The sequence below is a fragment of the Hominiventricola filiformis genome, from assembly GCF_020686965.1.
GTDB lineage: Bacteria > Bacillota > Clostridia > Lachnospirales > Lachnospiraceae > Hominiventricola > Hominiventricola filiformis.
Window position 1 is genome coordinate 1 of record NZ_JAJEPS010000023.1, and the last position, 44,184, is coordinate 44,184.

Annotated in this window: 39 protein-coding genes, 1 tRNA gene and 2 pseudogenes; 7 read left to right on the forward strand and 35 right to left on the reverse strand. The window is 45.6% G+C overall.

Annotation, left to right across the window (positions count from 1 at the left end; all coding sequences use genetic code 11):
* A pseudogene (locus LKD36_RS15300) lies at window positions 1-339 on the forward strand (hypothetical protein); the annotation flags it as partial.
* Here the strand turns inward: LKD36_RS15300 and LKD36_RS17605 are convergent.
* The 17 genes and pseudogenes from LKD36_RS17605 to LKD36_RS15385 form a co-directional block, all read right to left on the reverse strand.
* Window positions 302-433 (reverse strand): annotated as a pseudogene (locus tag LKD36_RS17605) (PfkB family carbohydrate kinase); the annotation flags it as partial. The pseudogenes LKD36_RS15300 and LKD36_RS17605 sit on opposite strands and share 38 nt — an antisense overlap.
* A 2-nt stretch (window positions 434-435) precedes the next feature.
* Complete coding sequence (locus LKD36_RS15310; protein WP_308460138.1) at window positions 436-1,812, reverse strand: MFS transporter; 1,377 nt, start codon at window positions 1,810-1,812, stop codon at window positions 436-438.
* Between the two features lie 121 nt (window positions 1,813-1,933).
* Window positions 1,934-2,989 (reverse strand): NAD(P)-dependent alcohol dehydrogenase, encoded by a 1,056-nt coding sequence (locus tag LKD36_RS15315; RefSeq protein ID WP_308460139.1) that lies wholly within the window; start codon window positions 2,987-2,989, stop codon window positions 1,934-1,936.
* A gap of 217 nt (window positions 2,990-3,206) precedes the next feature.
* A complete protein-coding gene (locus LKD36_RS15320) occupies window positions 3,207-4,334 on the reverse strand; it encodes an ROK family transcriptional regulator (RefSeq protein ID WP_331465269.1) in 1,128 nt (375 codons plus the stop codon).
* Window positions 4,335-4,784: 450 nt separating this feature from the next.
* Window positions 4,785-7,415 carry a pyruvate, phosphate dikinase gene (ppdK, locus tag LKD36_RS15325; protein WP_308460141.1) on the reverse strand — a complete coding sequence of 877 codons (2,631 nt, stop codon included), beginning with the start codon at window positions 7,413-7,415 and terminating at the stop codon, window positions 4,785-4,787.
* A gap of 286 nt (window positions 7,416-7,701) precedes the next feature.
* Window positions 7,702-9,363, reverse strand: a complete 1,662-nt coding sequence (locus LKD36_RS15330; RefSeq protein ID WP_308460142.1) for a diphosphate--fructose-6-phosphate 1-phosphotransferase — start codon at window positions 9,361-9,363, stop codon at window positions 7,702-7,704.
* A 77-nt stretch (window positions 9,364-9,440) separates the two neighbouring features.
* Window positions 9,441-10,838, reverse strand: coding sequence for a glycine--tRNA ligase (locus tag LKD36_RS15335; protein WP_308460143.1), 1,398 nt, complete (start codon window positions 10,836-10,838; stop codon window positions 9,441-9,443).
* 17 nt (window positions 10,839-10,855) lie between these two features.
* Complete coding sequence (locus LKD36_RS15340) at window positions 10,856-11,428, reverse strand: hypothetical protein (RefSeq protein WP_118769770.1); 573 nt, start codon at window positions 11,426-11,428, stop codon at window positions 10,856-10,858.
* Window positions 11,429-11,480: 52 nt separating this feature from the next.
* A complete protein-coding gene (recO, locus tag LKD36_RS15345; RefSeq protein ID WP_118770091.1) occupies window positions 11,481-12,143 on the reverse strand; it encodes a DNA repair protein RecO in 663 nt (220 codons plus the stop codon).
* Window positions 12,085-12,240, reverse strand: coding sequence for a hypothetical protein (locus LKD36_RS15350; RefSeq protein WP_308460144.1), 156 nt, complete (start codon window positions 12,238-12,240; stop codon window positions 12,085-12,087). The genes recO and LKD36_RS15350 overlap by 59 nt, the downstream gene beginning before the upstream one ends.
* A gap of 61 nt (window positions 12,241-12,301) precedes the next feature.
* Entirely contained in the window at window positions 12,302-13,207 is a 906-nt protein-coding gene (gene era / locus LKD36_RS15355) for a GTPase Era (protein WP_118769769.1), read from the reverse strand.
* Window positions 13,208-13,242: 35 nt separating this feature from the next.
* A complete protein-coding gene (locus LKD36_RS15360; RefSeq protein ID WP_308460145.1) occupies window positions 13,243-16,161 on the reverse strand; it encodes an insulinase family protein in 2,919 nt (972 codons plus the stop codon).
* A gap of 83 nt (window positions 16,162-16,244) precedes the next feature.
* Complete coding sequence (locus LKD36_RS15365; RefSeq protein ID WP_118769768.1) at window positions 16,245-16,502, reverse strand: HPr family phosphocarrier protein; 258 nt, start codon at window positions 16,500-16,502, stop codon at window positions 16,245-16,247.
* Between the two features lie 40 nt (window positions 16,503-16,542).
* Complete coding sequence (gene ptsP, locus LKD36_RS15370; protein ID WP_308460146.1) at window positions 16,543-18,159, reverse strand: phosphoenolpyruvate--protein phosphotransferase; 1,617 nt, start codon at window positions 18,157-18,159, stop codon at window positions 16,543-16,545.
* Window positions 18,160-18,184: 25 nt separating this feature from the next.
* The gene (gene rpoZ, locus LKD36_RS15375; protein WP_118769766.1) at window positions 18,185-18,472 is read right to left on the reverse strand and encodes a DNA-directed RNA polymerase subunit omega; all 288 of its coding nucleotides are present in this window, start codon (window positions 18,470-18,472) and stop codon (window positions 18,185-18,187) included.
* A 3-nt stretch (window positions 18,473-18,475) separates the two neighbouring features.
* On the reverse strand, window positions 18,476-19,108 hold the full coding sequence (gmk, locus tag LKD36_RS15380; RefSeq protein ID WP_118769765.1) for a guanylate kinase: 633 nt from the start codon (window positions 19,106-19,108) through the stop codon (window positions 18,476-18,478).
* A gap of 24 nt (window positions 19,109-19,132) precedes the next feature.
* Complete coding sequence (locus LKD36_RS15385) at window positions 19,133-20,011, reverse strand: YicC/YloC family endoribonuclease (protein WP_308460147.1); 879 nt, start codon at window positions 20,009-20,011, stop codon at window positions 19,133-19,135.
* A gap of 115 nt (window positions 20,012-20,126) precedes the next feature.
* On the opposite strand from LKD36_RS15385, the gene LKD36_RS15390 reads away from it, so the two are divergent.
* Window positions 20,127-21,863 carry an Rqc2 family fibronectin-binding protein gene (locus LKD36_RS15390; protein ID WP_308460148.1) on the forward strand — a complete coding sequence of 579 codons (1,737 nt, stop codon included), beginning with the start codon at window positions 20,127-20,129 and terminating at the stop codon, window positions 21,861-21,863.
* Window positions 21,864-21,917: 54 nt separating this feature from the next.
* On the opposite strand, the gene LKD36_RS15395 is transcribed toward LKD36_RS15390, so the two are convergent.
* From LKD36_RS15395 to rsxC, 6 genes are read right to left on the reverse strand one after another with little or no spacing between them, the layout of a single operon-like run.
* The gene (locus tag LKD36_RS15395; protein WP_308460149.1) at window positions 21,918-22,955 is read right to left on the reverse strand and encodes an FAD:protein FMN transferase; all 1,038 of its coding nucleotides are present in this window, start codon (window positions 22,953-22,955) and stop codon (window positions 21,918-21,920) included.
* Between the two features lie 3 nt (window positions 22,956-22,958).
* Entirely contained in the window at window positions 22,959-23,747 is a 789-nt protein-coding gene (locus tag LKD36_RS15400; protein ID WP_308460150.1) for an RnfABCDGE type electron transport complex subunit B, read from the reverse strand.
* Between the two features lie 13 nt (window positions 23,748-23,760).
* On the reverse strand, window positions 23,761-24,333 hold the full coding sequence (rsxA, locus tag LKD36_RS15405) for an electron transport complex subunit RsxA (RefSeq protein WP_308460151.1): 573 nt from the start codon (window positions 24,331-24,333) through the stop codon (window positions 23,761-23,763).
* Window positions 24,330-25,010 (reverse strand): electron transport complex subunit RsxE, encoded by a 681-nt coding sequence (rsxE, locus tag LKD36_RS15410; protein ID WP_118769759.1) that lies wholly within the window; start codon window positions 25,008-25,010, stop codon window positions 24,330-24,332. Before rsxE ends, rsxA begins: the two co-directional genes overlap by 4 nt.
* A gap of 15 nt (window positions 25,011-25,025) precedes the next feature.
* Window positions 25,026-26,576, reverse strand: a complete 1,551-nt coding sequence (locus tag LKD36_RS15415; protein ID WP_308460152.1) for an RnfABCDGE type electron transport complex subunit D — start codon at window positions 26,574-26,576, stop codon at window positions 25,026-25,028.
* Between the two features lie 14 nt (window positions 26,577-26,590).
* Window positions 26,591-27,928: an electron transport complex subunit RsxC gene (rsxC, locus tag LKD36_RS15420; RefSeq protein ID WP_308460153.1), complete on the reverse strand. Its 1,338-nt coding sequence runs from the start codon at window positions 27,926-27,928 to the stop codon at window positions 26,591-26,593.
* A 279-nt stretch (window positions 27,929-28,207) separates the two neighbouring features.
* Between rsxC and LKD36_RS15425 the strand changes: the two genes are divergently transcribed.
* Window positions 28,208-28,295, forward strand: a tRNA-Ser gene (locus LKD36_RS15425).
* A 77-nt stretch (window positions 28,296-28,372) separates the two neighbouring features.
* Here the strand turns inward: LKD36_RS15425 and LKD36_RS15430 are convergent.
* Window positions 28,373-28,621 carry a kinase gene (locus LKD36_RS15430; protein ID WP_118769755.1) on the reverse strand — a complete coding sequence of 83 codons (249 nt, stop codon included), beginning with the start codon at window positions 28,619-28,621 and terminating at the stop codon, window positions 28,373-28,375.
* Between the two features lie 15 nt (window positions 28,622-28,636).
* Window positions 28,637-29,179, reverse strand: coding sequence for a nitroreductase family protein (locus LKD36_RS15435; RefSeq protein ID WP_308460154.1), 543 nt, complete (start codon window positions 29,177-29,179; stop codon window positions 28,637-28,639).
* Window positions 29,180-29,288: 109 nt separating this feature from the next.
* On the opposite strand from LKD36_RS15435, the gene LKD36_RS15440 reads away from it, so the two are divergent.
* On the forward strand, window positions 29,289-29,948 hold the full coding sequence (locus tag LKD36_RS15440; protein WP_308460155.1) for an epoxyqueuosine reductase QueH: 660 nt from the start codon (window positions 29,289-29,291) through the stop codon (window positions 29,946-29,948).
* On the opposite strand, the gene LKD36_RS15445 is transcribed toward LKD36_RS15440, so the two are convergent.
* From LKD36_RS15445 to mgtE, 4 genes are read right to left on the reverse strand one after another with little or no spacing between them, the layout of a single operon-like run.
* Window positions 29,945-30,313 carry a VOC family protein gene (locus LKD36_RS15445; protein ID WP_308460156.1) on the reverse strand — a complete coding sequence of 123 codons (369 nt, stop codon included), beginning with the start codon at window positions 30,311-30,313 and terminating at the stop codon, window positions 29,945-29,947. The genes LKD36_RS15440 and LKD36_RS15445 overlap by 4 nt on opposite strands.
* On the reverse strand, window positions 30,303-31,226 hold the full coding sequence (locus tag LKD36_RS15450) for an RluA family pseudouridine synthase (protein ID WP_308460157.1): 924 nt from the start codon (window positions 31,224-31,226) through the stop codon (window positions 30,303-30,305). The genes LKD36_RS15445 and LKD36_RS15450 overlap by 11 nt, the downstream gene beginning before the upstream one ends.
* Window position 31,227: 1 nt before the next feature.
* Window positions 31,228-31,725 (reverse strand): flavin reductase family protein, encoded by a 498-nt coding sequence (locus tag LKD36_RS15455; RefSeq protein WP_118769751.1) that lies wholly within the window; start codon window positions 31,723-31,725, stop codon window positions 31,228-31,230.
* 15 nt (window positions 31,726-31,740) lie between these two features.
* Window positions 31,741-33,072: a magnesium transporter gene (gene mgtE / locus LKD36_RS15460; RefSeq protein WP_118770089.1), complete on the reverse strand. Its 1,332-nt coding sequence runs from the start codon at window positions 33,070-33,072 to the stop codon at window positions 31,741-31,743.
* A 165-nt stretch (window positions 33,073-33,237) separates the two neighbouring features.
* On the opposite strand from mgtE, the gene LKD36_RS15465 reads away from it, so the two are divergent.
* Window positions 33,238-33,717: an S-ribosylhomocysteine lyase gene (locus LKD36_RS15465; RefSeq protein ID WP_118769750.1), complete on the forward strand. Its 480-nt coding sequence runs from the start codon at window positions 33,238-33,240 to the stop codon at window positions 33,715-33,717.
* A gap of 58 nt (window positions 33,718-33,775) precedes the next feature.
* On the opposite strand, the gene LKD36_RS15470 is transcribed toward LKD36_RS15465, so the two are convergent.
* The 5 genes from LKD36_RS15470 to gltX form a co-directional block, all read right to left on the reverse strand.
* Window positions 33,776-34,948, reverse strand: a complete 1,173-nt coding sequence (locus tag LKD36_RS15470; RefSeq protein WP_308460158.1) for an aminotransferase class I/II-fold pyridoxal phosphate-dependent enzyme — start codon at window positions 34,946-34,948, stop codon at window positions 33,776-33,778.
* 117 nt (window positions 34,949-35,065) lie between these two features.
* Entirely contained in the window at window positions 35,066-36,817 is a 1,752-nt protein-coding gene (locus LKD36_RS15475) for a Na/Pi cotransporter family protein (protein ID WP_118769748.1), read from the reverse strand.
* Between the two features lie 158 nt (window positions 36,818-36,975).
* Window positions 36,976-37,626: a YigZ family protein gene (locus LKD36_RS15480; protein WP_308460159.1), complete on the reverse strand. Its 651-nt coding sequence runs from the start codon at window positions 37,624-37,626 to the stop codon at window positions 36,976-36,978.
* The gene (locus tag LKD36_RS15485; RefSeq protein WP_308460160.1) at window positions 37,610-39,469 is read right to left on the reverse strand and encodes an ATP-dependent helicase; all 1,860 of its coding nucleotides are present in this window, start codon (window positions 39,467-39,469) and stop codon (window positions 37,610-37,612) included. Before LKD36_RS15485 ends, LKD36_RS15480 begins: the two co-directional genes overlap by 17 nt.
* Before the next feature lie 12 nt (window positions 39,470-39,481).
* Window positions 39,482-40,933, reverse strand: a complete 1,452-nt coding sequence (gene gltX / locus LKD36_RS15490; RefSeq protein ID WP_308460161.1) for a glutamate--tRNA ligase — start codon at window positions 40,931-40,933, stop codon at window positions 39,482-39,484.
* 193 nt (window positions 40,934-41,126) lie between these two features.
* Here gltX and LKD36_RS15495 point away from each other — a divergent pair, with 193 nt between their 5' ends.
* Complete coding sequence (locus tag LKD36_RS15495) at window positions 41,127-41,792, forward strand: site-2 protease family protein (protein WP_308460162.1); 666 nt, start codon at window positions 41,127-41,129, stop codon at window positions 41,790-41,792.
* Window positions 41,793-41,836: 44 nt separating this feature from the next.
* Here LKD36_RS15495 and LKD36_RS15500 read toward each other — a convergent pair whose 3' ends face one another.
* A complete protein-coding gene (locus LKD36_RS15500; RefSeq protein WP_308460163.1) occupies window positions 41,837-42,601 on the reverse strand; it encodes a type III pantothenate kinase in 765 nt (254 codons plus the stop codon).
* Between the two features lie 315 nt (window positions 42,602-42,916).
* Here LKD36_RS15500 and coaBC point away from each other — a divergent pair, with 315 nt between their 5' ends.
* Window positions 42,917-44,101, forward strand: a complete 1,185-nt coding sequence (gene coaBC / locus LKD36_RS15505) for a bifunctional phosphopantothenoylcysteine decarboxylase/phosphopantothenate--cysteine ligase CoaBC (protein ID WP_308460164.1) — start codon at window positions 42,917-42,919, stop codon at window positions 44,099-44,101.
* Window positions 44,102-44,184 lie beyond the last annotated feature (83 nt).

The following is a 44,184-nucleotide window of genomic DNA, read 5'->3' on the forward strand; positions in this document are numbered from 1 at the left end:
CTGGGAATGAACTGTGTTTATAAGGGATGGGGCAAATCACAACCGATTTCGCCCCCATTTGGGCATAAAGCAGGGCTACCGCCCAGCAAAAAATATTTGCTAGTGCGACAGCCCCTTCTCATCTCATTTTCGCAAGATCTAGATGCAAAAAAAGACGCCTTACAGAAAACCTATAAATCTACTGAAAAAGATATTCAGTCCCTCAATCGGAAATTAAATAATCTGAACCAGTATCTTGATCGGATTCCGGAACAGGAACAGACACCAAACCACAAATTAAGCATCAATAACATATCGTCCACTGATTATTGTAACGTCTCCCTCCAACTTTGCCTATAAATGCCGTCTTATAACCTAGCTTTTTCAGCATTACAAGTACATTACATGGTGCTCCTCCCGGATTTGCTTCAAATATAGGATTCCCCTGCTTACTTCTTAAATCCGAAGTTTTTCTTCTTTTTTCACATGTATTTCTTTCACAATTTTGTTATATGTTTTCTTATTCAAACGATAAAAATACAAAACTACAGCTGTTACGATCCAAAGTACCCCTGGAACAGTCGTAAACGAATGTTTGATAACCGCTAATACCGCTGCATTCTGCTGCTGATTTGCCACATATCCCAACATTCCCAGAACTCCTGCCAAAACGGAAGTTCCGATAGCCATGCCTATTTTATTTCCTAATGATATGAAGGCATACTGAAAACCGTCATTTCTAAGTCCTGTCTTCCATTCCCCATATTCCACACAGTCCGGAACTATCGCATAGATTGCAGTATTAAATCCAGAAAAGAAAAATTGTGACAAACAGGAAAAAGTATAAAATGGAACTGGCGATTCCCCAACTGTAAAAAAATACATGCAAAACATACTGATTCCGGTCAATAAGGCAAAAATAGATGCTGAACGTCCCTTATTATTTGTAAGCCGGAATACAAAAGGAAAACAGGCTGCACCAATAATGGACGGAATAATAATAAACATGGAATATGTGCTGAATAACGCTTTATTTCCTTCCACATAGGTGAAATAATACAATGCATCCGCATTTCTTCCGTAAAGAGTCATTCCAAACAAAAATTGTCCTGCAACTGCTATCATATACGGACGGTTTTTTGCAACTGCTTTTAACTGCACTTTCAAAGAAATTTTTTCTTTCTCCGCTACTTCCACTACCTCTTTTGTTTTTGCAAAACAAAAAATATGACATGCAGCAAAAATACATCCATACAAAGCGGCAACCAGTAAATAACCTCTCTTATCATTTCCATTACCAATCGCTTCAATAAGCGGAACTGTCACAATATTGATGATTCCAATCGCAATCATCGCACTGACTGAACGAAATGTATTGATTTTAGCTCGCTCTTCTATATTTTGTGTCATCGCTCCGCACAATGTCCCATAAGGAATATTCACACAGGTATAACCTAAGACAAGAATACAATAAGTAATTGTCATATAGACAATTTTGGATGTGGAGGGCCAATCTGGATGTGCCCAAAATGTCATGAGCAATACGATAGCTGTCAGCGGCGCTGCAATTAAAAGCCACGGTCTGTATCTTCCCCATTTGCTGTGTGTCTTATCACTTAATCCGCCGACTATCGGATCATTAATGGCATCCCAGAATCTTGAAAAAAGCATCAGACCTGCTACCGCCCCCATACCGATTCCAAAGACATCTGTATAGAAAATCATCAGAAAATTTCCTACAAACATCCAACTGAAATTACACCCAACATCTCCCATGCCATATGCTATCTTACTTATCAATGGCACTTTTATATTTGTATCTTCCTGATTCACTGCAATACCCCCTTGTCATTTATAAATATTGACCACATTATACCTTTTCCTTAACCATAATTCCTATTTTGGTATCTGCCATACCTCTGTCAGGTATGGGCAGATACCGCATCATTCTTTCTTATTTCTCCTGTTCAATTTGAATAACGGCTTTTACAATATCTGCTTTATTGTTCACGCTGTAATCCATCGCTTTCTGTGCCTCATCCAGTCCAAAAATATCTGTTACAATCCCTTTCAGGTTTACTTTTCCTGCCGCAACTGCATCGATCGCTATCGGATAAATATGACGATACCGGAATACAGTCTTAAATGTCAGCTCTTTATCCAGTACAAGACTCATGGGAAGCGTCATTTCGCCGCTTTTGCTGTATCCTACAAGAACGATATTGGAACCCTTCTTAGCCATGTGAATTGCCTGTCTTGTCGTAATTTCCGTTCCTGCTGTCTCAATTACCAAGTCCATGCCAGCTCCATCTGTCAGCTCATTTACTTTTTCCAGTACATCCTCCTTCGCTCCGTTGATTACCCCTGTAGCGCCTAATTCCAATGCCTTATCAAGCCGCTTCTCCATAATATCCACTACATATACTTCCGATACACCTCTTGCCTTCAGCGCCATCATGGAAACAAGACCAATACATCCGGCTCCCATAACAACAGCTCTCTGACCAAGATGTGCATCTCCCTGAATAGCCGCATGGAAGCCCACAGCCAATGGCTCTATCAAAGCGCCCTCTAATGTGCTTACATTATCCGGCAACTTAAAGCACAGAGCTGCTTCATGAGCAACATACTCCTGGAACACTCCATCTACCGGAGGTGTCGCAAAGAACACTACATCCGGGCACAGATTATAACGTCCTGTTTTACAAAATTCACAATGTCCGCAGGTCTTTCCCGGCTCTAAAGCCACTCTGTCCCCGACCTTCAGATTCTTTACATTTTTACCAACCTCAACAACTGTTCCTCCCGGTTCATGTCCCAGCACAAATGGAGGCTCCACTACATAGTCACCAATCGCTCCGGTTTCATAATAATGCAGATCACTTCCGCAGATTCCTACATATTCCAGCTTTACTAATACCTCGTTCTCTTTCACTTTAGGAATATCACGCTCTTCAAATCCCATCTTTCCAATTCCCAGCATGACTGCAACTTTCATTTTTCCTTCCATCTTTTTGTCCTCCTTTTGTATTATCTTTGTTTTATACTTTATTAAATAGTTTTATTATGTCTTTATTTTATATTTACAATGCACTTTTGTCAATATCTTCGTTCTAATAACCCATCATTTCGTCAATACATCCAAAACCACTTCCTTCATTTTGATAAAATCGCACAAAAAAAGAGACCTCATTTCTGAAGCCTCCCATACAGACATTTTCTTTGCTTTATATCTCTTTTACAAAATTTTCAATTACTTCCAATGCCGCTCCAAGAGCTGCCGCTCCGATACCGTATCTGCAGCTCTCTACAAATCTCTCGTCATCTGCAAATGTATCCCGCTCCGATGCTTTCCTCCATATATCCGACATATAAGGCTCTGCATAGCTTCCCACATATCCGCCAAGGATAATATTGCAATCCAGAACCATATGGATATTATTCAATGCTACTGCCAAAAAATTTGTATAGGAATCCCATAAGCTTTCCATCTTCGGGTCTTTTTTCTCCAGCAGTTCAAAAAACCGTTCCAGCTTTCCGTCTACTAGTTCTGACAAATTTAATGCACTGCAATAGGCATCCAGACATCCCTTTTTTCCACAGTAACATCTCTTCCCATCTGGGATTACCGTCATATGTCCCACTTCTCCTGTGCGGAAATGATCTCCCTGAATCAGTCTGTCATGGTCAAAAACAGCTCCTCCAACTGTATTGCTCAGAGAAATGTAAAAAAAACGTTCCTTTTCATCAGAATACATTCCTTCCGCATAGGCTCCCGCATTTGCATCATTCAAAAAAATGCATGGATAATGAAAAAAACGGCTTACCGAACCAAAAGGCAGCATTCTTACACCAAGAGCATGAGAATATGTGATCAGCTTCCTCTCTAAATCCACAATTCCCGGAAAAGAAATACCTATCCCCAGAATCTTATTACGGTCAGCATTGCTTTCATCCAAAAATTTTTCCATCTCCTCATTTACTTTTTGATAATATGCTTCTTCATTTGTATATGGGAGAACAATACGCAGATACTTTAAAATTCCGCCCGTAAGATTTGTAAGTACAAAACTAACATGATTTTTTGTAATATCCACCCCGACAGCCTGCCTTACATTGACCACAGCTGTTAACGCTTTTGCACGCCTTCCTCCAGTAGAATCCAATTCTCCGCTTTCCGCAATGAATCCCTTCTCGATCAGTTCTTTTGTAATCTGCGTTACTGTAGGCAGACTCATTTTCATACTATAGGAAATATCCGGATTAGAAACCGTCCCGTGTTTACAAATATATCGAAAAACACGGTTCCTGTTATTTTTTTTAACTTCCATATTCGTTGCCTGTTTTATTCCCATACCGCACCACCAATACTTTATTAAAGTATTTTTTTTAGTATAACATTTCCTTTTCTGAAAAGCAACTTTTCTATTTTCTTTTGGGTATCACACACATAAAAAATACAGTTTTATCTATATTCCAGATAATCAATAAACCTCTTCACTGCAAGAGTAGGTGCTGGATTTCTGTAATCTCTTTAACTTTTTTTCTGCAATTCTTGAATAGACATCTTTAGGTTTTCTTGCCATAATTATTCCATTAATGTTTTTCTAGGTACATCTAATGGATGTTTAATTTGTTTTTTTAATAAAATTTAGGGAGTAGAAAACACCCCACTCCCTAAACTAAATATAACTTTATTTTCATGCTGTTAGGAAGATTGAAATTTTGTTCACTATAATAATACTCTAAGGCTGTCTTCATATAATTCCTTGGAATATTGTAACTTCCCATAAATACAGCATTTTCTATTTGTGTGCTTTGCTTATCGCTGCCTGTGCTGCAGCAAGGCGAGCGATCGGCACACGGAACGGTGAGCAGGAAACGTAGTCCAGACCCAGCTTGTTGCAGAACTCTACGGAAGACGGATCTCCACCGTGCTCTCCACAGATACCGCAATGCAGTGTCGGGCGAACTTTCTTACCTTTCTCGATTGCCATCTCCATCAGCTGACCAACACCGGTCTGATCCAGTCTTGCGAACGGATCGTTCTCAATGATCTTAGCGTCGAAGTATGAATCCAGGAATTTACCTGCGTCATCACGGGAGAAGCCGTAGGTCATCTGGGTCAGGTCGTTGGTACCGAAGCAGAAGAACTCAGCCTCTTCAGCGATCTGATCAGCGGTAAGAGCAGCTCTCGGAACCTCGATCATGGTACCTACTTCGTACTTCATCTCTGCACCAGCTGCCTTAATCTCTGCGTCTGCAGTCTCAACAACAATATTCTTTACATATTTCAACTCTTTAATCTCGCCTACCAGCGGAATCATAATCTCCGGAACGATCTTCCAATCCGGATGTTTCTTGGATACGTTGATGGCTGCACGGATAACAGCTGCTGTCTGCATCTTGGCAATTTCCGGATAAGTAACTGCAAGACGGCATCCTCTGTGTCCAAGCATCGGGTTGAACTCATGGAGAGAATCAATAATAGCTTTGATATCCTCTACAGTCTTGCCCTTTGCAGCAGCAAGTTTCTTAATATCCTCTTCCTCAGTCGGAACGAACTCATGCAGAGGCGGATCCAGGAACCGGATGGTAACCGGTTCTCCTTCCATAGCCTCATATAACTGCTCGAAGTCACCCTGCTGCAGCGGAAGAATCTTGGACAGTGCCTCTTCTCTCTCTTCTACAGTATCAGAGCAGATCATCTCACGGAATGCATCAATTCTGTCACCCTCAAAGAACATATGCTCGGTACGGCAAAGACCGATACCTTCTGCACCCAGCTCGCGTGCTTTCTTGGCATCTGCAGGCGTATCTGCATTGGTTCTTACTTTCATGGTTCTGAATTCATCAGCCCATGCCATGATACGGTCAAAGTCACCAGCGATCTTAGCGTCTACAGTCGGGATTGCTCCGTCATAGATGCATCCGGTGGAACCGTCAAAGGAGATTACATCTCCCTCATGGTACTCTTTGCCTGCCAGAGTGAATTTCTTATTTGCTTCATCCATAATGATATCGCCGCATCCGGATACACAGCATGCACCCATACCACGTGCAACTACTGCTGCATGGCTGGTCATACCACCACGAACGGTCAGGATACCCTGGGATACTTTCATACCGGTAATGTCTTCCGGAGAGGTCTCCAGACGAACCAGAACCACTTTCTCGCCTCTTGCTGCCCAGTTCTCTGCATCTTCTGCGGTAAAGACGATCTTACCACAAGCTGCTCCGGGAGCTGCTCCCAGTGCTTTTGCAATCGGGGTAGCTGCTTTCAGTGCTGCGGTATCGAAGGTCGGATGAAGAAGAGCGTCAAGGTTACGCGGTTCGATCATAGCCACTGCCTCTTCCGGTGTTCTCATACCTTCATCTACCAGATCACAAGCGATCTTCAGAGCTGCTTTTGCAGTTCTCTTACCGTTACGGGTCTGCAGCATGTACAGCTTCTTATTCTCAACAGTGAACTCCATATCCTGCATATCGCGGTAATGGGTCTCCAGAGTCTTACATACTTCCTCAAACTGAGCGAATGCCTCCGGGAACTCTTCTGCCATCTTAGCGATCGGCATCGGAGTACGAACGCCTGCAACAACGTCCTCTCCCTGTGCATTGATCAGGAACTCACCCATCAGCTTCTTCTCGCCGGTAGCCGGATCACGGGTGAAGGCAACACCAGTACCACAGTCATCACCCATGTTACCAAATGCCATCATCTGTACGTTTACAGCGGTACCCCAGGAATAGGGGATATCATTGTCACGACGATATACGTTTGCACGAGGGTTGTCCCAGGAACGGAATACAGCTTTGATTGCTCCCATCAGCTGTTCCTTCGGCTCAGACGGGAAATCCTCTCCGATTTTTACTTTATACTCTGCCTTGAACTGCTCTGCCAGAGTCTTTAAATCATCTGCAGTCAGCTCAACGTCAAAGGTAACACCCTTCTCGGCTTTCATCTTGTCGATGAGTTCCTCGAAATATTTCTTGCCGACTTCCATTACTACATCAGAGTACATCTGAATAAATCTTCTGTAGCAGTCCCATGCCCAACGCGGATTGCCGGATTTCTTTGCAAGAACTTCTACTACAGTCTCATTCAGTCCCAGGTTCAGAATCGTGTCCATCATACCCGGCATGGAAGCACGTGCTCCGGAACGAACGGATACAAGAAGCGGATTCTCTGCATCTCCGAATTTCTTTCCGGTGATCTCTTCCATCTTACCGATATACTCATTGATCTGTCCCTGAATCTCTGCATTGATCTCACGACCATCTTCATAATACTGGGTGCAGGCTTCCGTCGTGATCGTAAATCCCTGCGGAACCGGAAGTCCAATATTTGTCATCTCTGCCAGGTTGGCTCCCTTACCTCCCAGCAGGTTTCTCATGCTGGCATCTCCTTCTTTAAAAAGATAAACCCACTTTGCCATTACATGCCCTCCTAAAATAGAAAATAGAATAATAAAAGCGCATCGTGTACCATAACGGTTCTCTCTGCGCACACAATTATCATAACACATTACATGAGAAAGTCAATCATTTTTGTATATTTTACACAGTTCTAAGAAATATTCCTTTATGTATTTTATGATGTTTTTAACAAAAATTTGCCAGTTTGTGCAGAATAGTATATGTGTTTTGCAAGATTGGATATGGACAGAAAAAAATTCCTGTCACCTTTCGGTGACAGGAATTTTTCACAAAATCATTCAGATCTTATTTACCCTGCTCCAGCGCAAGAGTTCTGGTGGTAAGGTCACATACCTCAGTCGGTCCGTAGTACTGGATCGCACCCGGGAAGGTGTAAGAAGTCTCAACAGCCCACTCATCTCTGTGTGCCTCGAAGTATTTGAACGGCTTTCCATCAAGCTCAACAAGTGCTTTCTTGATAACCGGTTTGTCCTCGCCATGTCTTCTCTCGATGTTCATCATCTTGGTGATCGGCATACCGCCTGCAACCCACTCTTCTGCCGGTCTGGACAGGTTGGAAACCTTGGAAAGGTATCCGTTGAATCCGTACTGAATCAGCATGAATGCGTTGTATCCAAGAGAGTAGCAGTAGTCAGCATCGAAGTTGGACGGGAATGCGCATCTTCCTTCATATCCGAAGAAATGAGTCTGAGTTGCATATTTTCCAGTATAAGTTCCTGCTGCTTTTCTTGCTTTCAGCTTGTCTCCTACCAAAGCCGCAAACAGTTTTTCGGACTCGATGAGGGATACCTGTACGTTTCCGTGGGGATCTCTCTCCAGGAACAGCTGCTGCTGAATTGCCTGCGGAAGGATTGCAAATACAGCCATAGCCTCTTTGGAAAGTCCTTTCTCGATGAATGCGTATTTCTCAGTCCAGCTCTCCAGTGCATTGAATGCATCTGCTTTGCTGCCTGCAAGAAGTTCGTTGATCTCGTTGATCAGTGCGGAGAACTCCGGAACGAACTCAACAACACCCTCCGGGATTACTACAACACCAAAGTTGTTGCCGTTAGCTGCTCTCTTCTCTACTGCATCTGCGATATAATCTGCGATCTCGGACAGAGACTGTTTTTTAGCCTTTACTTCCTCAGAGATCAGGCAGATATTCGGCTGGCATTCCAGTGCACACTCAAGTGCTACGTGTGAAGCAGAACGTCCCATAACTTTGATGAAGTGCCAGTATTTTTTAGCAGAGTTACAGTCTCTCTCGATATTTCCAATCAGCTCACTGTAAGTCTTGGTTGCGGTATCGAAACCAAAGGAGATCTCGATATCCTCATTCTTCAGGTCACCGTCAATGGTCTTCGGGCATCCGATTACCTGTACGCCGGTCTTATGTGCTGCCATGTACTCAGCAAGTACACAAGCGTTGGTGTTGGAATCGTCTCCACCGATGATAACGATAGCAGTGATACCATGTTTTTTACAAACCTCAGTTGCAATCTGGAACTGCTCTTCGGTCTCCAGTTTGGTTCTTCCGGAACCAATAATATCAAATCCACCGGTATTTCTGTACTGATCCATGTACTCATCATCAAATACGATGAAATTATCCTCGATCAGTCCGCTCGGACCGCCTTTAAAACCGATCAGAACGTTCTCTTTATTGGTTGCTTTCAGTGCATCATACAGACCACTTACAACATTGTGTCCACCCGGTGCCTGTCCGCCGGAAAGAATAACGCCTACTACCTGTTTCTTAACAACAGAAGTATTCTGGCCTTTCTCAAAAGTAACCTCCGGCTCGCCGTAGGTATTCGGGAACAGTTCAGCAATTTTCTCCTGATCTGCTACGCTGGTTGTTGCCTCGCCTTTTTTAACAGCGATCTCGGCAATACCATGTCTGAGCATTCCCGGAAGCTTCGGAACATACTCATATCTTGCTTTCTGAAGTGGTGAAAGATTCATAATAGCACTCCTTTGTAATAAATTTTCTTATAATAAATTATCATTATTATCCAGTTTCGTCAACCTTTGGGTTCTGATTAGAACTCAAATTTCTTCTCGAAGTAGGCATCCAGATCTGCGATTGCCACACGCTCCTGCTCCATGGTATCACGGTCACGAACGGTTACACAGCCATCAGTCTCGGACTCAAAATCGTAAGTCACACAGAACGGAGTTCCGATCTCGTCCAGACGGCGATATCTCTTACCGATGTTTCCTCTGTCGTCAAACTCGCAGTTATATTTTTTGCAAAGCTGGGTATAAACATTCTCAGCGCCCTCGTTCAGTTTCTTGGACAGCGGAAGCACGCCGATCTTCACTGGAGCCAGTGCCGGATGGAAATGAAGAACGGTTCTTATGTCCGGTTTCTCCTCAGTTCCGATGTTCTCCTCATCATAAGCTGCGCACAGGAATGCCAGAACCACACGGTCAGCTCCCAGTGACGGCTCGATCACATACGGAATGTATTTTTCTTTGCTCTCGTCATCAAAGTAAGTCATATCCTGTCCGGATACATTCTGATGCTGAGTCAGGTCGTAGTCAGTACGGTCTGCGATACCCCACAGCTCACCCCATCCAAACGGGAACAGATACTCGATATCGGTGGTTCCTTTACTATAGAAGCAAAGTTCCTCCGGAGAATGGTCACGAAGACGCATCTCATCCTCTTTGATACCAAGAGAAAGGAGCCAGTCACGGCAGAATGCTCTCCAATACTGGAACCACTCCAGGTCAGTTCCCGGTTTGCAGAAGAACTCCAGCTCCATCTGCTCAAACTCACGGGTACGGAAAGTAAAGTTACCCGGTGTGATCTCATTACGGAAAGATTTACCGATCTGTCCGATACCAAACGGAACTTTCTTTCTGGAAGTTCTCTGTACATTCTTGAAGTTTACGAAAATACCCTGTGCAGTCTCCGGACGAAGATATACGGTATTTTTTGCATCCTCAGTAACACCCTGGAAAGTCTTGAACATCAGGTTGAACTGACGAATATCGGTAAAGTCTTTTTTACCACATTTCGGACAGCAGATATCATGCTCGTCGATGTAAGCTTTCATCTCTTCCTGAGACCATCCGTCCACACCGCCCTCATGCTCGATCTTGTGCTCATCCATATAATCCTCGATCAGCTTATCTGCACGGAAACGTTCTTTACAGCTCTTACAGTCCATCAACGGATCTGAGAAGCCGCCCAGATGTCCGGATGCAACCCAGGTCTGCGGGTTCATCAGGATAGCACAGTCAACACCTACATTGTAGGGATTCTCCTGAATGAATTTTTTCCACCATGCTTTTTTTACATTGTTTTTCAGCTCAACACCAAGGTTACCATAGTCCCAGGTATTTGCCAGTCCGCCGTAGATTTCACTTCCCGGATATACAAATCCGCGGTTTTTTGCAAGTGCTACGATTTTTTCCATCGTCTTTTCCATTTGAGATACTCTCCTTATCAATATATAATGTAGGCGTATTCCGCTTCATCATCAATGGGCATCACTTCTGCCAAATGGCTTCCGAGAATTTCCACATTGTTGCTGACATATTTAATTGGCTGCTCTGTCTGCACAAAGCACTCCGATTTCAGTACCAGTACCGGATTGGACGTCTTCTCCGTCACTTCCGATGTGCTGTACTCCTCATACTGCTCATCTTTAAAATCCATGGCAAACGGCAGCCCTGCTGAAAGAGCTTCACCCACCGTTCCTTGGAAGCAGTATACCTCGCTGTATTTGCTGTAAGTTTCTGCATCTGCAAAATCAAGAAGCAAATATACAGTGGAATCTTTCAGTTCCAGACTCTTTATGGATACATTGTCATATGCGGCCACTTCTTTTTCTACCATGGACTGAAATTCATCAAAACTATAATAGTCCTGTATGAAACTCTCCACAATTGCTTCTGTGATCCGTCCGTCTTTATGTACATAAATGGATGAGACCGACGGCTGAAACGAATTCTTCCCGCATCCGACGGTCAGAACCGTGATCATCAGAATACATATGACCGAAAACCATCTCTTCATTCACTTTCCTCCTTGTTGCCGCCTTACGGCACACGCGTATATCTTATCCTATTTAAAGACAAGTTTCAAGTATTTCCAGTGATTTGAATGGATGTTCCACATAATGTCTGCGCAGATACGTCACAATTCTCCCGAATTCTTCGCATACTTCCTCACTCAGAGTAAATGTATAAAGCTTTTCCACTGGTGAAGCAATCACAAACTGAAAGGCATACCGGGTCGATGTATCCGCATTCCAGCTTTCAAACTGCTCCCAGTCCTGCGGACACTCACCACTGTACACCATGGCTTTCAGTTCATATATGTACCGTACCAGTTTTCTTGGAATTGCCGGAATCAGCAGTGCGCGGAGTGACTGGTACACAAGTTTCATATAATCCATGCAGTCTGCATTTTCCCTTGTATAATAATCTGCAAATTCCAGAAAATACTGACCATAGCAAGAACCTTCAAAATCCGTAAGCAATTCACTGAAATAATTCTGCACGGATGCCTGAGATATCGTATAGGAAGTCCGGCCCTCATAGAGCTGAAACTGTCCAAATACAAACGGGTTGACCGCCGCCATCAGCGGATTATTCAATCTTCTGGCACCTCTGGCAAAAGCCCGGATCTTTCCGTATTCTTTTGTCAGAAGCACCACCAGTTTATCATATTCACCTACCGGCATGGCAGACAGCACAATGCCTGTCACCGTACAACTTTGTCCGCTCATATTTTTCTCCCGACCTCCCGGCTCTGTCTTCCTCTGCCCTGTAAGCCAGGTATTCCCGTACATCTCCGGTGAGTGCAAACCGATTCCAGTGATCCATGTTCTATACCTCCGTTTTTTCCATCTTTGTATAAGAATAGAATCCCCGGAGGTTCCTTTTGCTATACTTCTTTCTTATCGTATCCAAAATTTTTCATCAGAAAATCGGAATCTCTCCAGTCCTTTTTCACCTTGACCCAGAGACGTAAGTTTACTTTGGCATCCAACTGGCGCTCGATCTCATAGCGCGCTGCCGAACCAATCTTCTTCAGCATCGCACCGCCTTTTCCGATAATGATTCCTTTGTGAGAATCTCTCTCGCACACAATCGTTGCCTCGATATCCCAGATCTTTCCATTGGGCCGTGGCTTCATCTGCTCGATAGACACGGCAATACCATGGGGAATCTCCTCATCAAGAAGTTTTAATGCTTTCTCACGAATCAGTTCCGCTGTAATCTGACGCAGCGGCTGATCCGTCACCGTATCCTCGTCATAGAACATCGGTCCATACGGAAGATATTTGAATATTACATCTACAAGCGTATCCGTATTGGTTCCTTTCAGTGCAGATACCGGCACGATCTCTGCAAAATCCAGAATCTGGCGGTATGCATCAATGAAAGTCAGTACCTCTTCCTTTTTTACCCGGTCAATTTTATTAATGACCAGAACCACAGGCACATTGGCATGAGCCAGCTGTTCTGCAATATGACGTTCTCCTGCTCCGATAAAAGTCGTCGGCTCTACCAGCCAGAGCACCACATCCACTTCTTTCAGTGTGCGCTCCGCAACATTGACCATGTATTCACCCAACTTGTTTTTTGCCTTGTGAATACCTGGTGTATCCAGAAATACGATCTGTCCTTCATCACAGGTGTAGACCGTCTGAATCCGGTTTCTGGTAGTCTGGGGTTTATTGGAAGTAATGGCAATCTTCTGGCCGATGATCTGATTCATCAGCGTGGATTTGCCAACATTCGGTCTGCCGATCAATGTAGCAAATCCGGATTTTTTCTGTTCGCTCATACTTTTTTCTTCTGTCCTTTCCTCATATTCCAGGCTTACAGGTTCTTCACCTGATCAAACAATTCTTTGTCTTTTTCCAGACGGCTCTCATTTCCAATCACGCAAAAACTTCCTTCTTTCAAAAGCTCCCGGATTCCGCCTGCCAGCGCACGGATATCTTCCGGCTGGGCATCCAGCACCTGATTTCTCACGCTTTGATAATCTTCCTCTGTCATGTGGGTAATCCATGCAGACATGGAACGGTTGCCCTCTGCTGACGGTGTCAGCGGCGTATCCATCTCACTGATGGCTCCGATGATATATTTAGTCATATCCCGCTCTCCGGCGTCAAAATTCTCCACATATTCCGGTGTATGCTCAAAGACGTCATTGGTTTTCTGAAGATTCGGATCCCGATAGGATACCAGATAGCTGTCACCGTAGCGGCCAAATCCGCTCATACAGCCATAGGCTCCGCCTTTCACACGCACCTGAATCCACAGATAATCGTAACTTAAAATCACTTTCAGGATCCGGTAAGCTCCGGTATAATAGCCGATATGTCCCGCTCTTGCCACATACTGGACTGCCGAGGGAATCTTAATTCCTTCTTTCCAAACCGGATTCGGTGCTGCCTGCTGCTCTGCTTCATACTCCGGTAAAATTTCGGTATAAAGAGCTGCCTTTAAAGCCGGAATTTCCCTTTTCACTGCTTCCAATCCATCATTTTTAGATGTGCAGCTTACCATCATATTTTCCGGACGGAGAACATATTCCATCACGGCCCGCAGATTTTTCTTAAGAACCTCTTTCTGTTCGTCAAAATTCTTTTCCAGCGCATCAATGGTCTGGAAAAATGCCACACCGCTCATCCTGTCGTTCATCTTTGCAGACTTCGAAAATTTACTCATGGCACGAATGGCCGCTGCGGAATGTCCGGAGGAAGTCAGATACATATGAAGTCTCGACTTCACCTGAGAGAGAATCTCATGAAGACGTTTGTCATCATCAAGTTTTGTCCGGCTGATCATCTCCCGGATCATGGCAAATGCAAAATCTGTATTTTCCACCAGCACTTTGGTACGAATCTCAAACTTCGTATGGAAAAGTCCCGGATCTCTCATATCTCCGTACAGGTTTACCGTAGAACTGATTCCACCGGTATGGCAGTTAATCTCATTAAACAGTTCTCCATAGCTGTAATTCTCTGTATCCACATAGCCAAGTACATGTTTTAACAATCCAAGATATGGAACCAGCTCATCCGGAAGCTTCTCCGCATCAAACAGAATATTGATATAATTGATGCCTGTAGTAAAGATGTTCTGATGAAGCAGGGTAATACCTTCCTCCGTCAGTTCTTCATTGGTCAGAGGAAGCACCTTTCTGCGGATATCCTCTCTCTTCAGCATCGGGATCTTCTCCAGATCTTCCTGTGGAGACGGCTCATCCTGGTATACTTTCAGTTCTTTTGCAAACTCTACAATCTGTTCCTGCTGCTCCGCACTCAGTCCGGCTTTATAGCTATCCAGCTTCTTCTGTAAGATCTCTGCTTCTTTTGCTTCCAGTCCCGGCACCGGTCTTAACACCAGCACAGCTCTGTGCGGATTGTCCAGAAGATATGTCTGGACCAGTTCTTCAAAATATCCTTGATCCAGCTTTTTCTTCAGTATTCCGAAGCGATCCAGTGCAATCAGATGCAGAAACGGCTGATTTTCATCATAAAGCCAGCTGTCCATCATCTGAAGTCCATACATCAGCCCTTTCGGATAACCTCCAAAATCAGCCTCCCGGTAACGGAATTCATAATAATTGATTCCAGCCTGCAATGCTTTCCGATCAAATCCATTTTTCACGATGCTGCTCAGAGTATCGCGGACTACATTTACAAACTCCTCTTTCTGATCTTCCCTTGCCTGCTTTGCAATCACAGAGAAATACGGCTGTGCGATACCATTCTCATAACTGCTCAGAATATCATGGCCGATGCCCGCATCCAGAAGCGCCTGCTTGAGCGGTGCCCCCGGAGCAGAGAGCAGCGCATACTCCAGCACCTGAAATGCCAGATAGAGATCTGCATCCAGAGAAGTGCCAACCACAACATTATAAGAAAGATATGCCTGCTCTTCATCCTCTTCATCTGCAGATACCGGGTAATCTACAGTACAGCTTACCGGCTTTTCAAAAGCTTTCTGTACCGCAATCTCTGAATCCACTTTCAGATAATCATACTGGGACAGATAGTTTTCATCAATCCACTCCAGTTTTTCTGCCATATCCATATTTCCGTAGAGATAAATATAACAGTTGGACGGATGATAATATTTTCTGTGGAAATCAAGAAACTCTTCATAGGTCAGATTCGGAATATCTTTTGGATCTCCTCCTGACTCATGGAAGTAGGTTGTATCCGGATAGAGCACCGTCATAATCTCCCGATCCAGCATATCTTCCGGTGAAGAGAATGCTCCCTTCATCTCATTGTAGACGACACCATTGACACTTAAGGGCGCATCCACAGAATCCATTTCATAATGCCAGCCTTCCTGCCGGAAAATCTTCTCCTCTTTATAGATATTCGGATGGAATACTGCATCCAGATAGACATGCATCAGATTCTGAAAGTCCTGATCATTACAGCTTGCTACCGGATACATGGTCTTGTCCGGATAGGTCATGGCATTCAAAAAGGTGTTTAGGGAACCTTTTACCAGTTCCACAAACGGATCCTTTACCGGAAAATCTCTGGAACCACACAGCACGGAATGCTCCATAATATGCGGCACACCGGTACTGTCAGAAGGCGGTGTACGAAATCCGATATTAAATACCTTATTCTCATCATCATTTTCCATCAGGGCAACTCTTGCCCCGGTCTTTTTATGTCGAAGAAGATAACCTGTAGAATTCAGCTCTTCTATATTTTTCTTATCAAGAAGCTCATACGCGCTTAATGTCTCGATCTCTCTATGCAAGTATTGTTTCCTCCTGTCAGATAGTGCAGACACCCGCACAGAACATGTCCGTGCGGGTGCCGCTTTTCACCTGTTTTATTTTCTTACAGATTTGTTTTGAAAAACTCTTCCATTGCTGCAGCTGCCGCATCCTCGTCTTCACCTTCGACAGTTACGGTCACTTCAACGCCTTTTTTCACACCCATGCTCATGATGGCCATCAGTCTTCTTGCATCAGCTTTCTTTGCTCCGTTGTCAAGTGTGATGGTACTCTTGAAACCTGCTGCTGCTTTTGCAAGCATTCCTGCCGGTCTTGCGTGGATACCAAGTTCGTCCTGTACGGTGTAGGTAAATGTCTTCATAATCTATTTTCTCCTTTTTATTTAAATTCATCCATTTCTTTTAGCATTCGCGGATCCGTTTACGAAGCGCCAGTGTGTATCCCGGAGATACACTCAGTTCATCGATGCCCATCTGAATAAAGCGCTGCGTAAGTTCCATGTCTGCTCCCAGCTCTCCGCAGATGCCGCACCATGCCCCATATTTGTGGGCATTTTCGATAGTCACCTGGATCAGTCGCAGGATTGCCTCATGATGCGGGTCAAAGAAATTATCCAGTGACTGGTTCTGACGGTCAATTGCCAGAGTATACTGGCTCAGATCGTTGGTACCAATGCTGAAGAAATCCACATACGGTGCAAGCAGATCACTGATCACTGCTGCTGCCGGAGTCTCGATCATAATACCAAGCTCCACATTGCCAACCGGCTTATCTTCCCTTGCCAGCTCCAATTTTACTTCTTCTACGATTTCCTTGATTCTCAGGATCTCCTTTACAGAAATAATCATCGGGAACATGATAGAAAGGGTTCCGTATGCAGATGCACGGTACAACGCACGGAGCTGAGTACGAAATACCTCCTCTCTGGTCAGGCAGATGCGGATTGCCCGATATCCAAGTGCCGGGTTTTCTTCCTTCGGCAGATCAAAATAACCGATCTGTTTGTCTGCACCGATGTCCAGTGTACGGATAATAACTTTCTTACCTCCCATGCGGGAAAGTACGGTCTTGTAGGCTTCGAACTGCACTTCCTCACTCGGATAATCATCGCATTCCAGATACAGAAACTCGCTTCGGAACAGACCGATGCCTTCCGCATCATTTTCCAGTACTGCATCCACATCCTGAATTCCACCGATATTGGAATACAGATGAATATGCTTGCCGCTCTTTGTTACAGTCTCTTTTCCCTTCATTTCCTGAAGAAGTGCACGCTGTTGATCTGCACGGCCTTTTTTCTCGTACATTTTTGTGAGTGTCTCTTCATCCGGATCAATATACAGAAGTCCTGCAAACCCATCTACAACGGCCATTTTGCCATCATAATCCGGATCTACTTCCACATCTGTGCTGACAAGAGAAGGAATATTCATAGTTCTTGCAAGAATTGCCGTATGGGAATTTGCAGAACCCTTCTGAGTCACAAGCGCAAGTAATTTGTCCTTTTCAAACTGAACTGTTTCACTGGGAGCAAGATCTTCTGCCAGAATAATTACCGGTTCCGGCATAGCTTCCGGACTTACCTGGCTTCCATTCAGAATAGAGATCACTCTCTCTGAAATATCTTTCACATCTGCAGCACGTCCCCGCATATAATCATCATCCATGCTTAAAAACATGGCTGCAAACTGCTCACAGGTCATGAACACAGCATACTCCGCATTCATCTTATCATTCTCTATGATATTCTGAATGGATTCATTGTAATCCAGATCATCCAGCAGCATCTGATGGACATCAAAAATCATGGCTTCTTCTTCGCCTACATCCTTCAGTGCTTTTTCATAGAGTCCTTTCAGCTGGGACATTGCCTTTTCCTTGGCCGCTTCAAAACGTGCCATCTCTGCGGTAGTGTCCTCCACCTGATTCTGGCTGACTGCTTTATCGGCTTTTCTGTATACGAAAATCTTGCCGATTGCAACACCGTTAAATACGCTCTTGCCCTCTTTTACCAGCATTTTCTTTCTCCTATCGGATATTTATTTAGTTTTCTGCAGTTTCTTCTGCTTTCACCTCTACCGCTGCCGGTTCTTCCTCTTCTTTGCTCTCCGGCTCGATGGTGACAAATCCTTTTTCGATCTCCTCTACAGCAATGGAAAGCGGTTTCTTTCCGCGGCTGTTCACATAGGCATCCTCACCAGCAATCAGCTGTCTTGCTCTCTTTGCTGCTGCCAGCACGATAGAATAACGGCTGTTAACTACAGGGGTATCGCCCTCCTCTACCTCGCTGTTGATAGTTCTCATTAAGTCTGTATAAGACGGATGTAACATATATTATTCTCCTTTCGCAAATGCTTTCAGTTCTTCTCTGATTTTACTGATTTTTTCTTTATGACGAACGATTCTTTGGTGCTCACTGTCTATGATACCATGAACCTGTTCCACGCATTCTTCCAGAACATCATTTACCACCAGATAATCATATTCTTCGATGCCCTCAGATTCCTGCACGGCACGTGCAAGACGCTGGGCAATCACCTCCGGTGTCTCTGTTCCGCGTCCTTCCAGACGTTCTTTTAAAGTCATCGCATCCTTTGTCGTCACAAACAGGAGGACGGCATCCGGATACTGTTCTTTGATCTTTCTTGCGCCCTGAATCTCAATCTCCAGGATCACATCATGGCCTGCAGCCAGCTGTTCTTCCACATAGGCTTTCGGTGTTCCATAATAATTATCTACATAACGCGCATATTCAATCAATGCGCCATCTTCAATCATCTGCTCAAATTCTTTTTTTGTTCTGAAGAAATAGGCCACCCCATCCTCCTCACCAGGTCTCGGCGCACGGGTCGTTGCCGATACAGACAGTGCGTACTGCTCGTATCTGGAGGTCAGTTCCTTCATAATGGTTCCCTTTCCAGCTCCTGAGAAGCCGGAAACAATAATCAATATTCCTTTTCTGTTCATTGGATCTCCCTGTATCTATGTAATCTACTCCAGGTTTTGTATCTGCTCTCTTACCTTTTCAATACCGGTCTTCAGATCAATCGCACAATCAGAAAGTTTCAGGTCATTGGCCTTTGACAGAGTGGTATTCGCCTCTCTGTTCATTTCCTGCGCGATGAAATCCAGCTTTCTTCCAATGCTTCCACCGGCAATCAGTGCTGTCTTCATGGCTTCGATATGACTCTTCAGACGGACGGTCTCCTCATCCACGCAGATCTTGTCTGCAAAAATAGTTACCTCCGTCGCAATTCTTCCTTCATCCATCTGACTGTCGCTGAGCAGTTCTCTTACCTTCTGCTCCAGCTTCTGACGGTATTCCTGTACAATCTCCGGCGAACGTTCTTCTACCACTGCCACAAGACTCAGCATCTCATCCAGTTTCAGCAGAAGATCTCTCTTCAGGTTTTCTCCTTCCTGCTCTCGAGTCTCTACAAATTTGATGCAGGCGCCGCGAACCGCCTGCTCAAGCAGATTCCAGATCTCCTCTTCGTTTTCCTGCTGTTCTTCCAGCGTCAGAACCTCCGGGCATTTTGCAAGATCGGAGACACCGATATCATTTTTCAGCCCGAATTCTTCTTCCATCTGGCGGAAATATTCCATATACTGTGCCGCAATTGCCGGATTGTAACTGAGCGCCGCACTCTTATGACTCAAGTCTTCATAAGTGATGAAGACATCCACTTTTCCTCTCTGGATATATTCTTTGAGAAGCGCACGGATTGCTGATTCAAAAAAATTCAGCTTCTTCGGCATCTTCAGCGTCACATCCAGATAACGGTGGTTCACCGACTTCATCTCCACCGTAATTTTACGTTCTCCTTCGGATACTTCACACCGGCCGAATCCGGTCATACTTTTTAACATACTGATCGTCCCCAAATGAAATGCGAGGTCAATCCTCGCCATAGTTGATTTTCATTATAGTTGATTTTGGTAACAGCGTCAAGTATAATAAAGTCCGAAAAGGAGAACTGAAACAATGGCATTCGATGGTATTACAGTCGCCTGTATGGCGCATGAATTAAATAAAAATCTGGCAGGAGGAAGAATTTCAAAGATCGCGCAGCCAGAGACCGACGAACTTCTTCTGACGATCAAATCCCAGGCAGGAAATTTCCGTCTGCTGCTTTCTGCTTCCGCCAGCCTTCCGCTTGTCTATCTGACAGCATCCAATAAACCCAGTCCCCTGACCGCACCAAATTTCTGCATGCTTTTAAGAAAGCATATCAGCGGAGGCCGAATTGTCTCTGTCACTCAGCCGTCCCTGGAACGTGTCCTTCGTTTCGAGATTGAGCATCTGGATGAAATGGGGGATCTGTGCCGGAAATATCTGGTTGTGGAAATCATGGGAAAATACAGCAACATTATCTTCTGTTCCGATCAGGATCAGATCATCGACAGTATCAAGCATGTATCCGCTCAGATCAGTTCTGTCCGCGAAGTCCTTCCGGGACGACCCTACTTTATTCCGGAAACGCAGGAAAAGGAAGATCCGCTCACAGTATCTGAAGGAGCATTTGTATCCGCTGTCTGTTCCAAAGCCGCAAAGCTTTCCAAAGCGCTTTACACTTCTCTGACCGGTATCAGTCCGGTAGCCGCTGAGGAAATCGTAAGCCGTGCTTCTCTGGACTCTGATCGCGCTGCCAATTCTTATGAACCCGAAGAGCTGATCCATCTCTACCGTACTTTCCGAAGATATCTGGAACCGCTTACGGAAGGTGCATATGAACCTTCTATTTATTATGATGGGAAAACACCGGTGGAATTTTCCTGTCTGCCGCTCTCTATCTATGACAACTGCCGCAGAGAAGTCTATCCCACCATTTCCGAAGTGCTGGAAACCTATTATGCAGAGAAAAATGCACTGACAAGAATTCATCAGAAATCAACTGATCTCCGAAGAATTGTACAGACTGCGCTTGAACGAAATGTAAAGAAATACGATCTGCAGGCAAAGCAGCTGAAAGATACGGAAAAGCGGGAAAAATACAGGGTTTACGGTGAGCTGATCAATACCTACGGATACAACGTGGAACCCGGAAGCAAGAGTTTTCAGGCACTGAATTACTATACCGGAGAGGAGATCACGATTCCACTGGATCCGCAGATTCCTGTTCAGGACAATGCAAAAAAATATTTTGACAAATATGGCAAGTTAAAACGTACCTGTGAGGCGGTCACAACACTGCTTAAAGAAACCGGTGATGAAATTGAGCATTTGAAATCCATCCAGACTTCTCTGGATATTGCACTTCAAGAAGAAGACCTTGCTCAGATCCGAGAGGAGCTTGTACAGTCCGGCTACATCCACAAGCGTCCGTCAGGCAATAAAAAGGTGAAGATCACTTCCAGACCGTTCCACTATATTTCTTCTGACGGTTTTGATATGTATGTTGGAAAGAACAACCTGCAGAACGACGAACTGACCTTCCAGTTCGCCAAAGGCGGTGACTGGTGGTTTCATGCCAAAGGTGCTCCCGGTTCCCATGTCATTGTCCAGACAAACGGGCAGGAACTGCCGGACCGCACTTATGAAGAAGCTGCCCGGCTGGCCGCTTACTATTCCAGTAACCGAAATGCGGAAAAAGTGGAAATTGATTACATCGAGAAAAAACATGTAAAAAAACCAAACGGTGCAAAACCCGGATTCGTTGTTTACTACACCAATTACTCCATGATGATTGATTCTGATATTTCCGGTATCCGTCAGGCATAGGCAAAAAAATACCATGGCACCGCTGTTTTATCAGCTGCACCATGGTATTTTCTTTTATGGTTCTTCTCTGTAAAGAACCTCCATCTTTCCTTTTGTTCGGAATCTGTCCCGGATTCCTTCCGTCACATATACCGTTCCATCATCCGTCATCAATATCATATCAAATTCATCCGCATAGATTCTCCAGTACGCCTCTGCTTCATCCAGTCCCATAATGTACAGAGATGTCGACAACGCATCTGCCAGCATACCGTTCGACGATACAATCGTCACAGAAGCCAGTCCACTTTCTGCTGGGCAGCCGGTTCGAGGGTCCAGAATATGAATATAAGTCTGTCCGTTTTCCTCGAAATAACGTTCATATCCGCCCGAAGTGATCACGGCCTGGTCCTGCACAGCAACTGCTCCCAGAAGGTCTCCCTGCACATTGTCAGGATTCTGAATACCAACCTGCCAGTCCGTTCCATCCGGTTTCTTTCCCAGCGTCTGCACATTTCCTCCAAGGGACACCATGGCAGAAGTTACGCCATATTCCTGGAAAATCTCCATAATCCGGTTTGATGTATAACCTTTGGCAATTCCACCGAGATCCATCTTCTGCTTTTCTCCCAGTGTCACATGGTTTCCATCAAGAATCACTTTGGAAGAATCCACCAGACTCATAGTCTGTTTCAGTTTCTCCTTTGTCGGCACATGATAGTTTCCCGTCGGGAATCCCCACAGCTGCATGAGCGGATAAATTGTCACATCGAAAAGCCCTCCTGTCTGTTTCCAGATGGTAAGACCTTCAGATAAAATCTTTTCCGTATCTTCAGACAGATCTCCCTCTCCTGATGCATTGATCCGCGACACTTCGCTCTCCGCAATTCCCGTCGAGAGAAGTGCATCCAGGCGTTCTACTTCCTGCACCGCGGCTTCCACAGCTTCTTCTCCACGCTCTCCATAAGCGGTGAAACTCATCACCGTGTCCATAGCAAAGAACTGTCTTGAATATTCCCGGGCATGACTTTGCCGGCTGTACTTCAGAATACAGCCGGCAGCCAGTCCCGCTACAATAATTGATAATAATATCAACAGCGGTTTACGATTCATACTTTACTGTTTGGCAATACATTTAGCAGGGCACTTTTCAGCACACTTGCCGCATCCTACGCACTTGTCGTAGTCAATGTGAGCCACATTTCCTTCCACCTGAATTGCTTCATGTTCACACTGCTTCTCACAAATCTTACATCCGAGACATCCAGCGGAACATACCTTTTTCACTGCCGGTCCTTTGTCCTTATTAGAGCAGCGTACAGCATATGTCTTGTCTGCACGCACGACTTCAATCAGACCCTTCGGGCAGGCTGCTGCACACATACCGCAACCCTTACATTTTGAAGTATCTACTACAGCTACTCCATTTACAATATGAATTGCATCAAGGGAGCATGCCTTTACACAGGAGCCGAATCCCAGACATCCATAATCACAGGATGCAGTGGAAACGCCGGCCAGAGCAGCTGCACGGCAGTCCTTGATTCCCACATAATTATTCTTATTGGATGTATGTTCACAGTCTCCGTTACACTTTACAAATGCAACTTTTCTCATAGAAGCTTCTGCTTCCACACCCATGATTGCACCGATCTTCTCCACCATGGAAGCCGGTCCGACCGGACAGGCATTGACCGGAGCTTCTCCGCTTACAATTGCAGAGGCTACCGCGTCACATCCTGCATACCCGCAGGCACCACAGTTATTTCCCGGCAGGCACTCGCGAACCTGAGTCACACGCTCATCCACTGCCACATAAAATTTCTTTCCTGCTGCCACCAGTGCAATACCGATGACAAGACCGATGACACCGATGACCAGTGTCGCAACGATAATTTCCTGCATATTTTCCTCCTTCTTACAGTCCGCTGAAGCCCATAAATGCGATGGACATAAGCGCCGCGCACAGAAGAACAATCGGTGCTCCGCGGAACGGAGCCGGAATTGCTTCCTCATCCAGACGTCCTCTGATACCTGCCAGAAGTACGATCGCGATCGTATAACCAATGGCTGTACCAAATCCTGAAAGCACGCTTTCCAGCAGATTATATCCGTTCTGCACATTTGTCAGGGCAACACCCAGAACTGCACAGTTTGTAGTGATCAACGGAAGGTAAATACCGAGTGCCTCATAGATGGCACGGGAGGTTTTCTTCAGGAACATCTCGACCAGCTGTACCAGTGCAGCAATAACCAGAATGAAAACGATCGTTTTCAGATAATCCAGGTCCAGCGGTGCCAGTACATAATCATACAGAAGACTTGCCACTGCAGATGCTATCGTAATAACAAAGATAACTGCCGCGCCAAGGCTGGCAGATGTCTTAATCTGTTTGGATACTCCAAGGAATGAGCAGATACCAAGGAACTGATTCAGGACAACGTTGCTGACCAGCGCGCTGCTCACTACAATCATAATTAATGATGTCATGCCTCTCCCTCCTTCTTCTCATCAGCACAGGTCTTGGAGCAGCTTGCACAGCAGCCGTCACAACCCTCTACTACTTTGTTTGCTCTCGTCTTAATACCATAAGCGTTCATAGCTGCCACTACAAAAGCAAGTACCAGAAATGCACCCGGGGCATTTACAAAAATACCGATCGGATTGTAAATGGATGGTGTTACAGTCACGCCAAATACCGTTCCGGCTCCGAGAAGTTCACGGAAGATACCAAGGACCAGCAGAGCGATGGTAAATCCAAGTCCCATACCAACACCGTCCATAACTGACAGGAACGGCGGGTTCTTAGAAGCATATGCCTCTGCACGTCCAAGGATGATACAGTTTACAACAATCAACGGAATGTAGATACCAAGAGCACTATAGATACTCGGAGTATAAGCTTCCATCAGAAGCTCTACAACCGTTACCAGTGATGCAACGATAACAATGTATGCCGGAAGACGTACATCATCCGGAATAATCTTACGCACCAGAGAAATAATCAGATTGGATACAATCAGGACTGCCATTGTGGACAGACCCATACCGATACCATTCGTTGCTGAAGTTGTGACCGCCAGAGTCGGACACATACCAAGCATCAGTACGAAGGACGGGTTTTCTTTTACTACGCCATTATAAATACGTTCTAACCACGGTTTCAAGTTTCAGTCCCCTCCTTACTTCGCATTTGCGGTATAAAAATCAATTGCGGCATTCACAGCATTTACAACTGCACCGGAAGAAGTGGATGCGCCGGATACAGAATCGATCTCATTGTCTGCTGTAGATCCGCCTGCTTTGTTCAGTGTAAACTTATCTGTATTTACGCCGTTAAACTGATCTTTAAATTCTGCATCCGCACATTTCATACCCATACCGGCTGTCTCATTTAGTTCTGTGAACGCGATACCGTTAATGGTTCCGTCTGCGGAAATTCCAACAGAAAGGGAAATATTGCCTGCGTATCCATCACTGCTGGTTACGCTGATTACATAACCTGCCACATTACCGGATGCATCTTTTCCTACTACCATCTCGTTGATATATGCCTTACCGAAATCAGTGCCATATACTTCACCGTTCAGATCTGCAATTGCCTGATCAATGGCTGCATCATGTTCAAAATCAGTTGCTGCCGGACATACTTCCTGATAGGAAGCAAGTTTTGCTGCTGCCTGCTGCTCAGCGATAATATCTGCAGTCATCTCATGGACACCACTTAAGCATACGCCTGCAATCACGGTAATTGCCAGAAGAATCAGTGCCGGCATCGGAATCGGGCATTTCTTTGCTGCTCCCTCTTCCTTCGGTTTTCTGTTACCGTACGGTACCGGTACCGTTACTTCCTCAATCAGCGGAGTCAGAAGGTTGCCCATGATAATTGCATAGCTGACAGAGTCTGCCGCACTTCCGAATACACGAAATACGCCTGCCAGAATACCGATCGCTGCACCGTAGATAATCTGTCCCATGGATGTGACAGGACTGGTAACCGGATCCGTTGCCATGAAAAATGCACCCATAACAATACCGCCGCCTGCCAGATGGATCAGGATGTAAGCCGGATCCAGTCCGTGACCGCCGAACAGCGCGATGAAGGCAATAAAGGATACCAGAACTGCTGCCGGGATCTCGATGGTGATTCCGCCCATTGCCCATAGAATCAGACCTCCTACAAACAGTGCCAGTACAGAATTACCAATAACGCCGCTTGTATTTCCAAGCAGCATGTCAAATACATTCACTGCATTTCCTGCTGCCAGCTCTGCAAGAGGTGTTGCAGAACTGTAACCATCTACTGTGTAATCAGCAACAATGCTGCTGAAGGAAAGCAGAAGGAAACATCTTCCGGCCAGTGCCGGGTTCATAAAGTTATGTCCCAGTCCACCGAAAAAGCATTTTACCACCAAAATAGCAAATACAGATCCGAGTACTGGAATATAGAACGGTACGCCTGCCGGAAGGCAGAGTGCCAGGAGAAGTCCGGTTACAACTGCGCTGCAGTCTTTTACCGTATTTCCTCTCTTTGCTATGTAATCAAACACATATTCTGTCAGTACTGCTGAAATAATTGCCAGTGCAATTACCATCACCGCCTGCAGTTTGAAATGCCAGATTCCCATGACTGTAGCAGGAAGCAGGCATAATGCCACGTCAAGCATAACAGAACCTGTCGTCAGTTTGTTTCTCACATGCGGGCTGGAAGAAACATTGTATAAGTTACTCATCTTTTTCCTCCCCCTTATTTCTTTCTCTTAGCTGCCATAATCTCAGACTTGGTCTGTTTGAACAGCTGCATCAGCGGTCTCTTTGCAGGACAGACGAATGTACAGGAACCACATGCGATACATTCCAGTCCATACAATTTGTTCTCATATCTGTCATAATCCTTTTTCTCAGCAGCCGCCGCCATCATCTGCGGTGTCAGTCCGAGCGGACATACATGTGCACAGCGTCCGCAGCGGATACATGCTGTCTGCTGCTCTTCTGCCTGTGCTACCGGATCCTTCGCAAGGATCGTCAATGCATTGTTATTTTTATTTACCACTGCATCCAAATCTGACATGGCAAATCCCATCATCGGTCCGCCGCAGAGCAGCTTCTCTGGCTCTACACCATCCTTGAATCCGCCTGCTGCTTCCAGCATCTCCTCAAGTCCGGTACCGATCTTCACGATCAGGTTGCACGGATTCTTCACTGCATCACCAGATACAGTAAATCCTCTCTCCATCAGAGGTTCTGACTTACAGACAGCACGATAAATCGCTCTTACAGTAGCCACATTATCCACCACACATCCTACGTCTGCAGGCAGCATACCGAGTTTGATATGTTTTCCGGCAACAACGTCCATGATCGCACGCTCACCACCCTGCGGGTATTTCGGCACTACGCGATGCACACGGATATTGCTCTCTCCTGAACAGGCTTTCTCCATAGCCGCAATAGCTTCCGGCTTGTTCTCCTCGATCAGGATCACACCTTCTGCATTCGGGAACAGGGTCAGCATAATCTTCAGGCCGCCTACGATCTCGTCTGCATAATTTCTCATGAGCTGGTCATCACAGCAGATATAAGGCTCACACTCCGCACCGTTTGCGATAACAAAACGGATATCATTCGGGTTCTTCGGTGCAAGCTTCACATGAGTCGGGAAACCGGCTCCTCCAAGACCTACGATACCTGCAGCTTTTACTTTATCCAGAATCTCCGGACCGGTCAGCGTTGTATAGTCAACCTCCGTTCCGATTCCTTCTGCCAGCGTATACTGACCATCATTTTCAATGACAATGGACATATCAGATGTACCGAGCACGTTTTTACGTTTCTCGATTGCTTTTACTTTACCGGAGCAGGAGCTGACAATATTTGCTGATACAAATCCGTCAGCTTCGGCAATCAGCTGGCCAGCAAGCACCTGATCTCCTTTCTGAACTACAGGTTTTGCAGGTTTTCCGATATGCTGATTCAGATGAAATACCATGTCTCCCTTAGGAAGCCATGTCTGAAACGGAATATCGCGTGCAAAGCTTTTTCCGTCATCGGGATGTACACCGCCACGAAATGTCTTATTGTACATATGGCACTTTCTCCTCCACTCTGTTTTTCTGAAAAGACGGCAGTCTCCCTGTCGCACTCTATCAGTTATTACTCAAAGTAGAATAACATGTCATTTTTTTCATGTCAACTTTCGATAATTTTCTATCAATCTTCATTGATATTTTTATAACAAACTACCAAATACACATTATATGAGCACCGTTTCATCAACTTTTCAATGTCTTTTGATACATTCTCCTCTTCATTTCCTATTTGCAAATTTTCTCTGCTTATGGTAAACTATAACAGTTCTTTTTATGGAGACATATCGAAGTGGCCATAACGAGCTTGACTCGAAATCAAGTTGTCGGGCAACCGGCACGTGGGTTCGAATCCCACTGTCTCCGCTGATCAGAAGAGGCTGTTGTAAAACAGATGAGTAATCATCCATTTTACAACAGCCCCTTTTCTTTCTCATCAAATATCAATGCCAGTCTTTCATAATCTCCAGAATCTCTGTTTCATAATCCCCTGTCAGCTCTTCCTGTCTGCCGCCATGGCGGAGATTATTTTCCACGCCCCACATATCATCATGAAATTCCCAGATATGATAAGGCACGCCGCGGTAATCAAAATCAATGCTGCCACAGCCGTCTTCCTCAGTATATTTGTATTTCCAGCCGCGCTCTTCCAGAAATGCGCGAACTTTTGCAAGTCTCTTTGTATCTTCCATCTGTCCTCCTTTTCTTTAACGGAATGCCAGCAGCATGTCCACATCTTTTCTTTTCGGTGCCGCCGGTTCTTCTGCCGGATAACCAATCGGAATCAGTGCACCAATCCGGACTCCTTCCGGCAGTTCCAGAAATGCCGCTGTCTTTTTCTCATCGTAAATTCCCAGAATACAGGTACCAAGTCCTTTTTCATAGGCTGCCAGACAGAAAGCTTCTGCTGCAATACCTGCATCAAAAGACTCCCACGCATCACCTCTGGTTGTACTGAAAGAGCCGTCTCGCTCATAGCCAGAACGTCCAGAAATATATGTAAGTACCATCAGTGACGGCGCACGACTGATAATATCCTCGTTATGTGCAAATCCCATTGTACAGTAGTCTGCAATCTGTTGTTTCAGCACCGGGTCTTCCACGCACACGTATCGAACGATCTGCGTATTCTTCCAGCTAGGTGCAAATCTTGCAGTCTCCACAACCTCTTCGATCAGGCTATGGGGAATTGCATCTTCTTTATATTTTCGAATGCTTCTTCTGATTTTAATATTGGAAACGGTATCCATCTGTCACCCTCCTCACACTCTTTTTTGCTTTCTATTATAATAAGTTCTCTTCCTACTTGCAACCATCGTATCAGCAGTCTATAATACCCCTCAGAAAGGAATTCTCATTATGAATAAACGAAATTACCAGCGTGAACTGGACAAATTAATACAAGAACTCGAAACAAACGGCGAAGTGCCAACACTCCTCCTTCATTCCTGCTGTGCGCCATGCAGCAGTTATGTACTGGAATATCTGTCCCAGTATTTTAAAATCACAGTCCTGTACTACAACCCGAACATTTACCCGGAAAGTGAGTACCGATATCGTGCCGAGGAGCAGAAGCGTTTCATCAGCCTTCTGCCTGTGAAGCATCCCATCTCTTTTGTGGAAGGTGATTATATTCCAAAAGATTTCTACCAGACAGTAAAGGGCCTGGAGCATATTCATGAAGGCGGCGAGCGCTGTTTTGCCTGCTATCGGCTGCGGCTTACGGAAGCTGCCAACGCAGCAAAGGAACTGGGGCTTGACTATTTTGCAACTACCCTCACAATCAGTCCCTTAAAAAATGCCTCCAAACTAAATGAAATCGGTGAAGAACTGGCAGACACCTATCATGTCCGCTGGCTCCCCAGCGATTTCAAGAAGAAAAACGGTTATAAACGCTCCACGGAATTATCCCACGAATACGGCATGTACCGGCAGGACTACTGTGGATGTGTCTTTTCCTATCGGGAACGTCACCCGGAGACCGTTGTAGCCAGCGACGACGCTCCGTTAGATGTCTAACGGGTCGGTACAATCTCCAGCCAGTAACCATCCGGATCCTGGATGAAATAAATGCCCATGGAAGGATTTTCAAAGCAGATGCATCCCATCTCTTTGTGCTTTTCATGGGCTGCTTCATAATCATCCACGCGGAATGCCAGGTGGAATTCACAGTCTCCCAGATTATATGGACGATCCATTTCTTTCAACCATGTTAACTCCAGTTCAAAATCACTCTCTTCATTTTTCAGATAAGCAATGATAAAGGAACCGTCCGGTGCCTCAATTCTGCGGTCTTCTTTCAATCCCAGTGCTTCCTCATAAAATTCCTCGGATTTCTGTAAATCTGCCACATTATAGTTCTCATGAATCATTTTAAATTTCATCTTCTTCTCTCCTTTTCCATTCTGCATAATTTTTCATATCTTCCGGCAGTTCCGCTGTCAGTTTCATCGGTTCTTGCGTCACCGGATGGGTAAACGCAAGGCTCCGGGAATGCAGAAGCGGCCGGTCTGCCGAACAATCCTCCGGTGCATAGAGATAATCACCTGCCAGTGGATGCCCGATGGCTTTCATGTGTACCCGGATCTGATGGGTCCGTCCTGTCTCCAGCTGAAGACGCAGCATAGTATAGCTTCCATTGCCCGGTACTTTGCAGACAGCCACCGGCTCGTAATGAGTTACTGCCCGTTCTCCATGTTCCTGATCAATACATCGTTCAATCACAGAATCCGATACTCGCCCAATGGGAAGGTCCACCGTCCCCGGTTTCCGAATTTCACCGGATGCCACCGCCAGATAGGTTCTTTTAATCTTCCTCTTCTTCATGGCACTGTAAAGAACTGCCGCGCTGAACATATTTTTGGCAATAATTAAAAGCCCAGTCGTTCCCGCATCCAGACGATTGATACAGCGGAAAGGAAAGGGTTCACCCGTCTGTTGACATCTCCACATGACTCCATTCGCCAGCGTATTTTCATAATGGTTAATAGACGGGTGGACCGGCAGTCCCGCAGGTTTGTCAATCACCAGCAGATCTTCATCTTCATATACCACAGAAAAAGGCAGGCAGACAGGAACAATTCCCTCACTGCCTGCCTCTTCCGTCAGTCGAAGTTTTATCTGGTCACCTGATCGCACCGGCTCCTTTGCAAAAGGACGTTCTCCATTTTTGAAGAGTCCTTTTGTATTTTTCAGATGAGCAAGCACCTGCCGGGAACAGCCTTTGTCACGGAGCCACTCCAGAAGGCTGACGCCTGCTTCTTCCTCCGTTACCGTATAGGTCAGTGTCCGTATCATCTTAATCTACAAGCACTTTCTCGATCTCTGCAATGTACATCGTATGATAATCCTTGTTCGGATACCATTTCTCGTCGCAGCTCTTATCAATAAAGCAAGCCGGATCATAGGGCTGTGCATACAGTTTTCTGCACACCAGTACTGTATTGGCTTCCTCAAAATACGGTGTTCCGTTCTCATGTGCCACATGCAGACCTGATTTTGCAATCTTGTCCTCATCGCGACCGGAAACAGTTCCAAAATAATTCAGAGTCTTTCTGTAATCCTCTCCCAGCACAGATAATGAGAAATGATCTCCAGCGTCAATGAATTCCTTCGTATAACGCTGCGGGCGGATAAATACGTAAGCAACCGGCTTGCCCCACATAATGCCAACGCCTCCCCAGGATGCGGTCATCGTATTTGCTTTTCCTTCTTTTTCTGCAGTAACAAGCAGCCACTCTTTTCCAATCATCTGAAACGGATTCTTCTGAAGTTCTTCCGGTTTTATCTCTTTCATATTTGTTCTCCTTTTCTATATCGCTAATAAATGACACGCTATCTGAAAATATACGATCAGACTACATGCGTCTACAATAGTTGAAATCAGCGGTGCTGCCATAATTGCCGGATCCAGATGCAGAAGCTGCGCCAGAATCGGCAGCGTACATCCAATGGTCTTTGCCAGAATAATTGTCAGCATCAGACTCACGACGACAGTTACACAGACCAGTGTTTCTCCCGGATACTGAAGCATCAGGCGGATAAAGTTAAGTCCTGCCAGAATGACACCTACCACAACAGCCACCCGGATCTCTTTCCATACAATCCTGAGGATATCTCTCGGCTCCACGTCACCAATCGTCATGGCACGGATAATCGTCGTACTGGACTGGCTTCCGGCATTTCCACCGGTTCCCGTCAGCATGGGCACAAAACTTACCAGCAATGGAAGTGCCGCAAATGCCGCCTCATAGTAAGTCAGGATACTTCCCGTAATCATAGAACTGATCATCAGTACCGTCAGCCATACAATACGGTTCTTCGCCAGTTCAAAAATACCGGTTTTCAGATAAGGTTTGTCACTGGGAAGCATAGCCGCCATCTTCTCGATATCTTCGGTCGCCTCCTCTTCCATGACGTCCACAACATCATCAACTGTGACAATACCGACCAGCCGTTCCTCGTGATCCACCACCGGCAGACACATCAGGTCATATTTATTAAAAAGATCTACGACCTCTTCCTGATCTTCTGTAGTCACTGCCTTAATGACATTTTCATCCATGATGTCCTGAATCTTCATCTCATACGGATTCATCAGAAGATCCTTGATCGTGACAACACCTTCCAGCCTCCGCTGGCCATCCGTCACAAAACAGGTATAGATCGTCTCTTTATCCACACCATGCGCACGGATATAGGCAAACGCCTGCTCCACATTCATATATTTCTTCAGGCCGATATATTCTGCCGTCATAATGCTTCCGGCACTGTTTTCCGGATACTGCAGAAACTGATTGATCAGCTGTCTTGTCTCGGTTCCGGCTGTCCTCATGACACGCTTTACCACCGTTGCAGGAAGCTCTTCCAGCATATCTACCGCATCATCAACAAACAGATCTTCGATAATCTTACTGACCTCCGCATCGGTAATACTGTTGATAATATGCTGCTGAATATCCGGCTCCAGAAATGCAAAAGCATCCGCCGCCTGATCCTTGGGCAGCATACGGAAAATCAACACTTTTTTGTTATCATCCAGTTCTTCCATGAACTCTGCAATATCCGCTTCGTTCATCTCCGCAAGACGGGATCTTAATAACCGGAATTTCCGCTCCTCCACATATTGAAGCAGTTCTTCCATATCAAAATTTTCCGCTGTCACTACCGTATTCCTCGTCTTTTCTGATTTTTAAACATGCCGGGAACCACCTTTTTACCATTCCCAACAGTTACAATTTTATCTTTCTTCCTTGCCTTTGTCAACAAACTTTGCTATCATGAAAGCCAGAGAAAAGGAGGCTTTCGCATGGAAAAAATCACTAGTTTTACTATCGACCACATCCGCCTGATTCCAGGCGTCTACGTATCCAGAAAGGATCCGGTAGGTGACTCTGTCATCACAACATTTGATCTTCGCATGACCAATCCCAATGAGGAGCCAGTCATGAATACAGCAGAAATGCATGCGATGGAGCATCTGGGGGCAACCTTCTTAAGAAACCATCCCGTCTTCGGTTCCAGAATCATTTATTTCGGGCCTATGGGATGCCGTACTGGCTTTTACCTGCTGCTTGCGGGTGATTACGAATCTACGGATATCGTAAATCTCATGATTGAAATGTACGAATTCATCCGCGATTTTGAAGGAGAAATACCAGGTGCCAGTGCAAAAGACTGCGGCAATTATCTGGACATGAATCTTCCCATGGCAAAATGGCTTGCCAGAAAATATCTGGATGAAGTTCTCTACGATATCACTCCGGACCGTCTGCGTTATCCGGAATAACAGAAAAAGCCAAAAAACCCGGGAATTCGATTTTTGTATCGCTCCCGGGTATTTTCTGTCAGTCTTTTAAAATTCCGCTGTCTGCCACTGCTTTTATAGCTTTCTCGATCATTTCCACCGGATATACCAGTGCAATCCGCACATATCCTTCTCCAAGGTTACCAAATGCCGTTCCAGGCGTCACGATCATGCCTGCTTTTTCCATCAGATCAATTACAAACTTCTCACTGCTCTGATAATTTTTCGGAATCGGCGCCCATACAAACATCGTTCCCTGTCCATCCGGAACCTCCCAGCCAATCTTAGTCAGGCCTCTGCACAGCGCATAATTCCGTCTCTCATACTCTGCGCACTGTTCCCACACACTCTCCTGAGGTCCGGTCAGTGCTGCCACTGCTGCCTTCTGGATCGGAAGAAAGATGCCATAGTCAATCTGGGAACGAACTTTTTTGAACATATTGATGATCTCACGGTTTCCAAGTGCAAAAGAAATCCGCATACCAGTCATATTATAGGATTTAGACAGGGAATAAAACTCAATGCCCACCTCCATTGCTCCTGGATAAGACAGAAATGATTTTCCCTTCTTTCCGCCAAATACAATATCAGAATATGCATTGTCATGAAGAAGCACAACATCATATTTCTTTGCAAATGCAATAGCTCTCTCATAAAAATCATCATCTGCCACAGAACATACCGGATTGGCCGGGCAGGAAATGATCATGAATTTTGCCTTTCTGGCCGTTTCTTCCGGAATATCATTAAAATCCGGAATAAAATTATTTTCCTTATAGAGGGGATAGGTCTCCACCTTTGCTCCCATCAGCTGTGGGCCCATTCCAAATACCGGATATCCAGGGTTTGGCACCAGCATCACATCCCCCGGATCACAGAGTACCAGGCCAATGTGCGCCATGCCTTCCTGCGAACCATACATACTCATGATCTGGTCGGTCATGAGTTCCACTCCAAAACGTGTCTGGTAGAAATCTCGCATAGCTTCCAGCATCTCCGGCCGGTCTGCCAATGCATATTTATAATTTTCCGGATCCTTGCAGGCTTCCTGCATGGCTTTCATGATATGATCCGGCGTCTTAAAATCCGGTGTTCCCACAGAAAAATTATAAACTGTGCGTCCGGCCTTTATAAGTTCTTCCTTCTTTGTATTCAGTACCGAAAAGATACCTTCCTCTATTCCAAGTGCTCTTTCTGAAAATCTGATATCCATCTGTCTTTCCTCCGATTACAATTGTACGTTTCTATTTTAAAGAAATCCAGGCGAATGTCAAAGTAAAAAAAGTCATGCATCCATCTGAACACATGACCTTTTCTCACATACTGCAGATTAAGCCAGCTGATATTTTGCCTTATACTGCTCATATTCTGCATGATATTCCGACTCCGGAAGCATGGTTTCCAGATCGTGAATTGTCAGAGACTTTTTATCCTTCTGGGACAGGTAGTTGGCAATTCTTAAACATCTTAGACTGATTCGTTCATAGCTGTTCAGAATATCCGTCAACACGATTCCCACTTCCATAGAACATTTGTTTTTGATCAATCGGGACATATGACGCTCTTTCACCTTGCCGGACAGATCCAACAGCAGGTGACGGCATGCATAGACATCCAGCATCGTCTCTCCTTTTGCATGGAACATTTCAATTGTCTTGTCAACCAGCTCGGTTTCCAGCTCCTGAAGCACGGAAAGCTCATCCAGCGCCATCTCAGAAAATGCATTTTCTTTGGCATCCAGTCCCCGGTAAGCAATCCCAATATTGCAGACCTGGTCACTGATGGTCTCAATATCATTGACCGTATAAAGAAGGACGGAAAGTTTCTGGCTCTCTGCCTCATTGATTCCCTTGTGGGACAGAGCCAAAAGATAGTTGGAGATCTGGTTCTCGTAGCCATCCACCAGTTCCTCGCTGTCTTTCATCTCCACCACGGTATCCGGCTGATAATTTTTTATCAGCGTCTCAGACATTCCCAGAGATCTTCTCACCTCCTGAAACATAGTCAGAGCTGCTGTCTCACTGATCTCCAATGCATACCCCGGTACTTCCAGAAAACGTTCGTCCAAAATGGTGAGTTTTCCGGAATTTTTGCTTTTCTCGTCGTCAGTAACCGGAATCACAACGTATGCCAGTTTTACCAGCATCTGGTTAAACGGAAGCAGGACCAGTGTTACCGTCACATTGAAGATGGTATGGATCATGGCTATTCCCACCGGTGCTGCATTTTCACCAAGGAACGCAAAATGCACAAACAGATTCAATGTATAGAAGACGGTCAGAAACAACACCGTACCAATCATATTGAACATCAGATGGATCGTTGCCGCACGTTTTGCATTTTTCTTTGCTCCGATGGCAGACAACATGGCAGTCACACAGGTACCGATATTCTGTCCCATGATAATCGGAAGTGCTGTACTATAAGGAACTGCTCCAGTCATACACAGTGCCTGCAGGATACCAACAGAAGCACTGGAACTCTGGATCACCGCAGTCAGCACGGCACCTGCAAGAACTCCCAGCACTGGGTTGGAGAAAATCAAAAGAATGTTGGTAAATTCCGGTACGTCTGCCAGCGGTTTTACTGCGCCGGACATGGTTTCCATACCATACATCAAAATAGTAAAGCCAATCAGGATATTTCCAATATCCTTTTTCTTCTCCCGTTTGGAAAACATGATCATTGCCATGCCGATCACACCCAGTATCGGGGAGAAGGTGGATGGTTTTAACAGCTGCATAAAGAAACTGTCACTCTCGATTCCTGCCAGTGACAGGATCCAGGAAGTCACTGTCGTACCGATATTGGCACCCATAATGACACCGACTGCCCGGGAAAGTGTCATGATTCCACTGTTTACAAAACCAACTACCATAACTGTGGTAGCGGAAGAACTCTGAATCACGCCAGTGACCACAATACCAAGAAGCACTGCCTTGATCAGATTGGACGTCAGATTTTCCAGAATTTTCTCCAGCTTTCCACCGGATGCAGATTCCAGTCCCTGGCCCATCAGTTCCATTCCAAACAGGAACATTGCCAGACCCCCGAAAAGGGTCAGCACATTAAATACACTCATACCTCTATCCTCCATAGATTTACACGTAACGTAAAAGAAGGATTGTACTATCACAATCCTTCTGGCTTGACTATATCAGTGTTTTTCCCCCTGTGTCAACGCTTTACACAGCTTTCAGCGAGATTTTACGCAGGCCTTATTTTGATTTTACATAGATTTTACATAACTGTAAATTCCCCGTTAATTTCCGCAAAATAGACAGGATCTGACTCCTCCATCTGCGCAGTGGCGCTGGTGGCTTCCGTTATGGCTTTTTTGATCTCCTGTATCCGCGAAGACTCCACCAGAACCGTAAACACCACCTTGTCCGTGTACTCCGCAGACAGGATCGGAATCTCTTTTTGTCCAAACAAATATTGGAGTTTTCCCACTCCATTATAATCCGTAGTCACAGACAACTTCACACCCAGATATTTCGTAATAACGGTACTGTTTTTCAGACCTTCCTGCACTGCTCCAGAATAGGCTCTCACCAGTCCGCCTGTGCCAAGAAGAGTTCCGCCAAAATAACGGGTTACTACCACTGCCACATCTGTAAGACCCGCCCCAGTCAGCACATCCATCATAGGTTTTCCTGCCGTCTGGGACGGTTCCCCGTCATCACTGCATCGCTTGAATTCCTGCCGTTCACCCAGGATGAATGCCCAGCAGTTGTGTCTGGCATCCCAGTATTTCTTCCGCATTTCCTCTACGAACTGATTGGCTTCTTCCTCTGTCTTTACCGGACGAACCGTGGCGATAAAACGGGACTTTTTCTCCACCAGCTCTCCTTCTCCGCCTTCATATACGGTCTTATACTGCTCTGTCATCTTTCATCTCCTCCACAAACCTTGATACGGTCAGCTCATGACTGAACTGCTTCTTCGCCCAGCAGATGGTCAGCTCCTTCTTCGCCCTGGTCATGGCTACGTAAAACATCCGCCGTTCTTCCTCCAGATCCGCATCCAGTACTGCCTTTTTATAAGGTGTAATGCCTTCCGCCGCATCCAGAATAAAAACCTTATCATACTCCAGCCCTTTGCTGCTGTGCATAGTGGCCAGGTGGACACCTTCTTTTACTTCCTGCTGCCGCTTCCGCATCTCATCCATTTCTTTTTTATAGCGTTCCATGTATGCAAACCATTCATCGTAAGTCTTATAAGCACGGGCGCTCTCCTGAAGTTCATTTAACACCTCCATAAGATCTTCCGCATTCATCCGGCGAAATTCTGCATACTCTTTCAGATACTCCTCATATCCCATCACATGCCGGATGTAATTGATGGCCGCAAAAGGTCCCATCCTGCCCAGCATCTTCAGATCATACTGAAGCCGTTCAATCTTATCACAGACATAGGGTTTGTCCTTATAATAGTCCATCATATACTCCCAACAGATGATCTCATCATTCAAACACTCCCGGTTCATGTACCGTTTGGGCCGGTTGAGTACCGGCAGTAAATCCTTCCGAAGCTTCGAGCCACAGGCCAGCCGGATATAACAGAACAGATTTTTCGCAATCCAGTGTTCAAAAAGATTTGGCACCTGATCTCTTACCCGGAATGGCACATTGAATTCCATGAATTTCTGTATGAGAAGCCTTGGCTGAGTGTTGGTGCGGTAAAGCACCGCCATCTGCTGCCAGGCGCCGCCATTTTTCTTATACTCCTGCATTTCTTTCAACAGATACAGACATTCCTGCTGCTGATCTTCAAAGGCGAGGATTCGCACACCCGGTCCCTCTCCTCCTCTGGCCGTAATCTCTTTTGCAAACCGGGACTGATTTTTCCGAATGACCCGGCCTGCTGCATTGACAATCTGTCTGGTAGAACGGAAATTATCATTTAACAATACACGACCCGCTGTCGGAAAGTCCTTCTGGAAGTTCAGCATAATCTCCGGTTTCGCACCCCGGAAGCGATAGATGGACTGGTCATCATCTCCCACGATAAAGAGATTATTTTCCGGCTGTGCCAGAAGCCGCAAAATATCATACTGCAGGCGGTTGATGTCCTGAAACTCATCTACCAAAATGTACCGGAATTTCTTCTGCCACGCTTCCAGAATGTCCGGCCGTTTCGTTAAAAGCTCCCATGTATAGCTGAGCATATCATCAAAATCAATCAGTCTCGCATTCCGCTTCCGCTGCTCATAGGATGCAAAGATTTTCCGAAAAATATCTTCCGCACAGTTTTTGGAAAAATAGTGCTCCAGCGAAATCCGTTCATTCTTGATCAGGCTGATTTCGCCCAGCACGCCGGAGATAAATTCATTTTCATCATCGATCTCCAGCTTCAGCCGATCCACGATTTCCTTCATATACTGATATCTGGTCTCTTCCCTTAAAATATTAGCCGCTGTAAATCCATAAGACAGCTTTAAAATATTGAAAAATACTGCATGAAAAGTGCCAAACAACACATTTCCATAACCCTGCGGCTTTTCCTCAGACTGTTCCATCAGGCGCAAAAAGCGCTCCTTCATTTCCGTGGCAGCTGCCTTGGTGAAGGTAATCACCAGAATGGAGGAGGGAGAAATATGACAGTCCTGCACCAGGTACTGGACTCTTTTTGTTACAACGGTAGTTTTTCCCGAACCGGGACCTGCCAGAACGAGCAACGGTCCGTCCTGATGACGGATCGCTTCGCTCTGTGATTTTGTAAAAGAACTCATACAGACTCGCTTTTAGCTTAATTTCTCGATTGCTTTCTCAATACGTGCAATGCTCTCTTCTTTGCCAAGGATCTCCAGAATCTCAGTTGCACCGCAAGGGGTCATCTGTTTTCCGGAAGCAGCGGTACGGATCGGCCACATGACATAACCGTTTTTGTAACCTTTCTCCTTCACGAATGCACACAGCATCTCATACAGAGCATCGTTGCTGTAGTCTTCCTGTGCTTTCAGAAGCGGAAGCACTTCTTTTAATACCTGAAGAGAGGACTCAGCAGTGGTCTTCATCTTCTTGTGGGTATACATTGCCACATCATATTCCGGTACTTCCTCAAAGAAATCAATCAGATCCTTGATATCCGGGAAGATCTCGATACGGGTCTTCACCATCTGGGCAATCTTCTTAAAGTCATAATCCTTCGTAATGACTTCTTTCATATACGGAAGTGCTCTCTCATAGAACGGCTCAAAGTCCATCTTCTTAATGTACTCGCCGTTCATCCATTTCAGTTTGCCGTAGTCAAAGACTGCCGGGGATTTGCTGATGTGATGATAATCAAATTTCTCAATCAGTTCCTGAAGGGACATAATCTCCTGATTATCCTCCGGAGACCATCCAAGCAGTGCAACGAAGTTTACCACTGCCTCGGTCAGGAATCCCTGCTCAATCAGATCTTCATAGGAAGAATGTCCGCAGCGCTTGCTCAGCTTCTTGTGGTTCTCATCGGTAATCAGCGGGCAGTGCACGTATACCGGTACTTCCCAGCCAAATGCATCATAAAGACGATTGTATTTTGGTGAAGAGGACAGATACTCATTTCCTCTGACTACGTGAGTGATACCCATAAGATGATCATCTACTACGTTTGCAAAATTGTAGGTCGGATATCCATCGGACTTGATCAGAATCATATCATCCAACTCGGAGTTATCCACGGTGATATCTCCGTAAATCTCGTCATGGAAAGTAGTCGTTCCGGTCTGCGGGTTATTCTGACGGATAACGTAGGGAACCCCTGCTTTTAACTTCTCCTCTACCTCTTCTTTGGACAGATGCAGACAGTGTTTGTCATAGATCATGATCTCCTTGCCTGCCACTTCCTGTTTCAGGCTCTCAAGGCGCTCCTTATCACAGAAGCAGTAATAAGCTTCCCCTTTATCGATCAGTTTCTTTGCATACTCCATATAAATTCCGGATTTTACACGCTCACTCTGTACATAGGGGCCAACACCGCCATCTTTGTCAGGACCCTCGTCATGGACAAGTCCGGTTGCCTGCATGGTGCGGTAAATAATATCGACCGCTCCCTCTACCAGACGCTCCTGGTCAGTATCCTCAATACGGAGAAGGAAATCTCCTCCCTCATGTTTTGCGATCAAATATGCATACAGCGCCGTTCTTAAATTTCCTACGTGCATACGTCCGGTCGGGCTCGGCGCGAATCTTGTACGAATCTTATCAGCCATCTTTCTTCTTATCTCCTTGTTTCTTAACTATCATCAGGGCAGATGCCCATATTGGTCTATATTATAAACGATTGATTCAGGATTTACAAGAGCCGGGAAAGTGGAACTTTTCTTTTCAGTAGAAATAAGGTAGAATAATACGATAATCCGTCATGAAATTCCGGCGGAATTCATCGCGAAAGAAGGAAAAATTATGCTGCGTTATTATATTGCCCAGCTGCAGGTGATCCTCTATGTGGCACCTGTCATGCTGTTAGCCATTATCTGTCACGAATGTGCCCACGGCTTCGTCTCCGACCGCCTGGGTGATCCAACGCCACGGATGTCAGGCCGCCTGACTCTAAATCCGCTCAAACATCTGGATCCCATAGGTACCTTGTGTCTTCTGTTCTTCCATATGGGATGGGCCAATCCAGTGCCCATCAATCCCTACTATTATAAGGATCGGAAGAAAGGCATTATCCTGGTCTCCCTGGCTGGTCCTGCTGTCAATATGCTGCTGGCTTTTGTGTCCCTGTTTATCGAAGGACTGTTTATGCTCTACGGTTCTTCCAGCTCCTCCATTGTACAGACAGCCATGAGCCTTGCTTACTATTCCGCCGTTCTGAACATTGGTCTTGGCATTTTTAACCTGATTCCGGTACCGCCCCTGGACGGTTCCCACGTGTTGGGAGAGCTGTCTCCAAAGGCTGCAGAACTTTACGGACGCTATGCCCGTTACTGGGGACTCGCTCTGATTCTTCTCCTGGCATCCGGTGCCTTGAGCCGCCCCCTTGGTTTCTTAAATGATGCGGTTTTAAACGGTATGTGGAGCATCATCCGCATGATTCTTCTGCGGCTCCCTCAACCTATGATTTAAGGCAGAACAGGCAGCCTGGTATTTTGTAACCGGCTGCCCGTTTTTTATTTATTCTTCTCGTAGATGATCTTCAGACCTTTCAACAGCAGAGCGTCATCCAGAATGATGTCATGCTTACAATAAGGAATCAGTGCCTTTGCCAGCCCGCCAGTCGCGATAATGGTAAGCTTCTGTCCCATCTCTTCTTCGATCTTATCCAGCATTCCATCAATCAGAGCTACATTTCCATAGAACACACCACTCTTCATACAGTCTACCGTATTTTTACCAATGAGCTTCGCCGGTGCCTCCAGACTGATCTTTGGAAGCTGGGCAGTTCTGGCAGTTAAAGTATCTGCCGCAATCCGCATGCCAGGAATGATGGCTCCGCCAATGTAATTCTTTTTACCATCCACCACGCAGATGGTGGTCGCTGTTCCCATATCGATGATTGCCGCCGGAACCGGATACTCATGTACCACTGCCACCGCATTGACGATGCGGTCACTTCCCACCTGGCGCGGATCGTCCATCAGCACATTCAGTCCGGTCTTTACACCCGGCCCAATGAGCATCACTTTCTGATTCAGAATCTTCTCCATGGAATGCTTCACAATGTTCGTCACCGGAGGAACTACCGAAGAAATGATACCGCCATCCAGCTCTTCAATGCTGACACCGTACATTTCCAGCACGTTCTTAAAACTAATGGCATATTCCAGTTCCGTTCGGGTGGATACCGTAGACAGGCGCTCCACAAAACAGATCTCCTCGCCGTGAATGCAGCCCACCACAATGTTTGTATTTCCAATATCTACTGCTAATATCATATTTTTATCCCTCATTTCGTTATAATCAAATGCCAAATTATTTCTTATTTTACCATCTTTTCCTTTACTTTTCCATGGCTTTATGCCATATTTATGATGATATTGTATGTACGGTTCACAGGTCACGAAATATGGGAAGGTGACAGCCTGTGAGCGGAACCGCTCTCGCTAAGTCCTCGATCCAGCGGTACTAACATTCGAACTACGCCTAGGGCTTGTTCTCATGAAGTACCGGGACTGCGGACGTTCCTTTCACAGGCTGTCACCTTCCCAATCACGCACCTGTAAATAGTACACAAACCATGGAGGTTTTCTATGTTAAAAAATAAATGCGTAGTTCTCGGTGTGACCGGGAGTATCGCCGCTTATAAAATTGCATCCTTAGCCAGCGCCCTGAAAAAGCAACACTGCGATGTGCAGGTCATTATGACCAGAAATGCAGCGCAGTTTATCACACCGGTGACCTTTGAGATCCTCACTGGAAATAAATGTCTCATCGATACTTTTGACCGGAATTTCACTTTCGAGGTGGAACATATTTCCGTAGCAAAGAAAGCGGATCTGGTACTGGTTGCCCCGGCTTCCGCCAATATCATTGGAAAGCTTGCTCACGGCATTGCCGACGATATGCTCACCACCACCATCCTGGCCTGCAAATGCCCGAAGCTTCTGTCTCCGGCCATGAACACTGCCATGTTTGAAAATCCGGTCGTTCAGGATAACCTGTCCATCCTCAAAAAGTACGGTTGGGAAGTGATCGAGCCTGCCAGCGGATATCTGGCATGCGGTGACACCGGTGCAGGTAAAATGCCGGAACCGGAAGTACTTCTCTCCCATATTGAGCAGCATCTGGCATGCGAAAAAGATCTGCTCGGTAAGAAAGTGCTGGTCACTGCCGGACCTACTCGGGAGGCATTGGATCCGGTCCGCTATCTTACCAACCATTCCACCGGAAAGATGGGATATGCCATCGCCCATGCCGCTTCACTTCGCGGTGCAGATGTCACCCTGGTATCCGGTCCTGTCTCCATTACCCCACCGCCCTTTGTGAAGGTAATCCCCATCACATCTGCCCAGGATATGTTCGAGGCAGTGTCTGCTCACGCAGCCGAACAAGATGCCATCATCAAAGCGGCCGCTGTAGCTGACTACACCCCTGCAGACGTCAGCTCCGAAAAGGTAAAGAAAAAAGACGGAGACATGAGTATTCCGCTGAAACGAACCACCGATATTTTAAAATATCTGGGCGATCACAAACACGACGGTCAGTTTCTGTGTGGCTTCTCCATGGAAACGGAGCATATGCTGGAAAATTCCACTGCCAAGCTTACGAAAAAGAATGTGGATATGATTGTGGCGAATAACCTGAAAACCACCGGTGCAGGCTTTGGCACCGATACCAATGTAGTCACCCTGATCACCAGAGAAGGCGCGGAAGAACTGCCGCTTATGAGTAAAGAAGAAGTGGCGCATCAGATTTTGAATAGAATTTTTAAGTAAAATAATGGGGCTGTCGCACTAACGTGCGGCAGCTCATTTTATATATCCAACACAAAACGCCGAGCTTCGAAAAGCCCGGCGTT

Coding starts and splice junctions, on each gene's coding strand:
- LKD36_RS15465 (WP_118769750.1), top strand. CDS start 33,238: ATGGAAAAAATCACTAGTTTTACTATCGACCACATCCGCCTGATTCCA.
- LKD36_RS15330 (WP_308460142.1), bottom strand. CDS start 9,363: ATGAATCTTTCACCACTTCAGAAAGCAAGATATGAGTATGTTCCGAAG.
- LKD36_RS15495 (WP_308460162.1), top strand. CDS start 41,127: ATGCTGCGTTATTATATTGCCCAGCTGCAGGTGATCCTCTATGTGGCA.
- LKD36_RS15450 (WP_308460157.1), bottom strand. CDS start 31,226: ATGATACGGACACTGACCTATACGGTAACGGAGGAAGAAGCAGGCGTC.
- LKD36_RS15485 (WP_308460160.1), bottom strand. CDS start 39,469: ATGAGTTCTTTTACAAAATCACAGAGCGAAGCGATCCGTCATCAGGAC.
- LKD36_RS15435 (WP_308460154.1), bottom strand. CDS start 29,179: ATGGATACCGTTTCCAATATTAAAATCAGAAGAAGCATTCGAAAATAT.
- LKD36_RS15315 (WP_308460139.1), bottom strand. CDS start 2,989: ATGGAAGGAAAAATGAAAGTTGCAGTCATGCTGGGAATTGGAAAGATG.
- LKD36_RS15475 (WP_118769748.1), bottom strand. CDS start 36,817: ATGAGTGTATTTAATGTGCTGACCCTTTTCGGGGGTCTGGCAATGTTC.
- LKD36_RS15440 (WP_308460155.1), top strand. CDS start 29,289: ATGAATAAACGAAATTACCAGCGTGAACTGGACAAATTAATACAAGAA.
- LKD36_RS15400 (WP_308460150.1), bottom strand. CDS start 23,747: ATGCAGGAAATTATCGTTGCGACACTGGTCATCGGTGTCATCGGTCTT.
- ppdK (WP_308460141.1), bottom strand. CDS start 7,415: ATGGCAAAGTGGGTTTATCTTTTTAAAGAAGGAGATGCCAGCATGAGA.
- gmk (WP_118769765.1), bottom strand. CDS start 19,108: ATGAACAGAAAAGGAATATTGATTATTGTTTCCGGCTTCTCAGGAGCT.
- LKD36_RS15335 (WP_308460143.1), bottom strand. CDS start 10,838: ATGGAAAAGACGATGGAAAAAATCGTAGCACTTGCAAAAAACCGCGGA.
- recO (WP_118770091.1), bottom strand. CDS start 12,143: ATGAGCGGACAAAGTTGTACGGTGACAGGCATTGTGCTGTCTGCCATG.
- LKD36_RS15350 (WP_308460144.1), bottom strand. CDS start 12,240: ATGGATCACTGGAATCGGTTTGCACTCACCGGAGATGTACGGGAATAC.
- gltX (WP_308460161.1), bottom strand. CDS start 40,933: ATGGCTGATAAGATTCGTACAAGATTCGCGCCGAGCCCGACCGGACGT.
- LKD36_RS15430 (WP_118769755.1), bottom strand. CDS start 28,621: ATGGAAGATACAAAGAGACTTGCAAAAGTTCGCGCATTTCTGGAAGAG.
- LKD36_RS15320 (WP_331465269.1), bottom strand. CDS start 4,334: ATGGGAATAAAACAGGCAACGAATATGGAAGTTAAAAAAAATAACAGG.
- LKD36_RS15445 (WP_308460156.1), bottom strand. CDS start 30,313: ATGAAATTTAAAATGATTCATGAGAACTATAATGTGGCAGATTTACAG.
- coaBC (WP_308460164.1), top strand. CDS start 42,917: ATGTTAAAAAATAAATGCGTAGTTCTCGGTGTGACCGGGAGTATCGCC.
- mgtE (WP_118770089.1), bottom strand. CDS start 33,072: ATGGAAGAACTGCTTCAATATGTGGAGGAGCGGAAATTCCGGTTATTA.
- LKD36_RS15395 (WP_308460149.1), bottom strand. CDS start 22,955: ATGAATCGTAAACCGCTGTTGATATTATTATCAATTATTGTAGCGGGA.
- LKD36_RS15390 (WP_308460148.1), top strand. CDS start 20,127: ATGGCATTCGATGGTATTACAGTCGCCTGTATGGCGCATGAATTAAAT.
- LKD36_RS15365 (WP_118769768.1), bottom strand. CDS start 16,502: ATGAAGACATTTACCTACACCGTACAGGACGAACTTGGTATCCACGCA.
- rsxA (WP_308460151.1), bottom strand. CDS start 24,333: ATGACATCATTAATTATGATTGTAGTGAGCAGCGCGCTGGTCAGCAAC.
- LKD36_RS15455 (WP_118769751.1), bottom strand. CDS start 31,725: ATGAAAGAGATAAAACCGGAAGAACTTCAGAAGAATCCGTTTCAGATG.
- ptsP (WP_308460146.1), bottom strand. CDS start 18,159: ATGCTGGTAAAAGAGGGCAAGAGCGTATTTAACGGTGTTGCAATCGGC.
- rsxC (WP_308460153.1), bottom strand. CDS start 27,928: ATGTACAATAAGACATTTCGTGGCGGTGTACATCCCGATGACGGAAAA.
- rpoZ (WP_118769766.1), bottom strand. CDS start 18,472: ATGTTACATCCGTCTTATACAGACTTAATGAGAACTATCAACAGCGAG.
- LKD36_RS15480 (WP_308460159.1), bottom strand. CDS start 37,626: ATGACAGAGCAGTATAAGACCGTATATGAAGGCGGAGAAGGAGAGCTG.
- LKD36_RS15415 (WP_308460152.1), bottom strand. CDS start 26,576: ATGAGTAACTTATACAATGTTTCTTCCAGCCCGCATGTGAGAAACAAA.
- LKD36_RS15340 (WP_118769770.1), bottom strand. CDS start 11,428: ATGAAGAGATGGTTTTCGGTCATATGTATTCTGATGATCACGGTTCTG.
- LKD36_RS15470 (WP_308460158.1), bottom strand. CDS start 34,948: ATGGATATCAGATTTTCAGAAAGAGCACTTGGAATAGAGGAAGGTATC.
- LKD36_RS15385 (WP_308460147.1), bottom strand. CDS start 20,011: ATGTTAAAAAGTATGACCGGATTCGGCCGGTGTGAAGTATCCGAAGGA.
- LKD36_RS15500 (WP_308460163.1), bottom strand. CDS start 42,601: ATGATATTAGCAGTAGATATTGGAAATACAAACATTGTGGTGGGCTGC.
- era (WP_118769769.1), bottom strand. CDS start 13,207: ATGAGCGAACAGAAAAAATCCGGATTTGCTACATTGATCGGCAGACCG.